The following is a 57,671-nucleotide window of genomic DNA, read 5'->3' on the forward strand; positions in this document are numbered from 1 at the left end:
ATAGGGCATTCATGGCGTTTAACCTTCATTTGTTTTTGGCGAAAGATCTGATCACCAAACGTCATGAATGTTCCCTTTATTTTTTATCTTACTGAATTTTAGTCATTATTTGTGGGGATACCTCAGGGTCAGAACCACATTTACCAACGCAGTCAAGAAGCTTTTAAGCTGACAGTTTATGCGCTGTTAATCTCTACACATTTTTCACCTGGGCAGTTAATTCGAGCCGCTTGTTTTAAAGCTGTTTTTAGGGAGCTTATTTTTCAATAGTCGTTTCTTTTGAAAGTTCAGTTGAGCTAATTCATACCTGACCTACGTAGAAGGTGATATAAAAGCTGGTTGGTAGTGGTACTCAATCAGTAAATTGGAAGATAGGTTTTTCCCATTCTATTCGGTATTTCACAATTAAAAAAACGAGCTGCACGGCCTAACACGCTCAAGCTCAGTTTGGTTTTGGCGCCATTTTTTTGTGCTGCCAACACCTTTGCAAACTCCCTCTCACTTACTCTCGTTAACGACACAAGCTATGTGGCATCGGGTGGACTAGAGGAGCGCACTACGATAAATAGAACGCTCGGTATTGCTGCCTATGAATATCGTATTAACGACAGCACGTTATTTTTTGCAAGAGTGGAGTTTTCTATCTAAACAGGCTTCCTATCTAAACAAGCCTTCTATCTACTATCTACTATCTAAACAAGCATCCTCTCAACGGAGCATTTTAGCCATAGTTATGAGTTGCCAATCTGCTTTAAGATACTACCAAACGCTCTGCCACCGTTTTTTTGAATTTGCTTATCGAAATACAGACTGCCCAGTAAGAAAATAGTAATGTGCCCCTTCGAACGCCAAGTGACATGGGTTTTGCCGTCTTGTTCTTTAAGCGTAATCTCGCCTAACTGATGATCGTAAGGAAGAGGTTTAGACTTTATAACTTTGTAGCCTAATTTGTAGGGCGGCTCAAAAGCCACTATTTCCTCATGCAAATTAGCGCCACCGGCAATAATTTCACGCACAGCGCCTAACCCGTTTTTGTCGTCTTTACCATGAACTAATAAGTTCGCTTCATCCACGCCTTTAAACTGCGCATAGTTTTCGTGATCGCTTAGCATCGCAAACACATCCTGGATAGGTTTATCGATAACTCTCTCTACATGAATTGAAAACATTAGATACCTATTAGAAAAAACGTGAGCCTATTGGTTGCTTGAATATAGAGCAATGTGTGAATAGCTCAAATAACCACTTTTTATCTGCAACTATAGGCAATTCGGCCATTATGTGAATGGGTTTGTTTTTGGGGAAAAGCTGTATCTACAAAAAATGGACCTGCAAGAAATGACCTTCAATAGATACACCCTTAAAAACTAAACCTACAAAGCTAGCCTTGGTAAATATTGTCCCAATACTCGTCTAATTCATTAATAGCATTTTTTAACGGCTTTGCCGTGAAACGCACGTTATTTTTATCTGCGAGCTTGGTTTCTACGAACTTTGTTTCTTCGAGCCCTGTTTCTACTGGCTTTGTATCTACCAACTTCATTTTAACCAATTTATCGATAGCATCAGACACATCAAAGTCTAAGGTGCAATTGTGAGTGTGCTCAAACCAAGCTTCAATCTCTTTATCGAGTTCATCTGCGCTCATCCCTGCTCCTTCATGTTTTAATAAGAAGGTATAAGCTAACAACGCTTCTTTACAATCTTCCTCTTCTGCGGCATCTACCAGAGTGTGAAACACGCCAGCGTTGTTATCTAAATTCTTAAAATAAAGGTTGTCCGAAAGGGCTTTCATAAACCGTATTTTTCGATTTTTAAACTTCGACCATTCTTTGAAGACAAAGCTACCGAACACTCCCATACCAATACCAAAGGTAATCAGGCTTTGCTTTGTAAGCTCTACCGACTCATCTTTAAGCCCTAACCAAAACGCTAAAAATGACGACAGTAGTAATATAGACGCCCCTAATTTCGTCACCAGCACAACAATGCCACCTACCGTTGCCGACGCCCCAATGATAAGTTTATCGAGCGGACGCATTTTCACTTCACTGTTTGGAAATAGCATTTCCAAATCTGCTTTGGGTACGTTTTGAAACAGCTTAATAATGGTGGCTCCAGGGGTGAAAGTGACAGGGAGCTGTTTTTTAGTACCTTTCCGTTGCTCGAAGTAGTCTTTATCTTTAAAGGTAATATAAACCGCCACTCGTTCGTAGTTGGTAAACGATATCGATTTTTTACGTAATCCAAAGAACGTACGTAGCGTTTCTGTTTTAACCGATTCACCTCGACGATAAAACACGACTTCTTGAAAATCGTCAAAACTTACCGCCAAACGAACTTTAAACAGCGACTCTTCATGCAGCGCATCTTCTAAATCAGTATCGGTGACTTTTTCAAAGTTTGCAGAATCTAATAATGTGGAAAACTCACTGGCGAAGTCTTTTTGAACGGCCTTGCGTTCGCTATCTGTAATGTCTTTAAGCGTGCGGGTATCTTTGTTAGGGTCGAAAAGCGCGTAGCTGTTTTTCAAGCGCTCTAGCTGCTCGTGATACTGAAAGTGAATGCGGTTCACCAACAAATTGCAAAACACCTCAAAGGAGTTAGCAGTGCTATCAGCGTCAGCGGTTTCTTTGTTAATGAGGACATCGTTACACATGGAAACAACATCGGCTTTGCGAAAAGGTATAAATCGTTCTGAGGACATAACCGTTCTAACGTAGGTAATTCACTAACACTTGGCGCACCGTTTTTTATCTAGTCAGTGGCGCTTTACAAGTGGCTAACGAAACAAATTCATGTGCTCAGTAAACCATAAATGACTGATAACACAATGCACCTAAAGGCTACTTACAACATAAATTGGTGTTTGATAATAAGGTACTCTACTTAATGAAAAGATTATTCAAGAGCAGCGCCAAAGCAGATATTCAAACAATATTTCAACTCTTCTCAGAAGCCCGTTTTTCAGCGCTTAAAATTTGCGCCATTGCTACACGCATAAAAAATGCGCATAATATAATTGAAGAGCAGATCGGAGTCAGTCATGCGCCAAAAAGTATCTTGTAATACATCAATTAACAGTGAGTTACTCAGTGAGGCTAAATCACTAAATATTAAGTTATCCGAAGTATTTGAAACGGCTTTGATACAAGCTGTAAATGAAAAAAAGAAGGTTGAATGGTTTAAACACAACAAAGATGCACTAAATACCCATAATCAAAAAGTGTTAGAGACGGGGACGTTTTCAGAATCGATAAGTCAGCTTTCATGATAACTCAGTTTTCTGTTTGTCAGTATTCATCATCAATAGTTGTTATTTTGACTAACACTGTTTTCAATGAAGTTGAAAGTATCTTGGTGGCGCCATTAAAACCGTTTGAAGGCCTTTCTTATGTAAAAGATTTACAAATACCTTGTGAAGTGAGCGGCGTTAATTATTATGTCGACTTGCTAGACATAGCGACGGTCTCAAAGCGCAATTTAAAACTTATCCCAGAACAGTCATTGAAACCGATTAGAACAAAAATTAAGTATGGTATCGATCTGCTTATCGATGGTTTTTAATTACAGCATTCATCAATTTCTAGCTGGCCACAGAATATAGCAACATCTTGTTTAGGTTATCCAGCAGCTTTCTCAATTTCATCAACTGCGCATATTTCGTATTCTATTGCACTACCACTACGACCCGCTTAATTGCAGCTGCGCAATGGGGTATACTTAGCGAATGAATTATCCCGTTCCCGCCAATCAGGTTGAAGTCCTGTTTGAAGTAAAGAAAAGCAAGTTTATTGCGATGGCAGCATTTGCCAACTCTCGCGAGAGCGCAATGGCCGTGCTTGATGAAGTAAAGAAGCGCTACCCCGATGCACGACATCACTGCTGGGCCTATATATTTGGTCCTCCAAGCTCTCCAGTAAGCGCTGCTATGGCCGATGATGGAGAGCCAAGTGGCACTGCCGGCAAACCTATTTTAAACGTGCTTCAGCATAAAAATATTGGCGATGTAATGATTGTAGTGACTCGTTACTTTGGCGGCATAAAACTAGGCGCTGGCGGCCTAGTTCGCGCTTATTCTGCATCGGCGCAGCAAGCCATTGAACAGCTTACTGTACGAGAAGAAGTTACCCTTCACATGCTTACCGTTGATGTAGACTTTAAACACGAACAATTTGTTAGGTATTTGGTTCAGCAAGCGTCGGGCAACATTGCCGACTGTCGCTATGCACAGCAGGTAAGTATTGATATTCAAATACCCATTTCCCACGTAGAAGAAATAAAGCAGCAGCTGGCGCCAATTGTTAATCAAGACATCGAAGACCAGCAAGGTGACAGCCCGGACGTTGAAAGCAAGCCAGGCCATGTGGATGATACGCCAGTATGAGTGCCAATATGAGTAGCAGGCTTCAATATCTCTCACACTACCCTGAGAGACTGCAACAACAAATTCAACAGATGATTGACGACAACGCGCTGGGAGATTGGCTGCGCACTCGTTACCCTGCCACTCACTCAGTGGCAAACGACAACGACTTACGCGAATATGTGATCGGGCTTAAAAACCAGTATATGAAAAAAACTCAACCGTTGAGTAAGGTCATATACGATCAAAAAATTCATATAGTGAACCACGCCCTTGGATTGCACTCCTATGTATCGCGGGTACAAGGCGGTAAATTAAAGAGTAAAAATGAACTGCGAGTAAGCAGCCTGTTTAAAAACACGCCCGAGCCATTTTTGAACATGATAGTAGTGCATGAATTAGCCCACCTTAAAGAAAAAGAACATAACAAAGCCTTTTACAAGCTCTGCCAACACATGCTACCCGATTACCATCAAATTGAATTTGACGTGCGAGTCTATTTAACTGAACTAGAATTAACAGGGTATGTTTATAATGTTCCCAAGGAGGCCTGATGGATTTTCAATTTCGCACTGACATGTTAGGAGAGCCTTCCGCCAAATGTGATATTGAATGCGAAGCTTTTGGTGATTGGTTAAGTAACGATTTAGGCACCGATCGCGAAAGCATTAATACGGTGCTAGATGCCATTGAAAACCTGCTGTGTCGCAACATTCCTGATTACCAATTTATTGGCAAGGAATATACGTTAACCATTGAAGACGACGAAGTAATTCTTACCCTCAATCACAACGAAACCAGTCACAAAGAATTTGCCGAAGATTACGACCAAGAGATGCAAGCAGGTTGCGGCTTGGCAGATTTCAAACATTTACTGCAAGAATGGAAGGCGTTTATTCGTTAGTAAGCGCCCTGCGAAAGCCACCGGTGAATAACGTTGTAAATTGTTTTATTCCCCAGTAACCCGAGGTGACTGATGTTATTTCCCACCCACTGATTTTCTGGCTTAAAATTAAGGTTAAACGCTTCATTCTCATGAATGCCTAGTGCGCTATTAAGGGGTACTAAACCATCACCAACAAGATGCTTATTAATAGCATTTGGCGATGCCGAGGACGTTGTTGCAATGGCAAAACACGCTACCCCATCAGGCAGTGGAATGGGTTTACGTTGATCGCTAACAAAATCAAAACGCCGTTCAGAATGGGTGTCGCTTTCAACAATATATCCGTGCCGAAGGTCGGCAATACCTGCACTGCGAATTTGAGTAATGCGGGTTAGCGGAGCCGTGAAGTGATGCATACCTAAAAATAGGTCTACCCAGTTACCTGCTTTCTCAAGGGGCGCACCATGATGCGGAGTGCCAAGAAACACTATTTTTTGTAAATACTCGGCCCACTGTATACTTTCCTCGGCTACCTCTGTTTTTGCGGCCGCTTCTGGTATGGCAGCTTTAGCATAATAAAGCGCGCTTCTTGTGACCAATCCGCCCATGCTATGGGCAACCACTGAAATATCTAGTGAGTGCTGGCTTTGTAGAGAGTGAAACTGGCTCGCTAACTTGCCTAAAAGTGCATTCAACTCCATCCCATTTTGATAGATATGTCGGCCCGTATTGTAGTGCAAATAAACTGTGGTGCATGAGAGGTCATTAGCAAGATGATAACCATGATCATGCTCACCTTGCCGCCACTGCACATCATTCATACATAAGCCATGCACCATAATAAGAACCTTACCTTCGGAATCTACGATTTGCTGGTTCAATGCGTCTAACTCTATATCGTTGCCGTGTTGACGAAATGTCATGGCGATGGACAGCGGACTCTGTTGTGTATGTAGATAATCGCCTATTACGCCATTTATGGCTGAGAGTAATGTAGGCTTTATTGATGAAGGTGATGGTGAATACGTTGATGATGGCGGTGTTGCTTGGCTTATATTGCCAACTGGACTACTACTAACACTATCCTTGAACCTGTCGCCATGTCTATCGCTCAGACTATCAGTAAGTACAGATAGCGGCATACTAATGCGCTTGCTTACCTCGCTAGTAATGCCACGAATACTTTCGTAAACCATGCCTGTAATACCACTGCTAAGCTGCTGCTTTGATTTTTGTGTGGATTGTTGTATTGATGGCGTCAGCCAATTCAGCGGATTAATACGGTTGTGCATTGTCTCAATTGCCAAGGTAAGTTGAATAACCGCCTCGGCAATTAGCCGATTAGCCTCTTGCGCCTGAGAGAGCTTTTTTGTTTGAGTTTGTTTGCCAGCATTTTGGGCATCAGTAGCTTTGGTATCAGTAGCTTGGTCATCTGTTTTTGGGTTAGACAAAGCATGCCCTTTCTATTATCAAGTTGATCTAAGCATAGCAGTAATAGCGCAAGGGCAATCTAATTATTAAACTGCACTGTTTTTTGATAAAAAAGTGCACTAAATAAGGACAAAAAAATTACTCGTCACCCAGCATGAATTCGCTATCTTATTTTCATAACAAGCGTATTATCCGCCGGATATTAACACTTGAGTCTTTGAGCCAAAAATGGCCATAGGTTTTCACCACACTAAAGAAAAAACCTTACTACGTGTATCGTTTTATGTAGCGGGTTTGTTTGTATTTATCGCACTTGGCTTTGCCTTTATAACCCATTCAGCCGCCATCCTGTTTGACGGCGCATACTCACTCATTGCCTTTTTCATGTCGTTGCTCACGCTGAAAGTAGCAAATTTAGTGCAGTTGCCCGATGACGACCGTTTTCATTTTGGCTACACGGCCATAGAGCCTACGTTAAACTTATTCAAATCCATTGTTATCATTGCCACGTGCTTATACGCCGTGGTGGGAGCTATTGGTAGCCTTGCAGACGGTGGCATAAAGGCTGAGTATGGCTATGCCATAATTTACGGTGTTATTGCTACTACTGCGTGTTTTGCTGTGTCTGGCTACATGAAGTATCAAAGTAAGCCATTGCGCTCAGACTTAGTGGCGGTAGAAGCTCACACCTGGTTTGTCGATGGTGTATTGAGTGCGTCAATCTTACTCGGCTTTGCTATTGCATACGGTATTGAACAAACGCATTTTGCTGAGTATGCCTCCTTTGTCGACCCTGTCTTGCTTATACTATTAGGCCTCGCCATATTGCCTGTGCCTTTTAAAATTATGCTCGACAGCCTAAAAGAGGTAATCAACAAAGCGCCACCAGAGTCGGTGACAGCAGTTATTGAAAAACGTTTAAAGCAAACCTTGATTGCAGTGCCCTATCAACATGTTGAAGTACGGATAAGTAAAAGCGGACGAGATATTTATTTACTGGTTCACATTATTGTTGACAAATCGTTTTCCGTAGCAACCATTAGTGAACTAGACGATATTCGCATAGCCAGTGAGACCGCCATGCGACAGTGGGATCCAGCCATTATTATGGATATATTGTTTATTGCTAATCCCGCGTTAGCTGATTAGCTGTTGGGTACTATGCGCTAAATCGTACTTACAACATTCTTGAAATCGGTCTCGACAAAAAGTGCTTCGCACACAAGATATTGATCAGCGTGATTAAGGAGAAAGTGACTGCGACGGCAATTAAAAAGTGCTGTCCATTCACTATATTAACCTGAAGGTTGTCTTCCAAAAACCGTCTAGATATTACTACGCCAAGCAAAACCACGGGCAAGGTCACGAAAAAAGGGACAACTTGTGCGAGACCGTTTTGAATACTCAACGCTTTCTTGTTCGCTCCTATTGCCAGTAATGCTCCCAAACGTTTCTCTTCTAGCTGTAAATTGGTTCGGGAAATATGAAAGATGTTAAACAACAATAGTAAAGCCAATATACCGGATACCAAAAGTGCACTCCGTCGCGTGGTATTCTCAAGGTATTCCATATTGAAAAGCTGTCGGCTTACCAGAGATTCACGCTCAATACTGTAAGAACCTGCATTTTCATCCGCCCATGAAGTTAAAAATTGCTCAAAATCGTCTGCATGTGGCTGTTGGATTAATGCAAAAAAACCTCTCTCTAACAATGTAGGAATAGTGCTAAACGGCTTATAAAGCATGGGCCGCTCACGATTCGAAAAACCATAATGTGGAACATTTTCAACAATACCTGCTATTTCCACGACTTTGGTATTCATAAAACCGCCAACCACCAGTTTCAGTCCCAGCAAATCGTCTAGGTTAGTTAGCTCAAGCTGCTTGGCAAAGCGCAGGGCAAGGTGCTGGTTTACCACCGCTTCATCTCGGCTCATTTCGCTCTTGCCAGCAAGTAACTTTATATTTGCCAGCGCGAACAAATTTCCAGAGACATGCAGCGAGGTGGCCTCCACAGCGTTCTTTGTTTGTCCCTCAATGGAAACCGTATCCCTCATTGCTACAGGGTTTACGAATGAATCAAAGGAAATAGCGGTTTTATTTGCAAATCTGTTATCGAAGTTACCCGCTTTGAAGTTTTCGCTTAACGCTACGTAGTTTTCACTTAACACTTGAAACTCAATCACATCCAATGAATACGTATTTGCATCAGCCACTTTTTTTATCTCGTGCACGGTAAGCGTCATTAAGAAAACGCTTGTTACCAGCATGACTTTTTGCAAAAACGCACTGTACTTTAAAACACGCAACTGCGAAGAGGTGAGCGAGTCGCTTTTGCTGGAGGATAACGTCATTCTTCGCATTGCAGAAAGATAGGGCAGACTAAAAACAGCGCACAGCAATAAGCAAACCAATAAAGAAACTGGGATAAATAGCGCTAAATCTACTGCGAGTGCCTCTGTTTGGAAGTATGTGGTAAGCGTTTCAGAGTTTGACATTTGAGTAAGCGCAAAGCTATACAGGCCAAAACTCACTACTTGGCTAACAATGAGATTCGGTAGTAATTCTAGAGAGCATTCTTTGAATAGGTCAGCCTTTTTAGCACCAATGGCTCGTTTAATAGTAAGCTCTTTCTTTCGCTGAATGAGCTGCCCTATTTGGGAATAGAGCAAGCTACTGACAATAGCCAGTAACAAGATACTCGACAAAAATAGCAGAGCTTGCCATTGTGCCAATATTTTGTTTTTCGTGATGGGATTAAGCTCTACACCCTCTGTAATAAGCAGCTTGTGTTGCTCTTCTACAAATTCTACTGTATTTCCAACATCTAAATCGACTAACCCATATGCTCCCATCAAGTCTGGTATAGAAATACCGGGCTCTATTTTTGCAAATACATAGTACTGGGGCGCACCACGCAAATAATTGCGCGTATAAACAATATTATTCTGTAATTTTTGAGGGTCTGCCTTTTCTCTTTCAGTTAACCGAAAAGGAGCAAAGTGCTCTAATTGACTGTCGTGAGCATAAACGCCTATTTCTAATGTACTCCACCTCGACATAGAGTCAGGCACTATTCCAGCAACTATGTATGGTGTTTTGGTATCGTAGATTGTGATTTGAGGTTTTTCATCTACATTGAAGTCACTTAGGTATTTTTGCCAAAAACCCGCTGTAACAAACACAGACTGTGTATTGGTTTCGAGTGATTTCAAATCAGAAGGAAGTGTTAATAATTCAATAAGCGTTTCATTTAAAAAACCAATATTCACTTCGTCGCTTAAGGTTTTACCCACTTTAATTTGGGAACGTTCTACACCCAATTTTGCAACTTTAGATACGCCTTCTACTTTTTCTAATTTCTCAGCGTGGTACCCCTTAACCGGCTTCACTATATTGCTCATATTGGTACGTACTAGCGTAACAAGCTTAGCCTTTGACCCTACAAAATCAGGCCTGTCTGAGCCAACCACAACGCCAACTTGTAACAACACACTTATCAAGGCTGTTAATAAGCTAACTGATAAAGCAATGACTAAGAATTGAAACTTTGCATGACGCCAGCGCCTAGCAGCGCCCTTGAGGTCGTGAACACTATTGGTATGCAAAGTCAGATTCATGGTGCTTACACGTGCAGTCGCGACAATGTTCCATCATCCATCTGGTATTGGATTGGAAACATATTGGCAATGTCTAAATCATGAGTTACCACCAAAATAGTAGCGCCTGATTGGTTTAAACGCTGCAGCAGGCTCATAACTTTAGCGGAATTTTCTTTATCTAAATTGCCGGTAGGTTCATCGGCCAAGATTATGTCAGGCTTATTGATTATTGCTCGTGCAATGGCCACTCGCTGTTGCTGCCCCCCAGACAATTGGCTAGGGAATGCATTGGCTTTCTCTAGCATGCCTACTTCGGTTAACGCATCAGTCACCAGCGCTGTATATGCTTTACTGCTGAGACTTTTGTTGTATCGCAGAGGTGCGCAAACGTTTTGCGCCACGGTCAGGTCATTGATAAGGTTGAAATTCTGAAAAATCCAACCTATGTTTTTGTTCCTCAGAATAGACAGCTGCTTTTCTTTAAGCTGTGTTGTAGGAAAGTCGCACAAATCGTATTGGCCACCCGATAACGACTCTAGTAGCCCAATAATACACAGCAGCGTGGTTTTTCCACTACCCGAGGTGCCTCGAATTGAGGCCATATCGCCTTCGGTGATTTGCAGGTTGGCGTTGCGTACAGCATGGTAAGAGACTTTTCCGCTTACAAAGTTTTTGCTGACGTTTTGTAAATTAATTAGCGTTCTAGGAACTGATTTCTGCATAACTGATTGACGCTCGAGATCCATATTCGTCTGGTGAGGTAAGAAGTACCGTTTCGCCTACTTCAAGCCCGTCACTCACGTACATTTCGGTTTCTGAAATGGCGTTAATGAGCACATGTCTTAGCTCAAATGTTTGTGTGCTCTTATTGAGAACGTAAAGGGTATAGCGGCTGCGCGTATCCGTCACATGGGATATTTTAGGTAAACCCACTAAAGCTAATTCATCATTGGAAATGACCTCTCCCGATATATTCATATTAGGGATTGCACCGTTTGGCAATGTCGCATCAAAGGCTGCGTCAAACTCAATCTGATTTTCAACAACATAAGGGGACACGCGTGACACTCTAGCGGTTACCCTTTCCCCTTTGATATTAATCACCGTACTCATGCCCACCTGTACTTTCGCGGCTTCGGATGCGGTAACGGAAAGACGTGCATACATATCCAGTGGATCAGCAATTTGAGCAACAAAGTCTGCCTCTTGAAGCGTTGAGCCAACGTCCAACCCATCGTTCATCAGTGTCACAACGCCACTTTCTTGAGCAAGAATATCCAACGCTGCCACTTGTTGCTCTAAATACTCTTTCTTACTAAGCAAAATTTTTAACTCTGCTTGAGCAACTTCAGATAACGCTTGATGTGTATTGGCTAATGACTGCAGCTTTCTCTTTTCTGCTTTCAAAGTAACGCGCGCGCGCTCGACACTCGCCTTTAGTTTGACGTAATTGAGACGAGAAACGATACCGGACTGATAAAGCTGCTCCGTGGCGTTCAATTCAATTTCAAGTGAATTTAAGTCAGAAGTCGCAAACGTAACATTATTTTTTTGCTCAAGCAGAGCTTGCTGAGACGTAATCACGTCAGATTTACCTTTCACTTTCTTCGATAAAATAGACAGTTCAAGTTCTTCTATCTCTCGATTAAGGGAAGGGTTCACCAGCCTCACCAATACATCACCACGTCTGACAACTGACCCAGGGCTCACATTAACTTCTGCAATTTTGCCGGAAACATCAGTAGATACCATAGAAGAAAGCAAAGGCTGTAATTGGCCGAAAACTCGAACGGCGTTGCTAGCGGTTACGGGGTAAGCTTCGATAAGTAGTTTGTTTTTAGAATCTTTATCGCTAGTAACTAAGTAATGCCAAAGAAAAAAACAGGAGCTAATAGCAAACAAAACGACTAGCGAACCTCTCAGCCATATCGCCGTACTTTCTTTTTCTAGACTAGGAATTTCCATACCCACTCCTTGGCGTATAATTTTAGAGGGTTAGAAGGTTAAAAGTAACTGAATATCAGAACGCTCAGAAACGGTATTCACTAAAAAGGCATGGTCTTCTTTGATAGTGGGATGATAGGCAACCACAGCCCCATATGCATCTTCTGGCATGTTGAAATAAAACATGACATATTGGTGGTCTGCTTCAAGTTTAAGCACTGAAGACGGGACGGTCACCGATTTAGGAAGGTTAATAGCATCGCCAATAAAGTTTTTGACTTTGTCTACGTCAGAAGGCGCTATGCCAAGCACTCCAATGACTTTATCTCGTGCTAGCAGAGTGTTAGTTTTTGTATCAAGTAAATAGAACTTTGGCATTTTGGGGTTACTGACCCCGTCACCAACAATGTAGTCTTGATAAATGCGTGTCATCTCAGCATAGCCGACGACTGTGTTTGCAACTGCGACATTCGAGGCGAAAATAGCGAGCGCACAAATGGCATAAATATTTTTCATATAGATTCCTTCCCATAACGTTGCAACAACTCTATGCCATCATAACGTGTACCACTGTTTATTTTTTTACCGTACCTCATTGGTACCATGAATAAAAGAATAATGAATAATGAATAATGAATAATGAATAATGATGCAACAGTTCAATTTATTCAGCAATACCGGTGATTAGTTTTGAAAACATTCTTCACATCAGATATGTGAGCTACCCATTTTGCTGCCGCTTTCTTTTATCAAAAGCATTAAAAACTTTTTCAACAACGTTAATTGCGCCATAGTTATCACCAGATATTGTTAAAACCGTCCTTTTGCACAGATCACACATCAATTTAGGAATGCAAAAATAACTATTCTTTGGCAATGGCGCTATTGAAAACAGTACTTAACATTGGAAAGTGTAATGGAAATAGTAAAAGATAATCAGGTTAGAGATCTCTCAATTGACGAAACTTATGAAGTAAATGGAGGTAATCCATGTTTATGGATGGCACTTGGGTATGTAGGAGGAAAAATTTTAGATTCAGCTATGGGTATGTCTTGGGATAGTGGCCGCACAAGTTCAGGCGGACAAATGAACGGTAGCCTTAGAAGTAATATGTATCAATAGTATATTGTCGAGTGGACAGTTTAGAAGCAGCTAATCCACTCTATTTCTATATGGATGATGTAATACGTATTAATGAATTATTTATCAAGGCTAATTTCATACTGACGTTTGTAATTAACTTCTGAGGCGATGCACATGAATAAATACTTCTACCTCGCCTTGATAAGCACGATTGCAGGGATGGTTTCAAAAATAGCAAGAGATATGAGTGTTGATAGCACTCCTGTCAATTTTCTTTTAGGCAGCGCCCCTTCATTTTTCTCTATTTTGGGCGTGCTATTTTTCTCGAAGGTAATGGTTGCCAAAGAAAAATATAGTTATAAATATCCTGCTTTTATTCTGCTTGGAACACTACTTTACGAGATCGAGCAAATTTGGAGCAACAGAGTTTTTGACGTATACGATATTCTAGCTCTGATTTTAGGGTATTTTCTATTTTTAATAATTACTGGGGCATCGGGAGTAGAGCGAAAAAAACAAGCATCTACAGAATAGTTTGGCTGATGTAGCGACAAAAGCGATCATGCTGATCAAAGCCGCGTTTAAACTGCATAAAAAAGCCCTACCAACCAAAGTTGATAGGGCCTTTATACAACGTATTTTCTGAGAGAGCAGGCTTTAGCTACTCACTCTTTAAGAGACGTCTCATACAGCGCTTAGTTAACAAAACCTTCGTTGGCTCTTATCGTCAATGGATGGTAGCCAGGCTTTGCCTCTTCAAATGCTTTTTTCGCCAATGCTTTACCTTCGGGTGTTTGCGAAAGCGTGCGATAAAGCGGCTTAACCAGTTTGTTGCGACCAATGCTTACAAGGTAGGTGTATAAACGCTCGTATGCTGGCTTGTACTCATTGGCTACTGCAATCATCAGCCAACTGTGAGCAATTTCGTTATTTTGTGTTTCTGTTAGCGAAAACACACTGTCTAATTCGTCGAGCTGCGTGTCGGTTAACGACTCAGGCATATTGTTAAGGAAGTACAACCATTCATGCACTGTCCATTGCGCGGTTTCAATATCCGCTGCTTTTACGTCACCAGAAAGCCAAGCGCTTCGTGTATCATCGATTTTGGTAAAAGCATCAGACTCAGGCTTTGGTGCATCTTCTGGAATACCAGGTTCAAAAATCCACTGCTGAATACGCTCAGCATCTAACTTTTCTGGATATTGCTTAAGCAGCGTCTCGTCCAAGTAGTCGATAAAGGTATCTGTAGTAATGCTTTTGAATGCAAAGTCTTCGAAGTACTGCATTAAAAATGCATCAAAATTCTCACGCCCAACTTTTTGCTCTAACTCTCGAAGGAAAAGCGCGCCTTTTTCGTAAGGGATATTTGAAAATACATCGTCAGGGTTACGACCACGTAAATCGATAGCAAGAATTTCATCGTTTTGTTCTAGTGCAGCGATATCGTTTTGCAAGTCTTGATAACCTAGCACAGCCTCTTTTTTAAACCGCTCATGACCATAAATCATTTCCATGATGCGATAAGTTAAATAGGTGGTAAAGCCTTCGTTTAACCACAAATCACGCCACGTAGCGTTAGTGACGGTATTCCCAGACCAGCTATGAGCCAACTCATGTGCAATAAGAGACACTAGACTCTTGTCTCCGGCAATAACTGTTGGCGTGATAAACGAGAGACGAGGGTTTTCCATGCCACCAAAGGGAAACGATGGCGGTAAAATTAATAGGTCGTATCTATCCCACTGATAAGGGCCGTAAGTCTCTTCTGTTACTTCAAGCATCGCCTCGGTGTCTTCAAACTCTTTTGCGGCACTTTCAAGAAGCGCAGGTTCGGCATACACCCCTGTTCTTTCTCCCATAGCCTTAAACTGCAGATCGCCAATGGCTAGAGCAATAAGGTAAGAAGGAATAGGCTGCGGCATGGTAAAGGTGTATTCTCCATCGCGCTGCGTTTGAGGATCGTTTGCTGCGCTCATTACTGCCAATAAGCTTGGCGGTGTTTTAATGGTGGCCTCATACGTCACTCGCACTTGCGGAGAATCTTGCAATGGTATAAAGCTTCGGGCGTGAACGGCCTGAGCTTGAGTAAATAAGAACGGATGCTTTTTACCTGCAGTTTGTGCTGGTGTAAGCCACTGAACGCCTGACGCATTCGGCGATGTGGCATAGTTCACCGTAACCTGCTTGGCGTTCTCGGGTAACGAGATGGAAAGAGGCGTTCCTAGATCGACATCGGTTTCGCCTAAATCAAAAGGCACCGACTCTCCATCAACGCTAACACCTGAGATTTCAAGAGCTCTGGTATCAAGAACAAGTTTATTGTTGCCCGGAGCACTGCGCGACACGCTTAAGGTTGCAGTACCTATTAATTGCTTTGTATTGAAATTCGCAGTGAGGTCTAACGACAAATGCGTAACGCGTACTTCATCGGGATTAGAAAAGGAGTGGTAATCTACACCCGAGGTCATGGCAGCATCATTCACGTCTACTTTATTAGACATTTCAGACTTATCTAGGCTTTCGTTTGTTACAGCAGTCTTTGATTCTACGCTGCTTTTATTACTATTGCTGTTGTCGGTACACGCAAAAAGCGCGGGGACACAGATCAAAATGGCAAGTAATCCACTTTTCTTTATAAATTGGTTCCCATTTGGTTTCATGTTGCTTCCTGTCTTTTATAATAATTCGTTCAACATCGTTATAGTAACAATTTGGCGCGAAAGGAGCGAAGGATAAACATAGGGAATAAACCGGCTTGGTGAAAACGAAACAAGCAGCACCTGAATACCTTGCTTTAAAGTATTAAGTTTTCAGGCGCTAACTAATGAATTAAATGGTATTGCTACGCTTTACGCCAATGCAATATCTACTGCAATGTTTCCTCGGGTTGCATTTGAATAAGGGCAAACTTGATGTGCAGCGTCAACTAAGGCTTGGGCTTTTTCACGCTCCAGCTCGCCAAGATCTACAGTTAGTTTGACGGCAATAGCAAAGCCTTGTTCGATTGGACCAATAGACACATCGCCCATTACGTTTATATCGTCAGCTAGTTTAATTTTTTGCGAAGCCGCAACGTGTTTTAACGCTCCGATAAAACAGGCAGAGTACCCTGCTCCAAACATTTGCTCTGGGTTTGTGCCCTCACCACCTGCACCACCTAGCTCTTTCGGAGTCGAAAGTGCAAGCTCTAGTTTGCCATCGTCTGATTTCGCAGTACCTTCTCTGCCACCTGTTGCTGTAGCCGTACCTGTATAAACAACCTGTTGTAATGTATGCATAATATTCTCCTAATTCAAAGATAAAGGTGCAAAGTAAAATTTATTGCTCAAGCAAAAACACGCAATTACTTTGCATGCAAAATAAAATAACACTATGACGACTTGATAATCAAGTACTTTGCATACAAAATATAAAAATTAAATGAGGAGTTTTGGTCGTGTCTGAATTATTGAAGTTAGAAAATCAACTTTGTCATCGCTTTTACACGCTGTCTAATGCGTTTACGCGTGCTTATCGACCACTGCTGCGAGAACTCGATATTACCTACCCGCAATATGTAACACTAATGGCGCTATGGGAAACCAATAACATCACAATTGCCGAGTTACTAGAGCGCACGGCTATCGACGGCGGTGCTATGACGCTTATTCTGAAGAAGCTTGAGGATAAGCAGTTTCTTAGTATTAAAAAAGATGAAAGCGACAAACGGGTTAAACGTGTGGTGCTCACCTCTAAAGGAATAGAGCAAAAACAAGTTGCTGAAAACGTACCCAAGCAAATGCTTTGCAAGTTACAAGGTATGAGTCAAGAGGAGAGTATTCAGCTACGTCATTTATTAGATAAACTGAGTGGGTGTTTCGATAACAGCAGCGACTAGAGAGAAGCAAAACTCCTGTCCTCGCCGCTCGCTGTTATTCAATAACTAGAATTCAATGGAAAATAAAAGCTTAGCGTGCGGATGCATAATTAACGGCAGTCGCATCAGATTCTTGTGCATATTGCGTTAGGTGATGAGCTAACATATTTTCTACACGCTCTAACATTTGATCGCGCTTATAGTCCCAACCACGCTTATCGGCTTGTTTTGCTTGCGCAATGTAGTAATCCATACGGCTTTTGCGTAAAAGGTGCGTTTTTTTACTTAGATCAAACTCGACTCTTGTGTATGTCTTCTCAATTTTCGTTATGTTTCCATGATAGGGCTTTGCCGTATCTTCGGCGGTAGCGCGACTAACAAATGTGTCTCCGTTACCTAAAACTCCCACCAATACAATTAGTAACGACACTACAATTCCAGAAAAAAACCAACGTAAGAAAGACATATATTACTCCTTGGGTGCACTTTATCATTACCGTCCCGACAAACCCCTCGTCAGTAATGATGGTCAAAACAATCAAATCTACGTTTTCCGTTGCAGCTTTCGCACCAAAAATAAACCTTCATAAAATCAGCAACATAAATAAAAACACAGTATTACGAATTCATTTATTGGAATTTTCTACACTCTACTCGGTAAATACGCGGTAAATACCCGCTTAAATGCATTAGCGCATTAAAGTGGCAGCTTTCACCAACAACAAATCAACCACGCTTAATAATAAAAAGCGGTAACGTAAATATCGTTTTGTTAGGCTCCTTTTCTGCTATCATTCTATTTCAGCGAACAAGTGTTCTCTGAAGTCTTTTTCAACCATTCTTTGCAGTGTTCAAAAAGATTAAACGGTTTCTTTAATCACCAGAGAGGAACAAAGGGTTCGATAGGAGGATTAATGTCAGCAGTAAAACATCAAATAGAACGCATACCTGCTAGAGCATATTCAATAATAGAAGAGTGGCTTAATAGTGTAAGTCATGGTGTGGGTTTAGTGGCCGCTATTGTTGGCCTCATATTTCTCCTCAATCGAGCAGACGATACCTTATCTCTCGTCACGGTTTCTATTTACGGCAGCACATTAATACTTATGTTCTTAAGCTCTACGCTTTATCACGCAATATCTCATCACAAGGCCAAAGAGTGGCTAAAGCTGTTCGACCACAGTGCAATATACTTATTGATAGCAGGTACTTACACACCGCTCTTATTGGTTTCTATTGGCGGCGTACTGGGCATTGTCATGACTACCCTAATATGGGCTCTAGCGTTTGCTGGTGTTGCGTTTAAGCTGGTTGCGCAACATCGTTTTCCTAAGGTGTCGGTAATGACATACTTGCTTATGGGCTGGATAGCAATTGGCCTTATTTACCCACTTTACGTAGCCTTACCGGGTGCAGGGCTTTGGCTACTCGTAGCAGGAGGGCTTTGTTTCAGCGTGGGTGTCTGTTTTTATGTGGCGAAAAAGGTAAAATACACCCATGCAATATGGCATGTATTCGTAATTGGCGGGTGCGGTTGCCATTACTTTTCAATTTATTACTTTGTGGTGTAACACGCGCTGTGACTAAAAATGAGTTTGCAAACGGCATTGAGGACAACGTCCCTCAGGCAATAGCTTGGTTTTCGCTAAAAGCAGGAAAAATATGCTTGGGTAAAAAACCTATAGCGAATGCATACGACAAACTGAAAATGCTAGGTGTAACTCACATTGCTACCGTTCAAACCGGTGAGGAAAATGCCCCGGAAGTGCGCGATGCTGCGTTAAATAGCGGGCTAGAGTGGCTTTGGGTACCGTATTCTCACCCTTCTTCACCGTCGCTTACCGATGATGTTTACCTTCACCAGTATCTCAACGAGCTGTCAAAAATGCTTTCTGAAGGTGCGAACATATATCTGCATTGCGACGGCTCTCAACATCGCTGCAGCCTTTTGTTTTACGCATTGTGCCACTACTTAGGAATTCCCTCAAACAGCGCTTATAACGCATTACATAGCTTTGGGAGAAATGCCGCAAATGGACTGTCTCGAGCTGAACTTACATGGGCAGCAAAGCTTGGCCATGCTGCCCCTAAGCTATAATTTTCACACTGATAAAGCGCACTGCAATATTGCTACTCACAAGGGCGTGCTGCTTGCTGTTTAATCAAAAAAGCAACACGTCCTGATGCAAATACGGAGTTTTAAATAGCTTTCTTACAAGTATAAGCGCAAGGCTTATGGCTTTACGCGAATGCTATTTAAGCGTTGGAACAGGCAGTAATGGAGAAACAATCTCGCCAATACGACGAAATAGCTGCATACGTGTAGTGCCTGATCGCCATACTAACCCAATTTCTCTGAAGCCTTTTTCTTCCGCAGGAAAACTTTTAAGTCCAGTGTGTTCCAAAATTGACTGGTTAATAGCTAACTCTGGTAAAAAGGTATAGCCCATTTTACTGTTAGCCAGCTGAACCAATGTATAAAGACTGCTTGCTGCAACACTGCTAATTTGGTCGCGATGCTGAAGATTACATGCACTAACCGCATGGTCGGTCATACAATGCTCTTGCTGAAGAAGAAAAATACTCTTCTTAGGAAGCGACGAAATGTCCACCGGATTTGGTAAAGCAGGCATCATATCTTCGTGCGCTATAAGGTGGAAAGGATCGTGACCAAGCACCATTTGCTTACATCCGGGTGTATCCATTGGAAGTGCAAGAATAAGTAAATCTAACCTTCCATCGGTAAGCTGCTGTAAAAGCTTTTCCGTGGTGTCTTCCTGCATTTCTAAATTAATGTCGGGAAGAAACGCCTTAAACGCTCCCATCATGCCTTCAAACAAAAACGGTGCAATGGTAGGAATAACACCTAACTTAAGCGTACCGCGCTGCCAGTTACCTGCATTTTGCGCGTATTCTACTAGTTCTCCAGCTTCCTGTAGCAGCACTTTGCTGCGCTCTACAATATCTATACCTAGTGATGTAAACACAAAGGTTTTGTGCTCTCTTTCTAGTAACTGGCTACCAAAGTGCTCTTCGAGATTTTGAATCGCCGTACTTAGAGTTGATTGGCTAACGTTGCAACGCTGGGCTGCTCGGTGAAAATGTTGTTCCTGATGCAGTGTGACAAGGTAGTGTAAATGTTTAAGATTTGGCCACTTCATGATCATCTCATAATAGATTGATAATATACTTTCTAATCTAGCATAAAGATTAACTTATCACACACCCAAACCTTTCAACTGCAACAAAAAGTTCTTAAACCTTTTGTGGCACAGCAGGCATTCTGAGACTAGGATTATGGTGTGTTGCCACTTTTTAAAACATTGGAATTTGCACGGCAGCAACAGTGCTAACGAGGCTACTATGAAAGGACATTATAAGAATATTCTTTGCGTACTCAGTGACTCTCATCGCCAGGATGAGACTGTGGCGCAAGCAATTCATATTGCGAAAACCCATCAGGCTGAAATTACTATCATGCTTGCGCTAGAAGCCCTTCCCCCTAACGCCAACATGGTAATGGAATCTTTTTCGTATATAGAATCGCAACAGAACATGGAAACTCAAGCACAGCAATGGTTAAGCGAGCAGTCGAAAAGCTGGAGTCAGCAGTACCCAGTGAACACTGCGGTCGCTATAGGCGACCCATTGATCAATGTTGTTAGTCGTGTGGTGAACCATGATGTCGATCTTGTTATAAAACGCGCTGAAGAAAGCTTTTTAGACAGACTTTTTGGCAGCCTAGATATGCGCTTGCTGCGCAAATGCCCATGTCCTGTTTGGATAGTGGACCGCAAACCAAAAAGCCAATACAAAAACGTGGTGGCCGCCCTAGACTTGAATTACCACTACCCTGAACATGAAGCCGAGGTAAGGCGAGAACTCAACCGCGATGTATTGCGCCATGCAAGTCAAATTGCTCTCCTAGAATTCGCTCAGCTACACGTACTTCATGTATTCGACGCTATTCCAGAGAATATGACGAGAGATGGTTTTGTTACTGTAGATAACGAAAATATGGAAGACAATGTCGCCTCTTTTTTTGCCGAGCGTGATGCAGAGCTAACTCGACTGCTTGACGAACTAGAGAGTGACCTTGATGACCATGTTCTTGAATATTTAAAACCGCAAAAACATATTGTTCACGGCCACCCTAGACGTGATATCGCAGCCACTTCAACATCTGTTAACGCCGACGTGGTCGTTATGGGTACAGTGGCGCGCGTAGGCATTCCGGGCTTTATAATCGGTAATACAGCCGAAGAAACTATGCATCAGCTTCAGTGTGCTGTGGTAGGCATAAAGCCGGCGGGATTTAAAACCCCCGTGTAAAAGGTTTTTCTAGGACCAAAAACAGAAAAGCCACGTTGTTGTAGACTACTAAAGCAACCAACATCAACGCGGCTCTTGGTCTCATTAAGGCGCTTTTTCTAAGCTACGCCGAATGACGCCTTTAAGATATAGAAGAATATAATTGAGAGCACGGCACCTGCGGGTAAGGTAACAATCCAAGAAACAACAATGTTTCTTACAATACCTAGGTTTAACGCAGACACACCTCTTGCTAAGCCAACACCCAGTACGGCACCGACAAGAGTTTGCGTAGTAGATATAGGCAGACCCGTGCCTGAGGCAATAACAACCGTACAGGCCGCGGCTAATTCTGCCGCAAAACCTCGACTAGGAGTAAGATGCGTAATGCCTTGACCGATGGTTTTTATGACTCGATGACCAAATAATGCCAAACCGGCAACAATGCCTAAACCGCCCAGTGGCAAGATCCACACGGCTAGTTTTGCATTAGCATTTATTTCGCCGCCACTGCTTACTACACTGACAACCGCAGCTAACGGACCAATAGCGTTTGCAACGTCATTAGAGCCGTGTGCAAATGCCATACAGCAAGCCGTTACTACCATAAGTAACGCAAATACTTTTTCAACATTAGCAGCCTGTAAATCTGCATCTTCAGAACCGCTGAATTTCATGCGGCCAATAAACCATTTACCAACAATACCTAGCGCAACAGCAATAGCCACAGCCAGTAAGTAACCGTTTACAGCACTCATCTCAAGACCAACGTGCTTGAGGCCTTTTTTGATGGTAACAAGAGACATAACAAAACCGGCCAACGCCATGTAGAACGGAACGTAACGCTTTGCACTCTCAAAGGGTGAAGATGTTTGAAAAATAAGCTTATGAGCACTCATAAAGATGAGATAAGCAATAACACCAGAAATCGCGGGGGTTACCACCCAGCTACCAACAATACCGCCGACTTTACCCCACGCTACGGCATCCATACTGACACCCGTCGCGGTAAAACCGATAATTGCACCGATAATAGAATGCGTTGTCGATACCGGCCAACCTAACCATGAAGCTACCGCTAACCAAATGCCGGCAGCTAAAAGCGAGGCAATCATGCCTAACACCAACAATTCAGGTATGTCAGTGAAGTAACTTGAGTCGATTATGCCTTTACGAATCGTAGAGGTAACTTCCCCTCCAGCTAGGTATGCCCCAGCAAACTCAAAAATCATCGCAATGAAAATTGCTTGTTTTATCGTTAATGCTTTTGACCCTACAGATGCTCCCATAGCATTGGCAACATCATTCGCTCCAATTCCCCACGCCATGACGAAACCTACGCCACCGGCAAGAAGAATTAAAATCAGGCCATAACTTTCAAAAAAATCCACGAATTATCGCTCCCGAGCTTTTGCGATTTGGGCTTCACGCTACATCACCGTGTAGCACTTTCTCTAGACCTACTTGGCTAGAGTGTGATGTTAAAGACAGGTTCTATAATGGCACAATGTTCGTTTTTTGCACGACCTGTCCTCGGCTCCGGCGCATGATAACGTAATCATCTTCGAAGCCATAGCGAAAATCATCGAATTTCTGCAAAAGTTTAAATCTGCGACGATAATTCAAACAAATATTTCATTTTTGTGACAGAAAGATTTCAACCGGCACGCCAAGCCACGTCTCTCGGGCGCTTTGGCAATTTATCTAGTTGCTCGCTTTAGGTCAAATCTTCAATTTTTTGATGGATACTTTCAAGAGAAGTATGACGAACGTCGGTACCTCTGGTGAGATATACAACATACTCGCACACGTTTTTACATCTGTCCCCTATTCGCTCTAGAGAGCGCAACGCCCACAACACGTCCAACCAATCCTGCATATCTTCAGTAATTTTTTCCATTTCGTGAGTGGTGTAAGTAATCAGTCGTTTATACTCACTGTCAATTTGGTTATCTTGACGATAAACCTCAAGGGCCGCTTCTTCATCTTGTCGGGCGAATGCATCAAAAGTACCTCGCATCATATCGATAACACGCTCACCAATAAGTACCATGCTGCTTTTTATTGTGTCAGATGATGGCAATTTATTGCGGGTAACTAATTTGGCTATACGTTCAATCTCATCACCCATGCGTTCTATGTCAGTAATCGCCTTGGAGATCGTCATAATTAGGCGAAGATCACTTGCTGTGGGGTGGCGCTTCGCGATAATTCTTAAACACTCTTCGTCAATTTGAATTTCCATTGAGTTTATTTTCAGGTCATTCAACACGACTTTTTCGGCAAGTGCGGCATGGTTGTGTTTAATGGCATAAAGCGTATCCACCATCTGCTGCTCAACCTCTCCCCCCATCGTAAGCACAGAGTTACGTAAATTCTCTAACTCAACGTTAAAGGTAGCGGAGATGTGCGTATTAAGAGCAACTTGGCGCATTGTGATATAACCCCATCAAAAATTTCGAACAAACCCAATAAATATACTCTATCAAGCAGCCTAACCATACCGACCAGTTATGTAATCTTCGGTCTGCTTTTTCTCTGGCATGGTAAAAAGCGTGTCGCTGTCTGCATATTCTACCAACTTCCCCTGATGAAAAAATGCAGTGTAGTCGCTCACGCGTGCCGCCTGCTGCATGTTGTGCGTAACAATGACAATAGTGCACTGCTTTTTGAGCGACTCCATCAACTCTTCAATAAACAAGGTGGTAAGAGGGTCGAGCGCAGAGGTTGGCTCATCGAGCAACAATACCTTAGGTTTAAGCGACAGCGCCCGAGCAATCACCAAGCGCTGCTGCTGCCCTCCAGATAGCGTCATTGCAGGGTCGAAAAGTCTATCTTTTACTTCATCCCACAATGCCGCCTGCCTCAATGCTTTTTCTACCGCATCGTCAAGATGCCGCCGTACTTTTACGCCTTGCAGTTTAAGCCCGTAACACACATTTTCGTAAATGCTCATAGGAAAGGGGTTGGGCCGTTGAAACACCATGCCTACCTTGGCGCGAAGTCGAGATACATTAACCTTTTTACTGTTAATATTTTTACCATCTATGATTACCTCACCGTTATAAGAACAGCCGTCGTACAAGTCATTAAGTCGATTAAAACAATTGATTAGCGTCGACTTCCCACAGCCGCTTTGTCCTATCAGCGCGGTTACCTTGTTTTCCGGAATACGCATGGTGATGTCTTTCAGCACATGTTTCTCGCCAAACCATAGGTTTAAGTCTTTTACCTCTACTGCGGTTTGCTCGCTAGTTAGCTCACTGACAGGCTTTATATTATTTTTAAACAGCGTAAGCATGTTGACATTTACCCTTCTAAATAGCGTTTGCGCAAGCGCGTTCTTAATAACACGGCCAGAATATTAAGAACGAATACGACTACCAGCAATAATAAACATGCAGCAAACATCATAGAGGCACTTTTCGCATCGGTCTGGCTATGAAATGCACTGTCATAAATTAACACGCCTAAATGCATAAACTGGCGGTCTAGGTGTAAAAAAGGAAACTCTCCATCAATAGGCAGTGCGGGCGCAAACTTCACCGCACCAACCAACATTAAAGGAGCAACTTCACCAGCAGCTCGGGCAATGGCAAGTATTACACCGGTCATAATCCCCGGCGACGCTATGGGCAAAACAGTGCGCACGATTGTTTCAATTTTGGTGGCGCCTAAAGCATAACTGCCCGCTTTTAGCCCCTCAGGCACTCGCCGTAGGCCCTCTTCGGTAGCGACAATAACCACCGGCAGTGTGAGTATGGCCATGGTGAGTGCGGCCCAAAATATTCCCGGGCTTCCCATAGTAGGAGATGGGAGGGTATCGCTAAATAAGAGGCTATCTATACTGCCACCCAAGGTATATACAAAAAAGCCGAGACCAAATACCCCATAAACAATGGATGGCACCCCCGCCATATTGCTTACGCTTACCCTGATGACTGTGGTCAATGCTGTGTTGGGAGCGTACTCACTTAAATAGATTGCCGCTAGCACACCAAAGGGCGTTACGATAATGGTCATAATAAATACCATCAGCACTGTTCCAAATAACGCAGGAAACACGCCTCCTGAGGTATTCGCCTGCTTAGGTGATTCGGTTAAAAAAATGATGACTTCACTAATGGCAACCTGCCATTTTTCAAGCAGCGATAAACGGCCAACAAAGTCGACACTTTGAATATTAGAAACCGGAATGATAAATGATTGCCCATCAGCAAATTTAACCGCCAGGCGATATTGCTCTCGTTGACGTTCAAGGTTTAGCACTTGCTGTTGATACTGATTGAATTCAGCAACCCGTTTTTCTCGTGCAGGCGCATCTGCAGCTACGTCTCGATTGTCAAAGCGAGACAGCGCCTCATGAATAGGGGCAAGAAATTGTGTATTCAGCGTGGTAATTTTCTCAGAAAGAAGTGCTACTTTCTGCATAACTCGTGTCAGCTCTGACAGCTGATTGTTTGTCCCCTCTGGGGTGATAACATGATCGGGTATAGCAAGTACCTGCCTGCCGTCATTCAACTTTATTTGCGCACTGTCCAGAGCAACAGACAAGCTTTCTACGCTTTCTCGCTCAACAAGTAGTTGTGTGCCGTAAGGGTTACCAGCGTCTGCGTATTTAAGCCTTACTTCCTGCTGTGCATCGTCATCAAACACATTCGCTAGCAGAGTTTTAGACTGCTGGGCGTTATCAGACTTTATCGATACTGCAAAAATGGGCTCTGGCCAGAAATAGGCGCCGCCGCGAGCAGTTATCAGAACAAGCACACTCACTAAAGCAATGAGCAATATACCTGTAAAAAAGGCAGTTAAACTAATAACGAGTGATTGACGCTGAACTGCGTTCAAACCCGAGAAAGACGGCTTAACCATACTTTTTCCTCGTTCCTAGCCTTTGACGCATCACCTCGGCTACGGTGTTTACCACAAACGTAAATGCGAACAGAATACAGGCGGTAAAAAAGAGAATTTGATAGTGCGCTGAAGACACGTCAGCCTCAGGCAGCTCTATGGCCAGGTTCGCCGTAAGTGCCCGCAAGCCCTCAATAAGCCCCCAGCTGGAAATGGGAGTATTACCCGTCACCATAAGTACAATCATAGTTTCACCAAAAGCACGGCCAAACCCTAACATAATGGCAGCAATAATGCCCGGTAACGCCACATGTAGCACAACATGTATTAAGGTTTGTAGTCTTGTAGCACCTAAGGCAAACGACGCATTTTTTAAATCGTCTGGCACGCCGTTTATGGCGTCTTCAGCCAGTGAATAAATGGTTGGCGAAATAGCAATACCCAATGCAATTGCTACCACAATAGTCGTCTTGCCAATAGGGCTGTTGGATTCAGACGCTAACAACGCAAACCCATCCACACCCATAAGAGAGAAAATAAACTCGGGGGCAAACTCAACGCTGATAAATCCTAAAAATAATGTACCCACCAATGCACTTACTAACTCGCTGCCATGACGCAGGCGCTTCGGAAGGTATTCAGCCACTCTTCGCTGGAACAGTGCAACTATAATCAGCGCAATAGGCACAAAAATAATGAAAAAAGCGACTGAGAATAAAAACTGCTCTGCCTTAGGCGATAACCAAATAGCGGCGATAAAGCCAATGAGCACGCTTGGGATCGCTTCCAACATCTCAATGGCAGGTTTAATCAAGTGTCGAAGTCTGGCTTTAGCAAAATAAGCAGTATAAATGGCTGCGCCAATGGCAACGGGAATTGCAATAGCCAATGCCAATAATGACGCTTTCATACTGCCAATAATTAAGGGCGTTAAGCTAAATTTTGCCTCTTGATAGTCGGACGCGCTGGTAGTTTGCCATACGGTCGCCTGGGAGTCGTACCCCTCATACTGTTGCGGTTCAAACAACGACGACCATGTTGTAATTCCGCTTAAATACTTTCCTTGCCACGCGACAATACGATTGTCGCCTCGCCCTATTAGTGTATCGCCATGCCATGCAATATCCGACACCGTTTCATCACTTTTATAAGAGCGAATAACTTCTCCGGTTATGCGATTAAGCAGCAGAATTTTTTCCTTACTGGTCAGCACCGCAACAATGTTCATACTGGCATGTTCGGCCACATCATAAGTGTATTCATTGTTTTCTAGTGCAACACTGTAGGTATCCTGAAACACCAAGCCAGCTTGGGTTTTGCTAAGTACCCAGCGACTGAGCGTGTTGGTTTCGCTGTTTTGTAAATAAAACGTGCGCTGTTTTGCTAGCGGGAATATGAAAGTTTGGTTGTTTTGATAGGGAATACCGGTAATCATTGCACTTGGCGCAGTTTCATTATCGGTCAGCCTATGCAGAAAGAACTTATCTCCCTTGTGTAAGATCATGCTTTCACTACCGGGCAGCAGCGTTACGTTATCTACATCAATAAACTGCTTATCAATTACTTTGGTGGGTGTTTTTCGATTTACCCAGCGCACAAAAACGCTTCCCTCATTTTCAATTTTCGCTGCAATCCATTGCGTAGACATGCTCATGCCCCATCCATCGTTTTTACGCCAGAGCTTTTTGGGTAGCGCAAATGTTAATGCACTTGATGGCCCGCTCTGCATCACGCCTTTTCCAAGAAGTCTATTGGCAGAATAGGTTCGCACCGGAATAATTCGCACTTGTCCGGCGGCTGAAATATCTACAATGTAATCTTCGCCCATTACGGTCTGCGACGACAAGGTGTGCGAACATGGCTTTGTATAGTCTTGGGTATTGCGCAGCGCACTTCTAGAAAGCACTTTAAGGCCAATTTGGCAATTGTGTTTTTGAACCAGTAGGGGCTGGCCATTGAATATATCGCCTGTACTAATAATGACTTCGTCATTTGCCACTGACACCGTTGACACTTTTTCTAGCGTAGGGGTATAGGTAAGCGGCAAGGCTTGACTGAGAAGGTGAGAAACAAGAATAACCAGTGTCAGCAATACAAGACCACCAAAGCCGGTCACGAGAATGCGAGACCTTGTGTCGGTCCGCTGGCGTCTCTTATTTATGCTGTCGCTGTTAAAAGTCATTATTCTTTTTAGTGTTTTATGTGTACAAACCCATCTATAACAACGAATTTGGAGTAAATTGCACTGGTGAGCAGTGTAAGTTTTGTTATGCTAATAGCAAGTGAAAATTTCGCGCGTAGCCTATGCTACCAAATCTATTACCAAATCTGCTTTTCGGTATGGTATTACCCTGTGAGAACACGTTCAAAGTATTTCTCAGCCAGTCATTAAGGAGCTTTACATGCAATCAATAGTCATCAATATCATGGGCAAAGACAAACCCGGATTAGTCGATGCATTAGCTAAGTGTATTTATACCCACAAGGGTAACTGGTTAGGCTCTAGCTTTGCACATATGGCGGGCATGTTCACTGGTTTTGTCGAAGTGCACGTAAACTCTGAAGAAAAACAGCCGCTGATCGACGCTATTGAGGCCCTTCCAGATATCACTGTTCAACATGTAGCGGCAGCAAGTTCTCAGGGAGACAATCACGTAAAATGTACGGTAGATGTTATAGGCAATGATAAACCCGGCATAGTTCAAGAACTGACGTCGGTATTGAATCAGTTCAACCTCAATATACTTACCTTTGCCTCACACTGCGAAAGTGCGCCTAACTGGGGCAGCTTAATGTTTAAAGCAAAAGCAGAAATTGCGGTGCCCGAAGGATTCGACGATGGCGCTTTACAAGATGCGTTAGAAGCACTAGCAAATGACTTGGTTGTAGACATCACCACAACCCGCTAATGTCGCCAAAGGGCAAGTAGACTCCTTACATAAGGATAAGAGGCAGTTTGTCATCAAAATGTCACTCACTAATGACAGCCTTTGACCATTTTTGTACATGTGATTGAGAGATTATGGATAGCAACGTTTTATATTATCCCGCAGAGCTAAGTTGGTTAGCATTTAACGAGCGAGTGTTACAAGAAGCTGCCGATAAAAACACCCCCGCGGTAGAGCGCATACGCTTTTTAGGTATTTACTCAAACAACTTAGATGAGTTTTACCGCGTACGGGCAGCGGGCGTTAAGCGACAAATTACCATAGCGCAAAATGACGGTAATGAAGAAGAAGCAGAGCGTCAGATAAAGCTGATGGCCCAAATTCAACAGAAAGTGGTACAGCTTTCTGAGAAGTTCGATGAAATTCACAAAGACGTAGTGACAGAACTGGCTCGCTATAATATCTATATTTTGCGCAAAAACGACTTAAACGACTATCAGCAACAGTGGGTACGTAACTTCTTTATCAACAAAGTTTTGCGACATATCGCGCCCATTATTATTGATAAGAAAACTGACCTGTTGAAGCGGCTCAACGGCACATCTGTATATCTTTACGTAGCGCTTAGACGTAAAGAGCGAAGCACGCGATATGCGGTTATCCAAGTTCCCACTACCGAAATGTCACGCTTCATGCTCATACCGCCTGAAAAGAGCAAGAAGAAAAAGCATATTATTATGCTAGACGACATGATTCAGCTTTGTCTTGAGGATATTTTCCGCGGCTTTATTAAATACGATGAACTTGAGTCTTTCTCATTCAAAATGACGCGAGATGCAGAATATTCCATTAACGATGAGATAGACGAAAGCTACGTAGAAAAAATGTCAGAAAGCATGAAGCAGCGCCTCATTGCAGAACCGGTTCGCGTTATTTACGACACCGATATGCCTGATGACATGATGCAGGACTTGCGCAAGCGCTTAAAAATTACAAAGCTTGATACCATGCATGCTGCCGGGCACTATCGTAATTTTAAAGACTTTATCGGCTTCCCCAATGTAGGTCGCGAATACTTAGAACATACTCCGCTGCCGGCTATTGATAGCAAGGCGTTTTCTAAACACAACACTGTGTTTGATGCGATATCCGCAAACGATATTTTGCTGCACTACCCCTATCATCGGTTTTTGCATTTTACTGAGTTTTTACGTCAGGCAGCTTTCGACCCTAATGTTCGCACAATACGTATTAACATTTACCGCGTGGCCAGTAACTCGCGCATCATCAACTCACTCATTGATGCTGTGGATAACGGTAAAAAAGTGACAGTAGTGGTAGAAATACGTGCCCGATTTGACGAAGAGGCGAATATAGAGTGGTCGAAACGAATGACCGAAGCGGGGATCCGGGTTGTACTGGGCGTACCAACACTAAAAATACACTCTAAGCTTTGCATCGTAAGCCGAGAGGAACGCGGTAGCTTAATTCACTATGCCCACTTTGGTACCGGTAACTTCAACGAAAAAACCGCAAAGATATATACCGACTATAGCTTGTTTACCCGCAACCAAGAACTTGCGGATGAAGGCGTGGCTGTATTTGATCTTATTCAATACCCATACCGCCGTTATAAGTTTCAGCACCTGCAGATCTCGCCGCTTAACTCGAGGACTAAAATTCAGTCACTTATAAGACAAGAGATCCAGCATTTAAACCAAGGGCAGAACGCGCAAATAACCTTCAAAATTAATAACCTCGTTGATAAAGAGCTTATTGATGATTTATATCGCGCTAGCCAGTCGGGTGTGAAAATTCGCGGTATTGTTCGCGGTATGTGTTCGCTAAACCCCGGCATTAAAGGGGTTAGCGATAACATCGAAATTATCTCTATTGTCGACAGATTTTTAGAGCACCCCAGAGTTATGATTTTTGAAGGTGGCGGGGACAGAAAAGTATTTATTTCTTCTGCTGACTGGATGACACGAAATATGGATAACCGAATTGAAGTAGGTTGCCCGGTGTATGACCGCGAACTTCAGCAGCGCATTGTTGACATAATGGAGCTTCAGTTTAACGACACCTTGAAAGCACGGGTCATTGACACAGAGCAAACCAACCAGTACGTTCCAAGAGGGAATCGCAAAAAAGTGCGCTCTCAAGTGGAAATATATAACTACCTTAAACAACTTGAAGCTGACCTTTAGGATAACGTAAACATTAATGACCGAGCATGAATCCATCTTTGACGGTGTAACGTCCCGTGAAGTTAGCAAAGTAGCCGCTTTAGATATTGGCTCAAACAGTTTTCACCTGGTGGTGGCGAGAATTGTGGCCGATTCTGTTCAAATTCTTCATCGAGTGAAGCAAAAAGTAAGGCTGGCCGACGGGCTCGACGATGATGATATTTTATCTGACGAGGCCATTGCCCGTGGCCTCTCCATGCTTAAAGTGATTGCTGAAAGCTTAAAAGGCTTCGAACCTGACTCGGTGCGTATTGTTGCTACCCATACGCTGCGCAAAGCGCGTAATGCCAGGCACTTTATTAAAGCGGCAAAAGAGGTGCTTCCCTATCCTATCGAGGTTATCTCCGGCGTAGAAGAAGCTCGCTTAATTTACTCAGGTGTTGCGCACACTAATCATGCCGATGGACAGCAACTGGTTGTAGATATCGGTGGCGGCTCTACCGAGTTTGTTATTGGAAAAGGCTTCACCCCGTTGCTTTGCCGCAGTTTACAAATGGGATGCGTAAGCTACACACAAAGGTTCTTTTCAACAGGAGAACTTAAACGGAGCGCGTTTAACAAAGCGATCACCGCCGCCGCTCAAGAACTGGAGATGATTGACGCTAAATATCGTAAATTAGGGTGGGTGCAGTGTATTGGTACATCAGGCACTATCCGCTCGCTGTTTACGTTATGCCAGCGCGACAGAACCAATGAGCACGATGTGCCGGTTACGCTAAAACGACTGCAAAGCTTGATGGAACAATTCATTGAGGCAAAGCACGTTGAAAAGCTCGATTTCCCTAACTTAAGTGACGATCGTCGTATAGTCATCGCTGGCGGTATCGCTATTTTAATTGCGGTTTTCAAAGCATTAAAAATAGATGCTTTAGTGTATTCCCCTGCGGCACTGCGCGAAGGTGTGCTTTATCAAATGGAAGATGAACTGCACCACGCCGATATTCGCGGTAGAACCGCGAGCAGCTTAGCTACCCGTTACGATGTAGATACCTCGCAGGCGACTATGGTGCTCAACACATCGTTAATGCTATTGAGCGAAGTGGAAAAAGCGTGGAAATTAAAAGGCCAAGACTTTAAAAATATGCTTGGTTGGGCCGCGCTTCTTCACGAGGTAGGCATACAAATTAACTCTCGTGGCGTACAGCGCCACAGTGCTTATATTCTCGCTAACGTTGATATGCCCGGTTTTACTCAAGAGCAACAGCTTTTGTTGGCCACCCTGGTGCGCTTTCATCGCAAGAAAATACGCATTAGCGACCTGCCAAGTTTCAACCTTTTTGATAATAACGCGGTTAAACGCTTAATAGCGTTACTGAGATTAGGTGTACTTCTTAACCTTAAAAGGCAAGAGCAATTTTTGCCGGAAATAGACTTTCAGGTCTCACATTCTGAGCTTACGCTTAACTTCCCGAAAGGATGGTTAGAGGAAAAACCCATTTTATCTGCTGATTTAGCCAGTGAGAGCCAGCATTGGAAGGCGCTAGATTTAGAGCTAAATATTGGCGTAGAAAACTAAAGCGGTGGCTAGCATCTGCTAGCCACGTCACTATTATTTGCGTTCCTTGCGCTTATTCAACGCCGCCGTTTACGGTCTTTTCAGATTCGGCCGGTTGGGTATGATTTTGGTCATACTTTTTAAACCACGCTAATATATTTTCTACCTTGCCAATCATTCGCGACGGTTTTGCGGCAATGCCATGAGACGATTCAGGTACCTTTACTAGTACCGTATCGACTTTCTGAATTTTAAGCGCTTGGTAAAACTGCTCAGTTTCAGACATGGGCGTACGTTTATCGTTCACCCCGGTAATAAGCATTGTAGGGGTTGTAACATTGCCAACTAGCGACAGTGGTGAGCGTTTCCAATAATGCTCTACATTGTCCCAAGGCTTGCCAGGAAACTGAAAAGGTATTTGATATAGCCCCGAGTCAGCAGTAAGTACTTTCGATAGCCAATTAATAACAGGCTTTGCCACTACTGCAGCTTTAAATCTGTCGGTGAGTCCAATTGCATAAGCCGATGCGATTCCACCTGCTGAACCACCTGTTATATATAGGCGCTCTGGGTCGGCAATTCCTTTTTCAATAAGCGCATCAACACCCGACATGTGATCGGCAAAGTCGTACTTCGAGCTGTATTTCCCTTGTAACAGCAAGGCAAAACGTTCGCCATACCCCGTACTTCCGCGATGATTATCATAAAAAACAACATAGCCTTCTGCCGCCATTCTTTGTAGCTCTGCTGTAAATACCGGGCCATACGCTAAGTTTGGTCCACCGTGAATTTCTAGAATAAGCGGATAAGTTTTACTGCTATCGTAATCTGGCGGAAGAATATACCAGCCCTGTATTTCCTCGCCGTCAATTGAGGAGTTGTAAACAATTTCTTTTACTTCACCTAACTGTTTATGTTCTAACACATCTTCATTAAGGTAAGTGAGCTGTCGCTCCTTTTTGTAAGATACATACAAGTCGGCGGGTCTGTCTGTAGCTCCTTTTGTGTATGCAACTACATCGTCGGAGGCGTGATAGGTAGCAAATACATAGGGACGCCCTAGGGTAGTTCCACCAAGTCCTTTTGCTTTCGTTTTTATTTTACCGCTTAAGGTTACACTGTTCACTTGCGCCAGCCCGCGAACAGACTGCTGAAAGTATAAGGTTTTGTTATCTTTCCATTGAATATTGCTGACCGAGTTATCTACATCTTCGGTAAGGTTTTTATGGTCGCTTCCGTCTACGTTCATTACGTACAAATAGCTATTTTTGTACATCACTTTTTCATCGCTTCGACGTTCGTAAGCCACATACTTTCCGTTTGGTGACACAACGGGTGATACTTCACGGCCTTTAAAATTGGTGACTTGCTCTATATTGCCACTCATATCTACTGTGTAGATATCTGCCTCAACTGGTTCGTATTCCCAGTTGTCATTTCTATTTGCCGAAAAGTAAATTTTCTCTGCATCGGGTGAAAAGCTTAAACTCCCCCTGTGATGATAATTACCAGAAGTTAATTGCCTTGCTGTGCCACCATCGGTGGGTACAACAAATATGTGCGTGTAAGCTGGCTCTAGTATGCCTTTTCCATCTGCCTGATATCGAGCTTTCGTAATATACTCAAAGCCTGGCGACCATTTAGCCCCCTTTGGCTTTTTAGGCATCTTAACGCTTAATGGCTTTTCATTTGCATCAACACTCATAGTAAAAGCAATATATTTACCATCTGGTGACCACGTAATGGAACTAGGCGAAGAAGTAACATTGGTAACTAGTGCGGTCTGGCCGGTGTCCATCCAACGAATATAAAGCTGAGGCTTTCCATTTTCGTTCGATAAATATGCCAAACGTTTGCCGTCTGGTGACCAGCGGGGAGAATAAAAGTTATGACTCGCTGAAAGCAAAGGGCGATGACTACGCCCGTCGACAGTTGCTACCCATATATTTGAACGAGTGCTGTCTGACATAATATCGTTAGAACGTCGTACATAAGCCACCTCCTCACCATTGGGCGACACCTGCACTTCACTTACATACTCCAAGTTAAAAATATCTTCCGACGCAAAGTGATGGGCATTTTTTGCTGCAGATATATTTGTTGTAGCACTGGCATTATCACTGTGGCTTGTTGCTTTTACTGCAAAGCTACTACTTACGAATAGAGAACCGAGTAACGCCACTACAACACGGCTTTTTCTCGTTGGTTTTATGCTTTTTTTGCGATGTATCAGGAAGTCGTAATATGTCATCTTCGCCCTTTTCTTGTTGTTCGAATTTATAGGTCTGTAAACGTTTTATACTAGCGTAATCCAACTTGCTGACGAGAACGCATTTGCCAATATGCGGCGATTGACGCTATTTAATAGATAAAACGTACGTACCTCAAAGAGAAGATGCTATTTGTTATATATGTTTGAGAGCTTTTAAATGTTGTCACAAATATGGAGCAACGTTTAACGCAGACATAAAAAAGGAGAGCGCTGCTCTCCTTCTCTTGTATACGTTTTTAATGCTAACGCAAGTGTAAAGCGCTCACGCTGCCTTAAACTAAGACTTTGACGCCTGATATATACCTTCAATAGCAGTATCTAGTGTTGCTTCAAACTCTTCTTCAGACTGCTTAGCAGACACGCCCTCAGTCAATGCACGAGAAAAGCTTGCTATCATGCCTTGGTTCTCAGCTAACTTGGCGTTTGCCTCGTCGCGGCTGTAGCCACCTGAAAGCGCAACCACTCTTAATACGCGAGGATGGTCGATTAGCTCTTTGTAAAAGTTTGCCTCGTTAGGTAACGTTAGCTTTAACATCACCTCTTGACCTTCACTTAACAGGTTAAGCTGCGTAAGAATTTCAAGTTTAAGCAGCGCCTCGGCTTCCGCCTTTTCTGGGCTATGAATGTCAACTTCAGGCTCTATGATAGGCACAAGCCCTGCAGCTAAGATTTGCTTACCTACTTCAAACTGCTGCTCTACAACTGCTTTAATACCTTGTTGATTAGCCAGCTTCACAACACTGCGCATTTTTGTACCAAATACGTCTTGTGCCACCGCTTTAGCAAGCAGAGCATCGAGTTCTGGCATAGGCTTCATTACCTGCACGCCATCACTTTCTTCCGCCAGTCCTTTGTCCACCTTCAAAAAAGGAATAACACGCTTTTTCTGCCACAAGTAGTGCGCCGTAGGCATGCCTTCAATTTCTCTATCAAGAGTGTTTTCAAACAGAATAGCGCCCAGAACACGCACTCCGTTAAACGGCTCGCTAGTAATAATGCGTGTGCGCATATCATGGACAAGGTTGAACATTTCTTCGTCTGAACTGTATTCAGACTCTTCAATGCCATAAAGGCGTAACGCTTTTGGTGTACTGCCGCCACTTTGATCTAGGGCTGCAATAAAGCCGACCTGTGTGTTGAGTTTATCCAGCATAGATTGCTGAGCTTGTGATGCCATTGCAACACTCCTTTTGTTTTATTCTGCCTTTACGACAGTTGTAGGGTTTATAGTTATTTCGCCAGCAAACGTCACTGTAAAGCTGGCTATATTGTTTCCGGAAAAGTTGGCTCCTTAAAAAGGCTATTTCCGAAAAGGAGCTTACACACACCATACTGTTATTGCTGTTTTCAGTATATGTAAGCACCGGTAGCATACTATGCGCTATTTCTTTCGTTACTTCTTTAAATAAGCTAATGAGGGCCTTTGGCTTAAACAGCTTACTTGAGGTAACAACAACGCTTATTTATTTTTTTCTTCTAGTATAGCTACAGCAGGCAGTGTTTTTCCTTCAAGAAACTCAAGAAATGCACCACCGCCAGTTGATATGTAAGAGACCTTATCGGCAATCCCATACTTATCTACTGCTGCAAGTGTATCACCGCCCCCTGCAATAGAGAATGCGTCACTTGCTGCAATTGCTTCAGACAGGGCTTTCGTACCTGCGCTGAATTGTTCAAACTCAAATACACCCACTGGGCCATTCCACACAATTGTTCCTGCATTTTTAATAATGCTTTCTAAGGCTTTTGATGAGTCTGGACCAATATCGAAAATCATATCTTCATCGCTTACTTCAGACACATGCTTTAATGTGGCCTCGGTATTTTCATCAAATGCTGCGCCAACTACTACATCTGTTGGTACGGGAATGTTTCCGCCGTTAGCCTGAGCGTCGTTCATCAACTGCGTGGCTTGTTCAGTTAGGTCCATCTCAACAAGAGACTTGCCTACATTGTGACCCTGTGCAGCAATAAAGGTATTTGCGATACCGCCACCTACAATTAACTGGTCTACTTTTTCAGCCAGAGTTTTTAGTACGGTTAGCTTGGTAGATACCTTTGAGCCACCCACAATCGCGACCATTGGGCGTTTAGGGTTGTCTAGCGCCTTGCCAAGCGCATCGAGTTCAGCGGCCAATAGTGGGCCTGCACATGCTTGCGTGGCGAATTTGGCTACGCCATGGGTAGACGCTTGTGCTCGGTGAGCCGTACCAAACGCATCCATTACGAAAATATCGCACAGCGCTGCATATTGCTTAGCAAGGGTTTCATCATCTTTCTTTTCGCCTTTATTAAAGCGAACATTTTCCAAAATAACTAATTCACCTTCAGCAAGTTCTACGCCGTCTAGGTAGTCTTTAACTAACTTTACTGGAACGTCCAACGCTTCGTTAAGGTAATCAACCACAGGTTGCAATGAAAATTCTTCCGCAGGCTCGCCTTCTGTGGGACGGCCTAAATGCGACATCACCATAACGGCGGCACCAGCGTCTAACGCTGCTTTAATTGTGGGGATGGATGCTTTTATACGAGCATCTGAGGTTACTTTACCGTTCTTAACAGGTACGTTTAAATCTTGTCTAATGAGAACACGCTGACCGTTTAAGGCCATATCGTTCATACTTGGAATTGCCATCATCTTTCCTATGTTAATTTAAAAATGTTGTCATTAATTAACGTGTGAAAGCTGCGCGGGTTGGTGCCACCAACCCTGGCAGCATTAAACGGTTTATTTTGCTTCAAACATCACTTTAGCTGTGTCGAGCATTCGGTTTGCAAAACCCCATTCGTTATCGCACCACACCAATGTTTTTACTAATTGCTTATGGCTTACGCGAGTTTGTGTTCCATCTACAATACACGAGTGTGGGTCGTGATTGAAATCTACTGATACAAGAGGCTCTTCCGTGTAGTCTAAAATACCCTGCAAACGACCGTCTTTGGCATTGCGTAAAGCCTGGTTTACTTGCTCAATAGACACCTCGCTTTTCAAGCTAACGCTTAAGTCCATAGCAGTGACATTAATGGTTGGCACTCGTACCGCTATTGCCTCGAACTTGCCGGCAAACTTGGGCAAAATGCGCTCAATTCCCGCCGCTAAGCGCGTATCTACTGGAATAATAGATTGGCTAGCCGCCCGGGTTCTGCGCAAATCTTCATGGTAGGCATCGATAACCTGCTGGTCGTGCATAGACGCATGAATAGTGGTAATAGTGCCACTTTCCACCCCAAAAGCGGCATCGAGGGCCTGAATAACCGGAACGATACAATTTGTAGTGCACGAGCCATTAGAGACTAATTTATGGTCACTGGTTAAGGTATCTTCGTTGGTGCCAAAAATCACCGTGTTGTCTAAATCAGGAGAACCGGGAGATGAAAACAGCACTTTTTTCGCACCCGCATCGAGATGAGACTGCCCTGAGGCTCGGTCGTCAAACTTGCCGGTACATTCAAGAACAATATCTACACCCAGCGCTTCCCAAGGCAGAGCACTAATGTCGGCTTCAGCAAGTAACTGAATGTCATCACCGGCTACCGTCAGCGTTTTATTTTCTAAGGCCACATCGAAACGAAACCGCCCGTGGGCGGTATCGTATTTGAGTAAATGTGCAATGCCCTCGGGCTTGGCAATGTCGTTAATGGCCACAACGTTAAACTCGCTATTACGCCCACTCTCGTAGAGTGCGCGTAATACGTTACGACCAATTCGACCAAACCCATTTATGGCAATATTTACCATTGGCTTTTATTTACCTCTTAAAGAGACAGCGCTGTCTCTACAACAGCATCGGTAGTGATACCAAAGTGTTTAAACAAGTCGCCCGCAGGTGCCGATTCGCCGAAGGTATCCATACCGATAATTGCGCCATTAAGGCCAACATATTTGTACCAGCTGTCTTTCGACAATGCTTCAACTGCAACGCGCTTAGTCACTGAAGAAGGCAGTACACTCTCGCGATAGTCTTTAGACTGGCGATCGAATACGTCTGTTGATGGCATTGATACTACGCGCACCGCTTTACCTTGTTCTCTTAACTTGTCTGCCGCTTCCACAGCAAGTTGAACTTCAGAGCCAGTGGCAATAAGAATAATCTCTGGAGCAGCATCACTATCGCTAAGTACGTAACCGCCTTTCGCGATGCTAGCAACTTGCTCTTGGGTACGCTCTTGCTGAGCTAACCCTTGACGCGTAAAGATAAGCGTTGTTGGCCCGTCAGTGCGCTCGATAGCTGCTTTCCAAGACACGGCAGATTCAACTTGGTCACAAGGACGCCAGTTATCTAGGTTTGGTGTAGAACGAAGCGCAACCACTTGCTCAACCGGCTGGTGAGTTGGACCATCTTCTCCTAAACCAATTGAATCGTGCGTGTACACAAATATAGCAGGCTGTTTCATCAGTGCTGCCATACGCACTGCGTTACGAGCGTACTCCATAAACATCAAGAATGTTGCGCCGTAAGCCTTGAAGCCGCCGTGTAGCGTGATGCCGTTCATCATGGCTGACATACCAAATTCACGTACGCCATAGTAGATGTAGTTACCCGATGCATCGTTCGCTTCTACGCCTTTACTGCCTTCCCAAATAGTTAGGTTAGAACCTGCAAGGTCAGCAGAGCCGCCTAGCAATTCAGGCAATAATGGACCGAATGCATTTAGCGCATTTTGAGATGCTTTACGAGACGCAATGTTCTGAGGGTTAGCTTGAAGATCTGCAATAATTGCATCAGCTTTCTCGCTGAAATCGGCCGGCAGTTCGCCGTTTACACGACGTTTAAATTCTGCGGCAAGCTCAGGGTAAGCGGCTTCATAAGCGGCAAATGCTTGGTTCCACTGTGATTCTGCTTCATTGCCCTTCGCTTTATTATCCCACTGAGCGTAGATGTCGTCAGGAATTTCAAACGCGCCGTGTTTCCAGCCTAACTTTTCACGGGTTGCAACAATTTCGTCGTCACCTAGTGGTGCACCGTGACAAGACTCTGTGCCTTCTTTATTTGGCGACCCAAACCCAATAGTTGTTTTACAACAAATAAGCGTAGGCTGAGCGCTGTTTGCTTGCGCTTTTTCAATAGCCGCTTTTACTTGCTCTGCGTCGTGGCCATCTACGCCTTCAATAACTTCCCAGCCGTAGCTTTTAAAACGTGCTGGCGTGTCATCAGTAAACCAACCTTCTACTTCACCGTCGATAGAAATGCCGTTGTCATCCCAAAATGCGATGAGCTTACCTAGTCCCAATGTACCGGCAAGCGAGCATGTCTCGTGCGAAATACCTTCCATTAAGCAGCCATCGCCAAGAAATGCGTAAGTGTAATGATCGACTATGTTGTGACCTTCGCGGTTAAACTGTGCAGCAAGAACTTTTTCTGCTAGCGCCATGCCCACAGCATTACTCACGCCTTGGCCTAATGGGCCAGTGGTGGTTTCAACACCTGGTGCATAGCCATACTCAGGGTGACCAGGCGTCTTTGAATGAAGCTGGCGGAAGTTCTTCAATTCTTCAATTGGTAGTTCATAACCAGAGAGGTGAAGCAGTGAGTATAAAAGCATTGAGCCGTGACCGTTCGATAACACGAAACGATCGCGGTTTGCCCATGAAGGGTTCTCTGGGTTGTGCGATAGAAAATCTTGCCACAATACCTGGGCAATATCGGCCATTCCCATAGGTGCACCTGGGTGACCTGATTTGGCTTGTTGAACAGCGTCCATACTTAATGCACGGATGGCATTGGCAAGTTCACGACGAGAGGGCATGTTGTCTCCTGATTATAATTCGTATCAAAGTGAGCGTGGAGGTAAGCCGCGCGTTCGGCCTAAGCTCTACTTTTATGTACGTTTGAATGTGGCGTTATTCTTACCCATGCCACCTCACAGTTCAATGGCTTTTCATTGCCAATAGCGAAACTAAATACAAAAAATGGTCTATTACGCAAAACGCACGTAAATGCACTACGCTAAAACACAATTTTGTACCTGATAACTCACTATTCTCAGTTTAGTAAAGACAATGAAGCTGATCGTAACGTGTCAAGAATTCGTAACAATGTATAGCAAAAAGACTTTTAGACGTCTAGAAGTAAAGACTGGTATTTGTAGTTTGTTTTAGTACAATACTCAAAATTTAGAATTTTAAATGCAAACGGAGCACATATGGCCACGAATCTATTCACCTCTGAATCGGTCTCTGAAGGACATCCGGATAAAATCGCTGACCAAATTTCTGATGCGGTTCTCGACGCTATTTTAGAGCAAGATTCACGGGCTCGCGTGGCCTGCGAAACCTATGTTAAAACAGGTATGGTTCTTGTTGGCGGTGAAGTGACCACTTCAGCGTGGGTCGATATTGAAGAGATTACTCGCAATACCGTAAAAGAAATTGGTTACACCCATTCAGACATGGGTTTTGATGCCGATTCATGTGCAGTGCTTAACGCCATTGGAAAGCAATCTCCTGATATTAATCAGGGCGTAGACCGCGAGAGCTTGGAAGAGCAAGGTGCAGGCGACCAAGGTTTGATGTTTGGTTATGCAAGCGACGAAACAGACGTGCTTATGCCTGCGCCTATTACCTATTCACATCGCTTGGTTCAAAAGCAGGCTGAGGTGCGTAAATCGGGTAAGTTAGACTGGCTTCGTCCTGACGCGAAAAGTCAGATTACTTTTAAGTATGAAAACGACAAGCCTGTGGGTATCGACGCAGTTGTGCTTTCTACTCAGCACTGCGACTCAGTGTCTACCGACACCGTACGCGAGGCGGTAATGGAAGAAATTATTAAACCAGTGCTTCCAAGCGAGTGGGTTGATGGTAACACCCAATTCCATATTAACCCGACAGGTCGATTTGTTATTGGTGGCCCAATGGGCGACTGTGGGCTTACAGGCCGTAAAATTATTGTTGATACCTACGGCGGTATGGCACGTCACGGTGGTGGTGCATTTTCGGGTAAAGATCCATCGAAAGTTGACCGCAGCGCCGCTTACGCAGGCCGTTATGTAGCAAAGAACATCGTAGCTGCTGGGCTAGCAAAGCGCTGTGAAATTCAAATTTCTTACGCTATTGGCGTAGCGCAGCCTACATCAATTAGCATCGATACTTTTGGTACAGGTGTGGTTGATGAGAAAACATTGGTTGCGCTAGTGCGCGAGCATTTTGACCTTCGCCCATACGGCTTAATTAAGATGTTAGACCTAGAGCGTCCAATTTACCGTGCAACTGCGGCATATGGACACTTTGGCCGCGAAGCCTTCCCTTGGGAAGCGACGGACAAAGCTGAAGCGCTTAAAGCATCGGTTTAAATAGCACGTTAGTAATGTTCAAAATGCAGAAGCCTCCACGTCGGAGGCTTTTTGCATTAGTGAAAATTTTAATTATCGTATTTGTTTAATTTCCATTCACTTTTCTTCAGCTTATTTTTGTCTATGCTTAAAATAACAGTGGGTATGGAAAACTAAACATATCTTCAAGCGTTGATAAAAATTTGCACGATGCCTTCTGTAATCACATTCTGTGTAATGATGCGTTTTGCAAATAAACATGCTATATCTAAATTAAAATAAAAAACGTTGCTTACTGCGTGGTAACAAGTTGTTTGTAAAAAGCAATGACTTTCATAGGCTAAGTGGAACACATGACAACAATACGCATCTTGCTTTTGTTACTGATATGCGGAGTTTACTTCACCGCTAGTAGCGCCTATGCAAGCAGCGTAGAGTCTAACTATGGCCCAATACACTTTCAAAGCGCCAAGGTAGCAAATTGGCAACTTAAAAGTCGCTTCAGACCCCATTCGATTACCGAAACTCATTACTACGACAGTAGCTTTACCTATCCTGCAGGTTCGCAAACCCTTGTCAGCGCAAAGCGCACATTTAATACGCGATTGCCACAACAGGTATATGCCACCTACAACACAAACAACACGGCATTTCGACACTATGCCGAGTGGTTATATTTACCCACAGACATTGGCACCTTTACGCGATTAGGCTGGCTTCTTGGCGACAATAAGGGGCTTAATATGGCGGTGGAGCTAGAGCACAGGCAGGTGGGTGAAGAAGAAAATATGGGGTTGTCTCTTGGTGTTCACTACTTCTTCTAATGCACTTTTATCTCGCACTTTATTTTTGTCCTCTGTTTCTTAAATACTTATTTTCATGTAAAGAAGCCTCGTAAGTTTTAATAAAGGTTTGCTGTATAAGGAAAGCATCGGTGCTTGCACGGTGACGTTTCGTATCACACTGCTCCGACAAATCATCTTTTACTTCATGCCATAGACACATTTGGGTTTCATTTAAAATGTATTCCATAGCTCTGCAGGTAAATGTCATATCTATTTGTGCCGCAGAGAACAACTTGATTAGCCACGGATTGTCTACTACCCAACCATCACTATACACAACCGTGTTGCCCAAAAAGTGGTTGAGTTCTTGGCACACTTTTGCGGGCTCTAAACCTCGTGTATGCAACATCTCTCTGGTAATGCCATGTAATGCTTCTGCTTTTTCATCCCAATGCATCCATGCGTCGTAGGGACGGATCAACTTGCACCACTTTGCACCATCATAGCGCACAATTCCTATTTCAATTGGGTAACTCGCCGCACCAAAACCACTGGCTTCGATATCGACAATAGACGGGAGCCATCTTTTCTGCACTTGTTCTCCGCGTGAATAATCACTTACATCACATCGTAAATTGATACTGAACTCGCTTTCTGACTCGGCGATATTTTCCAGTAAGGTGTAAATGCCAACACTCAATGTCGAATTTACTCCATCTTAATACCAGCTTTAATAGCAGAATCATGCCACTTTTCCTGTAAACGGTTTTCAATGTCTAAAAGTAGAGCCTCGCTGGTAAATAACACTTAGCTGTTATATCTTCGTTTTAGTGCAACTATACTGATAGAGAAACAACTGAATGCCTTTAACCTATCAAGCTGAGGGCACGCTGATATTCACGTTAAACGTTAGACGGGTGGAAGTAAGTTTAATGGAGGTGGATAAAAAGTCTTAAGTAAGTTCAGGCTATACTAGACAAATATGCTGACTATTCAACATATCGTAGGCTCGTTACACTTATAAACACATGCTCACGAGTCTTCCTAGACTAGGTAATCACGAAACTCGATTAGCATGCTCAATGCACTTTCTCCCTGAATTGAATATGGGTCAAAAATATCATTACCAGAATACTTAATAATAGTTTCTTTTTTCAGCTTCTGTTCCGAAATAAAGCCCATGTCCCACGCCCCGAATTGACGGCTAAAAATCTCGGAATAGGAGATAAGCATTATTGCGTCGTGGCGCGTATCTTTTTGTATTTCAGAAAATATTTTATTCACAGCGCTTCTGGTGCCCTCGATACATTGCAAAAAATATTCAGAGTTAAAACATAACATCCCTGTAATGCCACTTTTCTTATTTTTGTGTCTTGCTGTGGCTAAAATATTGTCTATATCACCAGGCAAAAACATATCACTAACTTTACTGGCATAGATTAATCTGACAAGAAACATTGCTTTTATCCTCTTTTTGCTTAAAGAAAACTTTCTATGACTGAATGTATCCGCTATGAAGCTAGGGGCTGATTAAACGCGATAGTTCTATGATTTGCCTCTATTATCCCTTTACTATTCAACCTTTTCATTACTCTACTAAGCGTTTCCACTGCTATGCCCAGATAATTTGCAATATCATGACGAGTCATATGCAATTCGATAGCATTAGCACTCGAATCTACGCCAGCATACTGCTCACGCAAAAAGTAAATAAGCCGGTCTTCTGCTTCCATAGTGTTGAGCAATGAGTAATGTGTTTGGCGTTTAACTATTCTTTCACTCATCAGACTTAGCATTTGATTCGCCAGTGCGGGGGAAGTTAGTAACGCTTTGTCAAAATCCTCTCGTTCTATTTTCAGAACTTTGGTGTAGGACATTATTTTCACGCTTTCTTGGTAGTTAGTATTACTAAGACCGGATAGACCGATCACATCACTGGGATGGTAGAACTCTATTATTTGTCCCGCTCTAGGCTGTCTGCTTAAAAGCCCTTTCGCGCTGCCGCTGCAAAGCACATAAAAGCCGCTGTATGTTTCATCTTGGTCAAAAAGCACATCACCCTTCTCAAGAGATAGCACACGCTTTTTTAACAACTTCAATACACCATTATTAAAATGACACTCTTTAAAAAATGGACAATATTTGCACACATCTACAATGTTATCGCGGTCCATATTCATTACCTCTATAACCTAGTATCTGGCTTATGATGAAAACCTTATACAAAAGTAGTGTAAATCTTTGCATAAAGTTATTGTGTGTATTATCACTAAGAGTAAGTAGAAACCACATTTACCCCAACGCGGGTAGTAAAATTGAAGATAAGTAACCTAGGACTAAACTTTGACCCAAGAACAAAATGTTGTTCATATCATTGATGACGATGATTTACTGGTAGAAACAATCTGTCTTGCGTTTGATACTGTAAACATCCAATACTCATGCTATAAAAATGCTGAGCAGTTTATCGATGCATTTCCCGCAGATGCATTCGCATCGATGTCTGGTTGCTTATTGTGCGATATTCGCATGCCTGGCATTGGCGGCCTTGAGTGCCAACGCCAATTGAATGCTTTGAACTCTGCATTACCCATTATTTTCATGACGGGTTTTGCAGATGTCGAAATGGCTGTTGAGACTATCCGAAGCGGCGCATTTAATTTTGTAGAAAAACCGTTCAGGCATCAAAAGTTGATTGATACGGTACAATCAGCACTGAAACAAAATGCTAGTTTGCTAAGCGAGCGCAAATACATGAGGGAAATAGAAAGAGCAATAAACACCTTGTCGAATCGCGAAAATACCGTACTTGAGTTACTAATAGACGGGTACCCAAATAAGTCAATTGCTAAAAGACTCGATATCAGCTTACGAACTGTTGAAGTGCATCGCTCTAGAATTTTTGAAAAAATGGCAGCAAAGAACGTAGCAGAACTTGTTAAAAAAATAATGATAGTGAAGCAAAATCTGCTGTTTCAATGAAAAAACTTACAATCTAGAGCCGCTGCCTGACTTTTTAAGGTAATCGCTCACCACCTGCGGTATGTCGTTGATATCACATACCACATCAACAGCGTCTAGCTTAATTGCCTCTCCTGGCATACCGAATACCACACAAGATTGTTCGTTTTGGGCAATAGTAAATGCTCCACTGTTTCTCATTGCAAGCAGACCTGCGGCTCCATCCTTTCCCATTCCAGTCATAATTATACCTACAGCATTTTTGCCAGCGGCTTTGCTTACAGAATCAAAAAGTACATCAACAGAAGGTTTGTGACCACTGACCCGATTTGAGTTAATTAATGTGGTTCTATAATCAGCACCGCTTTTCTCTATACCCATATGGATGTCTCCAGGCGCTATATATACAGAACCAGGTAAAAGCCGCTCGCCTCCTTGAGCCTCGGCAACCTTAACATGACACAGGGTATTCAGTCTGTTGGCAAATGTAGTGGTAAAACCCGGAGGCATATGCTGAGTAATAACAACCGCCGGTGCATTAGCGGGCAGACTTAAAAGAAATGTTTTTATTGTTTCTGTACCGCCTGTAGAGGCGCCTATGGCGATTATTTTCTCTGTTCCGCTAATTATCGACTGCTGTTTGATTTTTTTATTAGCTCCATGGCGCTTTGCCACTTTTGTAGACGCTGCCAACCTGACTTTCTCAACAATTAATTCTCTATATGCTTCCATGCCCTCCTTAACACCTATTTTTGGCTTGGCAATATAGTCAATAGCACCTAATTCTAAGCTCTTCAACGTAGCATCAGCCCCTTTTTCAGTTAATGTTGAAATCATCAGCACTGGTGTAGGCCTAGCTTTCATTAGTTTTGATAAAAAGGTAATACCATCCACTTTTGGCATTTCAATATCAAGGGTAATCACATCGGGAGCAAATTTGTTAACCATATCTCTTGCGACATAGGCATCTGGCGCCGTGCCAACGACATGGATATCGCTTTCACTAGATAAAAGGGTCTTTAGTAGACTGCGAATAAGCGCTGAATCATCGACAATAAGTACTTTTATCATGAGCTACTTTTAAACAAATCAATGTCGTTGGCCATATTAGACTGTCGCAAACGCAATCTATACTCACTCTCCCGGTCTAAAATAGTCGTATTATTTAGTGAGCGTATTTTTTTGACATTTACCACTCCATTATCTGCGGAAAAATAGACCTTACGAGGGTAAAAGTTTAAAACGTCACTGGCCAGCACAGGGATTTGCTCTTGTTTTAAGTAATCAAACGTAAATTCGACATTGCGCTCGCCTACGTTGTTTTGAATAAAACCTTTCATCACGTTACCGCCTCCAAAAACTTTGGCAGTTAAATTTCGTTTTTCGGCACCTAATTTGAGCATTTGATTGATGAGTAACTCCATCGCAAAGCATCCATATCGAGCTGAATCGGGTATTAACGACAGCCTCGTTGTTTCATCATTGGGTAATAAAAAGTGATTCATCCCCCTGACTTTTTTTATTGCATCGTATAAGCAAACCGCAACACAGGAACCCAATACTGTAACTATCATCGTGTCATCGTTGGTAGCATAAAACTCTCCAGGAAGAATTTTTACTGCATAATTAGCAAAGTGAGTATCGTAGTAACGATCTGCGTAGAGCGTATTACCAAGTTCGTCAATCATTTTTTGGCATTCCCGCTGTCACATACTTTTTTATAGGCGGTTTTTCCTATAGGTCTTAGCATGTGGCTTGCGCCCATAAAATTCTCGGAGTGACCTGCAAAATATAATCCGTCTGATTTAAGAAAAGTGACCAATCGTTTTAACACTCTCGACTGCGTTTTTTTATCAAAATAAATCATCACGTTACGGCAAAAAATCACGTCAAAAGGTCCCTTTACCCTGCCCCAGTTATTATCGGTTAAATTAAGCTTTTCAAACCTCACCAATTTTTGTAATTCAGGCACAACCCTTACTTTGCCTTCGTTAAAGCCTCGACCCTTATGAAAAAATTGCTTTAATTTTATTGGCTCTAATGCAGACACTGCATTTTTAGCGTAGATACCTTCTTTTGCTATGTGCAAAACCGAACTGTCAATGTCTGTAGCAATGATTTCTACAGGTGGCGCGAGGCTTTTGAATGCCTCTGCAGCAGACATAGCTATGGAGTAAACTTCTTCACCTGTGCTACTAGCTGCGCACCAAATACGAGATGTTCCATTCGTTTGCATCAGCTGTTGCTTTAACATTTCAAAGTGATGAGCTTCTCTAAAAAAGGACGTCAAATTGGTCGTCATCCCATTTATAAAATGCTCCAATTCGTTACTATTACGCTCTAGGTGGTATATGTAGTCAGAGAAATTGTTCAACCCTAAAGCGCGGAGCCTGCGTGCAAGTCGACTGTATACCATTGAATCCTTGCTATTCGCTAACTTGATACCGGCCACCTTATACAAGGTTAATTTTATTCGTTCAAAATCACTCGTATCAAAGGCAAACTCTCTGTGAGTTAACGACATAACGCATTTACCTCGTTAAAAAGATTCCCACTCGTCTTCTTCAGGTGATGCCGGCTTTATATTTCTATTTGAATCGGGCTTTGATTGAACTCGACTGTTGTTCTTCACAACAGGTGAAGAAGAGTGCCCTGAGTTGATAGAGTCAGCAGTATTAGCTAACTTAAATACCGAAATTTGACGGTTGAGGCTTTGTGACTGAGCTTGCAAGCTCTCAGCAGCAGCAGATGCCTCCTCCACCAACGCAGCATTTTGCTGAGTGACTTCATCCATTTGAGATACCGCTTTGCTGACTTCCTCAATACCAGAAGCTTGCTCTGATGATGCTGCGGCAATTTCTGCCATTATGTCGTTAACCCTTTTAATCGACACAACTATCTCTTCCATTGTTTTGCCCGACTGACTTACCAGCGAATTACCATTTTCGATTTTGTTCACTGAGTCGGATATCAGAGACTTTATATCTTTCGCTGCATCGGCAGAGCGCTGTGCTAATGACCTTACTTCCGAGGCAACAACGGCAAACCCTCGTCCCTGCTCTCCTGCTCGTGCTGCTTCTACGGCCGCGTTAAGTGCAAGTATATTTGTTTGGAACGCAATACCATCAATCACACCGATAATGTCTGAAATTTGCTGCGCCGATTCGTTAATCGACCCCATGGTGTCGACAACTTTATTAATTAAGTTACCACCATCAATAGCAATGGAAGAGGCCTGAGAAGCCAACCCATTTGCTTGGTTAGCATTTTCAGAGTTAAGTTTTACTGTCCCAGTAAGCTCTTCCATACTCGACGCTGTCTGCTCTAAGCTCGAAGCCTGCTCTTCAGTACGACTCGATAAATCACTGTTGCCTTGTGCGATCTCGGTGGCGGCTGTATTTATTAAGTCTGACGCCGTACGTATCTCTGAAATCATCTCTACTAAGTTGTCTATAAACGATGTCATTGCATCACTAATTTCAATAAACTCTCCTTCAAACTCTGCATCAACTTTTGTAGTAAGATCGCCACCTGAAAGACCTTTTAACACACGCTTAATTTCATTAATCGCCACTTTTCTCCCCGTAATATCAGTAGCGTATTTAACGACTTTAAACGGCTTTCCATTGACATCTAAAATTGGGTTGTAGGTAGCTTGAATCCATACCTCTTTGCCTCCCTTACCAATGCGCTTAAATTCATTATTTGAATAGATACCCGCATTGAGCTGACTCCAAAATTCACTATATTCATGACTCCTTCTGTATTCAGAATCGACAAACATACTGTGATGTTTACCCTGCACTTCTTGCAATGTGTAACCCATAGTTGTTAGGAAGTTGTCGTTAGCATTTAATATGATGCCATCCATGGTGAACTCGATGACAGCCTGTGATTTTCCTATTGCTTCTATTTGACCCGCATAATCTGCATTTTTTATTTTTTGTTCGGTTATGTCTGTTGCGTACTTAACTACACCGGTGACCTTCCCAGCATCGTTTAAAATAGGGTTGTACGACGCTTGAATCCAAATTTCTTTTCCAGCTTTGGTGATACGTTTGAACTCTCCGGTTTGAAATTGTCCTTCGCCCAGACTCTTCCATAACTCCATATACTCTGGTGAATTGTGAGTAGTTGGATCGACAAAAATTCGATGATGCTTTCCTACAATTTCATCAGGGCTGTAGCCCACAGCATCTAAAAAATTTTTATTTGCTTTTGTGATGTAGCCATCTGGGGTGAACTCAATAACCGCTTGAGAGCGATCAAGCGCATTTAACATACCCGTTTTAAGAATAAGTTCGCTTATATCTAACCATTCTACTGCGGTTCCCAAACTCTTTCCTGAGTCATCAACAAGCGGCATTAGTGTGAGACTAAAATCTAATGAACCCACACTGATTGATGAACTCATAGTCTCTCTCAGGTTCGCTAGCATGTTTCGCTGATGAGCGGGGTTTTTGTGAAAGATATCTATATTTTGACCAATGAGATTATCAGCTGAAAATTGGGGGAGTACCTTCTTTAATTCGGCCTCGCAACTTTTAAGCAGAGTGAGTACCGATTTGTTCGCATAAATAATGACTCGGTTCGCATCTGCAATCATAAAGCTAGTTGAACTTTGCTCTAACGCCTGAATTTGTCTCTCTGCGTTAGCCAGTCGTGTAGAAGATTTAAATAGGTTTAAGACATTCATAATTTACTCCTGACCATCTTGGTTGCTAGAGTCAAACAAAGCCAGTGACTCACTGCTAATCAAACTTTCAATATTCACGATAATAACCATCGCTTCGTTGACCTCTGCCAAACCATGTAAAAACTTAGTATCAAAGGCCACACCAAACTCAGGTGGAGGCTTAATATCATCTTCAGACAACGTGATGACGTCAGAAACTGCATCAACGACAATTCCTACAATGCGATCAAAAACGTTAAGCATGATTACAATGGTGAATTCATCATACTTTGCTTCACCGACATCAAACTTAATACGAAGATCGACGATGGGGACAATATCGCCTCTTAGATTCAGTACCCCCTTTATGAAAGAAGGGGCATTGGCTATTTTTGTAACGGGCTCATATCCTCTTATTTCCTTTACGGACATGATGTCTAGCGCATACTGCTCATCACCCAATACAAAGCTGAGAAATTCTCGCTTTTGAAGAACGAGATGCTCAGATCGCTCGTTTTTGGTCAACGTTTCGTTCATTCGTTTGCCTCTCCGCTGCTTCCGTATTAATGTCTTCAGATAAAGATTCCACATCTAAAATAATCGCAACATGACCGTCGCCCATAATTGTTGCTCCAGCGGCGCCGGGAACTCGTCGATAATGTTGTTCTAAACTTTTTATAACGACCTGTTGTTGCCCTAAAAGCTTATCTATCATAAGACCAAAGCGCTTTTTACTGCTTTCAATAAGTATGATGATGGCGTCAGTAGGCTGCTCTACTGCATGGTCAATATCCATTCTTTTCGCTAAATTGAGTATGGGCCAGTACCTGTCTCGAACCCAAAGTAACTTCTCATTCCCCATAGAGCGAAGTTGTTGTGGAAGCGGCTGAATAGATTCAACAATAGTCACTAAAGGCACCACAAACACTTGATCGCCACTTGCAACACACATTCCATCAACGATAGCCAGCGTAAGTGGAACGCTGATAGAAAACGAAGAGCCCTCACCTTGCACAGATGAAATATTTATTCGCCCGCCAATACTTTCTATATTGCGTTTTACAACATCCATTCCCACACCTCGACCTGATATGTCAGTCACGCTATCTGCAGTGGAAAATCCTGGAGCAAAAATAAGATTCCATACGTCTTCATCAGTGCCATTAGGGTTGAACGATAATGCGTTTTGCCGTGCTTTTTCTAAAATGCGTTCTTTGTCGAGGCCTGCACCATCGTCGCGAATACTAATGACGATATTACCGCCCCGTTGCGCTGCCGACAGAGTAATGACACCTGATTTAGCTTTGCCACGTTCTAAACGGACTTGAGGTCTTTCAATTCCGTGATCGATGCTGTTTCTAACCAGGTGAGTTAGGGGGTCAACGAGCTTTTCTATCAAACCTTTGTCAATTTCTGTGGCGCCTCCCTCAATCTGTAGCTCAACGTCTTTTTCTAGCTTTTCGGCAAGATCACGCACGAGTCGAGGAAACCGATTGAAAACGAAAGAGATGGGCAGCATGCGCATCGACATCACCGCTTCCTGTAGTTCTCGAGTATTCCTCTCGAGCTCAACGAGTCCTAGCTGCAGCTTTTCTTTTGCATCGGGCGCTTCACTTGTACCTTGGACGGTTAGCATTGATTGCGTAATAACCAGCTCACCGATTAAATTGACTAAAAGGTCAACCTTACTGGTGTCCACGCGAATAGATTTCGATTCAATAGAAGTTACTTTTTTTGAAGATGAGGAAGGCGGAAGTGGGTTCTTTCCCGCCTCTCCTATCTTACGGGGAGAATTGGCGCTGCTTTCAATTAATGGTTCTTTTTGGCAGTCTACGTTTGCAAAAGCCCCCTGACCCGCTGTAGATTCTTCGTCATCAAAGAAGCCAAACGCTTCTTGAGATTCTTTTGCTTCGTCGCTGTCATCTAGGTATGGTGCGTCTGAACAGTCAGAATCGTCAAATAGGCCAAATCCCGTTGAGTCATTTTCTTGATTGGTATCGTCACCATCGTCTAACTCGAAAAAACCAAACCCATCGTTGTCGTCTTCTGCCACATCCATGCGCTTTTTTTCACAACTTTCGCCATTTATCGTTTTCTCTAATGCACAAATACCCTCATCAATTTCGCTATGATTTAATGAGGTTCCAGTACGATAGTCTTGCAAAATACTCTTGAGTAGGTCGGTTGTTTTAAGTAGCTGATTAATAATTTCTTTAGTAAGTTCTTGTTCGCCATGGCGAGCTTTATCTAAAAGGTTTTCCATTACATGTGTCAAACCACCAAGACCACTAAATCCAAAGATCCCACTACCTCCTTTAATAGAATGAGCAGCGCGAAAAATACTGTTTAATGACTCAGGGTCTGGCGCGAATGGATCTATTTCTAAAAGTAACGCCTCCATTGTTTGTAGGTGTTCTTCACTCTCGTCGAAAAAGACCTGATGAAATTGTTCTACATCGATTGACATGGTTTACCCCAAGACCTTAGCGACGAGTTGCAAAAGTTTTGTCGGGTCGAAAGGTTTTACCATCCAGCCAGTAGCCCCCGCGGCTTTTCCTTTGGATTTAATATCACTGCCAGCTTCTGTTGTTAAAACGACGATTGGAACTTTGGCAAAAGCCGTCAAACCTCTAAGCGACTTAACTAAAGTGATACCGTCCATATTTGGCATATTTACATCAGTGAGTACAAAGTCGAAACGATTGCTTTGGCATATTTCAAATGCATTTTGTCCATCAACGGCTGAGGTAACGTTGTATCCCTCACTTTTAAGGGTAACTTCTACCATTTGTCTTATTGATGGTGAATCATCCACGATTAAGATTCTTTTACTCACATACTTCTCCCTAACAATCATGCAAATTCCAACATCACTTTTATCTAGTGATATCTCGACTTAGACAGAAGTATAGTGCCCTCATATTAAGAGAGCGGACGTAAATTTCTGAAAATTGACATATGTCAAGATTATGAAGAAATTCATACGAGATAAATTCCGCTCCACTATATTTCAATATTATGCACAACCCACAGATTGGAAAATCATTGTGAAACATAATGTCCTCATTGCTGACGACGAAAGTGAGATCAGGAATCTTCTTGACGATTTATTTAATCAAGACTTCAACCTTTTCTTTGCTGAAACGGGAGACGAAGTCATTTCGCACCTACAGTCTTCGTTGGATATTATTATTCTGGACATGCATCTACCTGGAAAATCAGGTATCGATATTTGTCAGCATGTGGCTAGCTTACCTCTAGAACAGCGTCCCTCTATTGTGGTTGTTAGCGGAGACACCTCTGATGCGTTAGTAAAAAATGCGTATGAACTCGGCATTAGCGATTACATTGGTAAACCATTTAATTTAGTGACGTTTCATGAGCGGATTATTCGCTTTGCTCACGACATCAATGCCATCAGGGAGCTACGTAAAAAAGATAAAGAAATAGAAAGTCTTGCACAAACTGCTATGAAACAAGCAGCTTCTTATGGCAGAGCGCTTGAACTTGTCGCAAAGTTGAATGACTGTGAAACGCCTGAAGATATTATGCATTGTGTAGCTAAAAGCATGCAAAATCAGGACTTAAAAATTGCAATTCAGCTGCGTTCAGAACAAACGGTATACAGTTATGATGTAGACACCAATACATGTTCACCCATTGAGCTTCAAATTTTTGATGTATTGAAAAATCACGGACGAATTTATCACTTTGGACGTCGCAGTATTTTCAATGATACGCACGTTTCTATTTTATACAAAAATATGCCTTACGAAGGGACAAGATCATTTGATGCAATACTAGATGTGGCAGCAAAACTAATCTTAGCAGTCAATTCTCGTTTTTTATCACTCGTTCAACAACAGTCATTAATTTCTACACGCTCGCGGCTGAAGTCTGTCCTTGGTCTCGTAACTGAAGGTATTCAATCAGTTGAGCGCGAGCGACGAGACCTGATAGAACAAGTAGAGCTAAAAATTGGACTGAGTTTCCACGAACTAGACATGACAGAAGAGCAAGAACAGTTTTTTGTGCAACTCATAGAAACAGAAATTAGAAGTCGCGGAGAAAGTACTAATCTCAAACACCTAAAAAAACTCATTGTGGATTGCGTTGATGACATGGTGCTACTGCAACCATCAAAAAATAGCAATGAAACGAGTAAAAGCGAAAGTATAGTAGATAGCGTAACCAGTGATGATATTGAGCTGTTTTAATAACAAACACGAAAATTTGTCGCGGCCCGTCGTGATGAATATAAAAGGGAAATAAATGACCAATATTCTGATAATTGAAGATGTACAAGACATTGGCGAAAACCTTTCAGAATTTGCGCGTATTGCTGGATTTAATAGCCACTATACTGAAACGTATTCCACGTTATCTTCTAAAGAACTCAGAAAAGCGTCGCATATTATCTTAGATTTAAATATGCCTGAACTCGACGGATTAGACATCTTAGATGAGCTTAAGATAATGAGTATTGAAGCGCCTATTATTCTGTGCTCTGGCATGTCAGACGATATAATAACAAGCGCCATAGATGTCATGAACGAGCTTGGATTATGTTTTGGCGGCTGCTTACCAAAACCATTCACGTTTGAACAATTTACGACATGTATCTCTAAAGCCTCGCTGGCACCGTCAGCTGTAAGCAGTTCACCTCAAGATATAAATAAGACAAGATTGACAAAAGGAGATTTAAAAATCGCTTTGCAACAAGGATGGTTCTACCCCGTTTTTCAACCTCAGATAGATATTTCCGATAACAGTCTTATGGGAATAGAATGCTTAGCGCGACTAGACCACCCACTACTAGGTCAGTACACTCCTGACGCTTTTATAACGCGATTAGTAGAAACTGACCTTATTGATGAGTTTACTACAGTGTTTATAAGAAACACGCTAACGGATCTTAACAGTATCGGCTACCCTAGAGATAAACGCATTTCATTTAATATAGATCCCAAGTCATTGCACCGGTCATTACTTACTGACTTGACCCGTTATTTGTCTTCTCAGCATATTCAGCCAGAACAAATTTGCCTCGAAATCACAGAATTATCTGCCCTTGGATTAACAAAAGAATTAAGAACTTTGTTGACTAAAATTCGAATGAGCGGCGTTCATATCTCAATGGATGATTTTGGCACAGGTTTTTCTACCATACATGAACTTGATCAGCTGCCTTTCGATGAAGTAAAAATTGACTGTGAATTTGTTTCAAAAATGACAGAAAGGGCTGGTTCTTTGGCTATTGTGAAAAATATTGTCTCACTAGGACATGATTTAAACATGGTGGTCGTGGCAGAAGGTGTAGAAACTCAGGAACAGGTAAACATTTTAAAGCAGCTTAATTGTAAATTTATGCAGGGTTACTTTTTTTCTAAACCTGTAATATTAGATGAACTTGCTTCAAAGCTACATCACATGTAGCAATTCATCGAATACCGTTAGATGAAGAAACGCCTGGAGAAAACTGTGTCTATGTATAAGAACGACAACTCAGCAAACGGCGAAGAACCAAAACCAGAAACAAATTGTGTTTTATTTCCTACCACGCTAATCATTGCTATAGATAGGTTCGGGGTGGTAAAAAAACTGAATGAATCAGCGTTGCGTGCTGTGGATTGGAATACTTCAGAACTCAATAAACACACCATTCAGTCTCTCATAGTGGAAGCGGAACGAGCCCATTTTACATCATTACTCGACGAATGCGTCGAAACCAAGCGACGCTGCACAACAGCTGTTAGCTTTTTAAAAGGCAATGTCGGCTCTGTGAGATATCACTGCCAATTAGAAAGCCTTCATTGCGACGAACACGATGAGGTTATCGTTTACGCATTACCCGAGGAGCCACACAGAATTAACGCGCTTGAAGATTTTAAAGAAAACGACGTTGGTGATCGCTACGCATCGCTATCAACCAAGTTAGAATTATTATCGAAAGTCGCTAGTATATCTATTACTGGAATTACCATCTGTGATAGCAAAAGAAAACTTCTATGGGCAAATCACGCATTTGAAAAAATAACAGGATATTGCCTTGATGAAATCAAAAATCGCTCTCTAGGTGCATTTTTGCAAGGCAAGAACACCGACAAAAAAGTGACTAAACACATCAACGACTCACTCAATAAAGGCGTCGATGTCGATGTTGAAATACTGAATTATTCAAAAAAAGGCGTGGAATATTGGTGCCACTTACTTATATCCCCGGTGTTTGAACAAGATAAAATCACCCATTTCATCGGAATTCAGCATGACATTACTCAACAGAAAAAACAGCATGAAGTATTGTCGAGACGCTCACGTATGCATGCTGTAGCTCAATTAGCTGGCAAAGTTTGTCACGATATCAATAATATTATGGCCATTATATCGGGAAACGTACAATTACTGTCGATGCAAAAAAAGGATGAAAAAAACACTAAATATATTAAAAATATCGAAGTTGCCACAGATAGGGCCTCTTGCGTAACGCAAGATTTATTACGCAAAGTAAAAAGCGAGCAACAAGATAAAAGACCGATAAACATCAATCAAACTATCAATGATGCCATTGCCTTAATCAACCATCGCTTTACCGCATCAGTATCGTATGAAACATACCTGCAATATAATAATGCAATAGCGATTAATAAAGCCTTATTCCTAGAGGTTATTCTTAGCTTACTTTATCGTGCAAACGATGCCATTAAAAAAACGGGTAACATTACTATTGAAACATATCCTATCGATGCATTT

Annotated in this window: 53 protein-coding genes (1 of these 53 running past the window's edge); 22 read left to right on the top strand and 31 right to left on the bottom strand. The window is 42.7% G+C overall.

Annotated elements, in window-relative coordinates; genetic code table 11:
* The first annotated feature begins 453 nt into the window (after window positions 1–453).
* The gene (locus GTW09_RS09210) at window positions 454–648 is read left to right on the top strand and encodes a hypothetical protein (RefSeq protein WP_163111653.1); all 195 of its coding nucleotides are present in this window, start codon (window positions 454–456) and stop codon (window positions 646–648) included.
* An 83-nt stretch (window positions 649–731) separates the two neighbouring features.
* On the opposite strand, the gene GTW09_RS09215 is transcribed toward GTW09_RS09210, so the two are convergent.
* Entirely contained in the window at window positions 732–1,169 is a 438-nt protein-coding gene (locus GTW09_RS09215; RefSeq protein ID WP_163111654.1) for an SRPBCC family protein, read from the bottom strand.
* 212 nt (window positions 1,170–1,381) lie between these two features.
* Window positions 1,382–2,707, bottom strand: a complete 1,326-nt coding sequence (locus tag GTW09_RS09220) for a TMEM143 family protein (protein WP_163111655.1) — start codon at window positions 2,705–2,707, stop codon at window positions 1,382–1,384.
* A 339-nt stretch (window positions 2,708–3,046) separates the two neighbouring features.
* Here GTW09_RS09220 and GTW09_RS09225 point away from each other — a divergent pair, with 339 nt between their 5' ends.
* The 5 genes from GTW09_RS09225 to GTW09_RS09245 all read left to right on the top strand — a co-directional run bounded on the left by GTW09_RS09225 (window position 3,047) and on the right by GTW09_RS09245 (window position 5,270).
* Entirely contained in the window at window positions 3,047–3,274 is a 228-nt protein-coding gene (locus tag GTW09_RS09225) for a type II toxin-antitoxin system CcdA family antitoxin (RefSeq protein WP_163105117.1), read from the top strand.
* The gene (locus tag GTW09_RS09230; RefSeq protein WP_163111656.1) at window positions 3,271–3,567 is read left to right on the top strand and encodes a CcdB family protein; all 297 of its coding nucleotides are present in this window, start codon (window positions 3,271–3,273) and stop codon (window positions 3,565–3,567) included. Before GTW09_RS09225 ends, GTW09_RS09230 begins: the two co-directional genes overlap by 4 nt.
* 163 nt (window positions 3,568–3,730) lie before the next feature.
* Window positions 3,731–4,387 carry a YigZ family protein gene (locus tag GTW09_RS09235; protein WP_163111657.1) on the top strand — a complete coding sequence of 219 codons (657 nt, stop codon included), beginning with the start codon at window positions 3,731–3,733 and terminating at the stop codon, window positions 4,385–4,387.
* Window positions 4,388–4,395: 8 nt separating this feature from the next.
* Window positions 4,396–4,920: a YgjP-like metallopeptidase domain-containing protein gene (locus GTW09_RS09240; RefSeq protein ID WP_163111836.1), complete on the top strand. Its 525-nt coding sequence runs from the start codon at window positions 4,396–4,398 to the stop codon at window positions 4,918–4,920.
* Window positions 4,920–5,270: a YacL family protein gene (locus GTW09_RS09245; RefSeq protein ID WP_163111658.1), complete on the top strand. Its 351-nt coding sequence runs from the start codon at window positions 4,920–4,922 to the stop codon at window positions 5,268–5,270. Before GTW09_RS09240 ends, GTW09_RS09245 begins: the two co-directional genes overlap by 1 nt.
* On the opposite strand, the gene GTW09_RS09250 is transcribed toward GTW09_RS09245, so the two are convergent.
* The gene (locus GTW09_RS09250; RefSeq protein ID WP_163111659.1) at window positions 5,267–6,703 is read right to left on the bottom strand and encodes an esterase/lipase family protein; all 1,437 of its coding nucleotides are present in this window, start codon (window positions 6,701–6,703) and stop codon (window positions 5,267–5,269) included. The two genes, GTW09_RS09245 and GTW09_RS09250, sit on opposite strands and share 4 nt — an antisense overlap.
* 208 nt (window positions 6,704–6,911) lie before the next feature.
* On the opposite strand from GTW09_RS09250, the gene GTW09_RS09255 reads away from it, so the two are divergent.
* Window positions 6,912–7,832 (top strand): cation diffusion facilitator family transporter, encoded by a 921-nt coding sequence (locus tag GTW09_RS09255; RefSeq protein ID WP_163111660.1) that lies wholly within the window; start codon window positions 6,912–6,914, stop codon window positions 7,830–7,832.
* Window positions 7,833–7,860: 28 nt separating this feature from the next.
* On the opposite strand, the gene GTW09_RS09260 is transcribed toward GTW09_RS09255, so the two are convergent.
* From GTW09_RS09260 to GTW09_RS09275, 4 genes are read right to left on the bottom strand one after another with little or no spacing between them, the layout of a single operon-like run.
* On the bottom strand, window positions 7,861–10,302 hold the full coding sequence (locus tag GTW09_RS09260; protein WP_163111661.1) for an ABC transporter permease: 2,442 nt from the start codon (window positions 10,300–10,302) through the stop codon (window positions 7,861–7,863).
* Between the two features lie 5 nt (window positions 10,303–10,307).
* The gene (locus GTW09_RS09265; RefSeq protein WP_163111662.1) at window positions 10,308–11,006 is read right to left on the bottom strand and encodes an ABC transporter ATP-binding protein; all 699 of its coding nucleotides are present in this window, start codon (window positions 11,004–11,006) and stop codon (window positions 10,308–10,310) included.
* Window positions 10,987–12,249, bottom strand: a complete 1,263-nt coding sequence (locus tag GTW09_RS09270) for an efflux RND transporter periplasmic adaptor subunit (RefSeq protein ID WP_163111663.1) — start codon at window positions 12,247–12,249, stop codon at window positions 10,987–10,989. Before GTW09_RS09270 ends, GTW09_RS09265 begins: the two co-directional genes overlap by 20 nt.
* A 30-nt stretch (window positions 12,250–12,279) precedes the next feature.
* Window positions 12,280–12,744: a hypothetical protein gene (locus tag GTW09_RS09275; protein ID WP_163111664.1), complete on the bottom strand. Its 465-nt coding sequence runs from the start codon at window positions 12,742–12,744 to the stop codon at window positions 12,280–12,282.
* Between the two features lie 400 nt (window positions 12,745–13,144).
* Between GTW09_RS09275 and GTW09_RS09280 the strand changes: the two genes are divergently transcribed.
* Complete coding sequence (locus GTW09_RS09280) at window positions 13,145–13,351, top strand: hypothetical protein (protein WP_163111665.1); 207 nt, start codon at window positions 13,145–13,147, stop codon at window positions 13,349–13,351.
* A gap of 135 nt (window positions 13,352–13,486) precedes the next feature.
* On the top strand, window positions 13,487–13,846 hold the full coding sequence (locus tag GTW09_RS09285; RefSeq protein ID WP_163111666.1) for a hypothetical protein: 360 nt from the start codon (window positions 13,487–13,489) through the stop codon (window positions 13,844–13,846).
* Between the two features lie 161 nt (window positions 13,847–14,007).
* Here the strand turns inward: GTW09_RS09285 and GTW09_RS09290 are convergent, their stop codons facing one another.
* Window positions 14,008–15,972: a M1 family metallopeptidase gene (locus GTW09_RS09290; protein WP_203565700.1), complete on the bottom strand. Its 1,965-nt coding sequence runs from the start codon at window positions 15,970–15,972 to the stop codon at window positions 14,008–14,010.
* 189 nt (window positions 15,973–16,161) lie between these two features.
* The gene (locus tag GTW09_RS09295) at window positions 16,162–16,590 is read right to left on the bottom strand and encodes an organic hydroperoxide resistance protein (RefSeq protein ID WP_163111667.1); all 429 of its coding nucleotides are present in this window, start codon (window positions 16,588–16,590) and stop codon (window positions 16,162–16,164) included.
* A 158-nt stretch (window positions 16,591–16,748) separates the two neighbouring features.
* Here GTW09_RS09295 and GTW09_RS09300 point away from each other — a divergent pair, with 158 nt between their 5' ends.
* Window positions 16,749–17,189, top strand: coding sequence for a MarR family winged helix-turn-helix transcriptional regulator (locus GTW09_RS09300; RefSeq protein ID WP_071978775.1), 441 nt, complete (start codon window positions 16,749–16,751; stop codon window positions 17,187–17,189).
* Window positions 17,190–17,259: 70 nt separating this feature from the next.
* On the opposite strand, the gene GTW09_RS09305 is transcribed toward GTW09_RS09300, so the two are convergent.
* Window positions 17,260–17,634 carry a hypothetical protein gene (locus GTW09_RS09305; protein ID WP_163111668.1) on the bottom strand — a complete coding sequence of 125 codons (375 nt, stop codon included), beginning with the start codon at window positions 17,632–17,634 and terminating at the stop codon, window positions 17,260–17,262.
* A 448-nt stretch (window positions 17,635–18,082) separates the two neighbouring features.
* Between GTW09_RS09305 and trhA the strand changes: the two genes are divergently transcribed.
* Window positions 18,083–18,739 (top strand): PAQR family membrane homeostasis protein TrhA, encoded by a 657-nt coding sequence (trhA, locus tag GTW09_RS09310; RefSeq protein WP_071978773.1) that lies wholly within the window; start codon window positions 18,083–18,085, stop codon window positions 18,737–18,739.
* Window positions 18,740–18,747: 8 nt separating this feature from the next.
* On the top strand, window positions 18,748–19,266 hold the full coding sequence (locus GTW09_RS09315) for a hypothetical protein (RefSeq protein WP_163111669.1): 519 nt from the start codon (window positions 18,748–18,750) through the stop codon (window positions 19,264–19,266).
* Window positions 19,267–19,420: 154 nt separating this feature from the next.
* Here the strand turns inward: GTW09_RS09315 and GTW09_RS09320 are convergent, their stop codons facing one another.
* Window positions 19,421–20,329: a hydrogen peroxide-inducible genes activator gene (locus GTW09_RS09320; protein WP_163111670.1), complete on the bottom strand. Its 909-nt coding sequence runs from the start codon at window positions 20,327–20,329 to the stop codon at window positions 19,421–19,423.
* Between the two features lie 202 nt (window positions 20,330–20,531).
* Here GTW09_RS09320 and GTW09_RS09325 point away from each other — a divergent pair, with 202 nt between their 5' ends.
* Complete coding sequence (locus tag GTW09_RS09325) at window positions 20,532–21,500, top strand: universal stress protein (protein WP_163111671.1); 969 nt, start codon at window positions 20,532–20,534, stop codon at window positions 21,498–21,500.
* 98 nt (window positions 21,501–21,598) lie between these two features.
* Here the strand turns inward: GTW09_RS09325 and GTW09_RS09330 are convergent, their stop codons facing one another.
* The 5 genes from GTW09_RS09330 to GTW09_RS09350 form a co-directional block, all read right to left on the bottom strand.
* A complete protein-coding gene (locus GTW09_RS09330; RefSeq protein ID WP_163111672.1) occupies window positions 21,599–22,870 on the bottom strand; it encodes an inorganic phosphate transporter in 1,272 nt (423 codons plus the stop codon).
* A 326-nt stretch (window positions 22,871–23,196) separates the two neighbouring features.
* On the bottom strand, window positions 23,197–23,913 hold the full coding sequence (gene phoU, locus GTW09_RS09335) for a phosphate signaling complex protein PhoU (RefSeq protein WP_163111673.1): 717 nt from the start codon (window positions 23,911–23,913) through the stop codon (window positions 23,197–23,199).
* A gap of 60 nt (window positions 23,914–23,973) precedes the next feature.
* A complete protein-coding gene (pstB, locus tag GTW09_RS09340; RefSeq protein ID WP_163111674.1) occupies window positions 23,974–24,780 on the bottom strand; it encodes a phosphate ABC transporter ATP-binding protein PstB in 807 nt (268 codons plus the stop codon).
* Window positions 24,781–24,788: 8 nt separating this feature from the next.
* Entirely contained in the window at window positions 24,789–26,351 is a 1,563-nt protein-coding gene (pstA, locus tag GTW09_RS09345) for a phosphate ABC transporter permease PstA (protein WP_163111675.1), read from the bottom strand.
* Window positions 26,344–28,512 (bottom strand): ABC transporter permease subunit, encoded by a 2,169-nt coding sequence (locus GTW09_RS09350; RefSeq protein WP_163111676.1) that lies wholly within the window; start codon window positions 28,510–28,512, stop codon window positions 26,344–26,346. The genes pstA and GTW09_RS09350 overlap by 8 nt, the downstream gene beginning before the upstream one ends.
* 220 nt (window positions 28,513–28,732) lie before the next feature.
* On the opposite strand from GTW09_RS09350, the gene GTW09_RS09355 reads away from it, so the two are divergent.
* From GTW09_RS09355 to ppx, 3 genes are all read left to right on the top strand, one after another.
* Window positions 28,733–29,239 carry a glycine cleavage system transcriptional repressor gene (locus GTW09_RS09355; RefSeq protein ID WP_163111677.1) on the top strand — a complete coding sequence of 169 codons (507 nt, stop codon included), beginning with the start codon at window positions 28,733–28,735 and terminating at the stop codon, window positions 29,237–29,239.
* 113 nt (window positions 29,240–29,352) lie between these two features.
* The gene (gene ppk1, locus GTW09_RS09360) at window positions 29,353–31,425 is read left to right on the top strand and encodes a polyphosphate kinase 1 (RefSeq protein WP_163111678.1); all 2,073 of its coding nucleotides are present in this window, start codon (window positions 29,353–29,355) and stop codon (window positions 31,423–31,425) included.
* A gap of 16 nt (window positions 31,426–31,441) precedes the next feature.
* On the top strand, window positions 31,442–32,980 hold the full coding sequence (gene ppx / locus GTW09_RS09365; protein WP_163111679.1) for an exopolyphosphatase: 1,539 nt from the start codon (window positions 31,442–31,444) through the stop codon (window positions 32,978–32,980).
* Window positions 32,981–33,032: 52 nt separating this feature from the next.
* Here ppx and GTW09_RS09370 read toward each other — a convergent pair whose 3' ends face one another.
* From GTW09_RS09370 to tkt, 5 genes are all read right to left on the bottom strand, one after another.
* Window positions 33,033–35,210 carry an alpha/beta hydrolase family protein gene (locus GTW09_RS09370; protein WP_163111680.1) on the bottom strand — a complete coding sequence of 726 codons (2,178 nt, stop codon included), beginning with the start codon at window positions 35,208–35,210 and terminating at the stop codon, window positions 33,033–33,035.
* 298 nt (window positions 35,211–35,508) lie between these two features.
* Entirely contained in the window at window positions 35,509–36,408 is a 900-nt protein-coding gene (locus tag GTW09_RS09375) for a fructose bisphosphate aldolase (protein ID WP_071978760.1), read from the bottom strand.
* 282 nt (window positions 36,409–36,690) lie between these two features.
* Entirely contained in the window at window positions 36,691–37,866 is a 1,176-nt protein-coding gene (locus GTW09_RS09380; protein WP_100970976.1) for a phosphoglycerate kinase, read from the bottom strand.
* Window positions 37,867–37,959: 93 nt separating this feature from the next.
* Complete coding sequence (gene epd, locus GTW09_RS09385) at window positions 37,960–38,970, bottom strand: erythrose-4-phosphate dehydrogenase (RefSeq protein ID WP_163111681.1); 1,011 nt, start codon at window positions 38,968–38,970, stop codon at window positions 37,960–37,962.
* Window positions 38,971–38,987: 17 nt separating this feature from the next.
* Complete coding sequence (tkt, locus tag GTW09_RS09390) at window positions 38,988–40,979, bottom strand: transketolase (protein WP_163111682.1); 1,992 nt, start codon at window positions 40,977–40,979, stop codon at window positions 38,988–38,990.
* Window positions 40,980–41,375: 396 nt separating this feature from the next.
* Here tkt and metK point away from each other — a divergent pair, with 396 nt between their 5' ends.
* Window positions 41,376–42,521, top strand: a complete 1,146-nt coding sequence (metK, locus tag GTW09_RS09395) for a methionine adenosyltransferase (RefSeq protein WP_163111683.1) — start codon at window positions 41,376–41,378, stop codon at window positions 42,519–42,521.
* Between the two features lie 332 nt (window positions 42,522–42,853).
* Window positions 42,854–43,324: a hypothetical protein gene (locus GTW09_RS09400; RefSeq protein WP_100970968.1), complete on the top strand. Its 471-nt coding sequence runs from the start codon at window positions 42,854–42,856 to the stop codon at window positions 43,322–43,324.
* A 19-nt stretch (window positions 43,325–43,343) separates the two neighbouring features.
* On the opposite strand, the gene GTW09_RS09405 is transcribed toward GTW09_RS09400, so the two are convergent.
* The 3 genes from GTW09_RS09405 to GTW09_RS09415 all read right to left on the bottom strand — a co-directional run bounded on the left by GTW09_RS09405 (window position 43,344) and on the right by GTW09_RS09415 (window position 45,459).
* Window positions 43,344–43,880, bottom strand: coding sequence for a hypothetical protein (locus GTW09_RS09405; RefSeq protein WP_163111838.1), 537 nt, complete (start codon window positions 43,878–43,880; stop codon window positions 43,344–43,346).
* A 449-nt stretch (window positions 43,881–44,329) separates the two neighbouring features.
* The gene (locus tag GTW09_RS09410; RefSeq protein WP_163111684.1) at window positions 44,330–44,743 is read right to left on the bottom strand and encodes a BLUF domain-containing protein; all 414 of its coding nucleotides are present in this window, start codon (window positions 44,741–44,743) and stop codon (window positions 44,330–44,332) included.
* 53 nt (window positions 44,744–44,796) lie between these two features.
* Window positions 44,797–45,459 carry a Crp/Fnr family transcriptional regulator gene (locus tag GTW09_RS09415; RefSeq protein ID WP_163111685.1) on the bottom strand — a complete coding sequence of 221 codons (663 nt, stop codon included), beginning with the start codon at window positions 45,457–45,459 and terminating at the stop codon, window positions 44,797–44,799.
* 169 nt (window positions 45,460–45,628) lie between these two features.
* Here GTW09_RS09415 and GTW09_RS09420 point away from each other — a divergent pair, with 169 nt between their 5' ends.
* Complete coding sequence (locus tag GTW09_RS09420; RefSeq protein WP_163111686.1) at window positions 45,629–46,267, top strand: response regulator transcription factor; 639 nt, start codon at window positions 45,629–45,631, stop codon at window positions 46,265–46,267.
* A 6-nt stretch (window positions 46,268–46,273) separates the two neighbouring features.
* On the opposite strand, the gene GTW09_RS09425 is transcribed toward GTW09_RS09420, so the two are convergent.
* The 7 genes from GTW09_RS09425 to GTW09_RS09455 are packed head-to-tail and all read right to left on the bottom strand — an operon-like array spanning window position 46,274 to window position 53,757.
* On the bottom strand, window positions 46,274–47,317 hold the full coding sequence (locus tag GTW09_RS09425) for a protein-glutamate methylesterase/protein-glutamine glutaminase (protein ID WP_163111687.1): 1,044 nt from the start codon (window positions 47,315–47,317) through the stop codon (window positions 46,274–46,276).
* The gene (gene cheD / locus GTW09_RS09430; RefSeq protein ID WP_163111688.1) at window positions 47,314–47,934 is read right to left on the bottom strand and encodes a chemoreceptor glutamine deamidase CheD; all 621 of its coding nucleotides are present in this window, start codon (window positions 47,932–47,934) and stop codon (window positions 47,314–47,316) included. The genes GTW09_RS09425 and cheD overlap by 4 nt, the downstream gene beginning before the upstream one ends.
* Window positions 47,931–48,770 (bottom strand): CheR family methyltransferase, encoded by an 840-nt coding sequence (locus GTW09_RS09435; RefSeq protein WP_163111689.1) that lies wholly within the window; start codon window positions 48,768–48,770, stop codon window positions 47,931–47,933. The genes cheD and GTW09_RS09435 overlap by 4 nt, the downstream gene beginning before the upstream one ends.
* A gap of 15 nt (window positions 48,771–48,785) precedes the next feature.
* A complete protein-coding gene (locus tag GTW09_RS09440) occupies window positions 48,786–50,942 on the bottom strand; it encodes a methyl-accepting chemotaxis protein (protein WP_163111690.1) in 2,157 nt (718 codons plus the stop codon).
* A gap of 3 nt (window positions 50,943–50,945) precedes the next feature.
* A complete protein-coding gene (locus GTW09_RS09445) occupies window positions 50,946–51,458 on the bottom strand; it encodes a chemotaxis protein CheW (RefSeq protein WP_163111691.1) in 513 nt (170 codons plus the stop codon).
* A complete protein-coding gene (locus GTW09_RS09450) occupies window positions 51,424–53,388 on the bottom strand; it encodes a chemotaxis protein CheA (protein ID WP_163111692.1) in 1,965 nt (654 codons plus the stop codon). Before GTW09_RS09450 ends, GTW09_RS09445 begins: the two co-directional genes overlap by 35 nt.
* 3 nt (window positions 53,389–53,391) lie before the next feature.
* Complete coding sequence (locus tag GTW09_RS09455; protein WP_163111693.1) at window positions 53,392–53,757, bottom strand: response regulator; 366 nt, start codon at window positions 53,755–53,757, stop codon at window positions 53,392–53,394.
* Window positions 53,758–53,968: 211 nt separating this feature from the next.
* Here GTW09_RS09455 and GTW09_RS09460 point away from each other — a divergent pair, with 211 nt between their 5' ends.
* The 3 genes in view from GTW09_RS09460 to GTW09_RS09470 are tightly spaced (at most 55 nt apart) and all read left to right on the top strand, a layout consistent with a single transcriptional unit that may run on beyond the window.
* Complete coding sequence (locus GTW09_RS09460) at window positions 53,969–55,138, top strand: response regulator (RefSeq protein WP_163111694.1); 1,170 nt, start codon at window positions 53,969–53,971, stop codon at window positions 55,136–55,138.
* 55 nt (window positions 55,139–55,193) lie between these two features.
* Window positions 55,194–56,357 carry an EAL domain-containing response regulator gene (locus GTW09_RS09465; protein WP_163111695.1) on the top strand — a complete coding sequence of 388 codons (1,164 nt, stop codon included), beginning with the start codon at window positions 55,194–55,196 and terminating at the stop codon, window positions 56,355–56,357.
* 51 nt (window positions 56,358–56,408) lie between these two features.
* A protein-coding gene (locus GTW09_RS09470; protein ID WP_239059345.1) for a two-component system sensor histidine kinase NtrB crosses the window boundary here: on the top strand, window positions 56,409–57,671 show its 5' portion. 276 nt of this gene lie beyond the right edge of the window; the window shows 1,263 of its 1,539 coding nt (coding positions 1–1,263); its start codon is at window positions 56,409–56,411; its stop codon lies beyond the right edge, outside the window.

The organism is Alteromonas hispanica (assembly GCF_010500915.1).
Lineage (GTDB): Bacteria > Pseudomonadota > Gammaproteobacteria > Enterobacterales > Alteromonadaceae > Alteromonas > Alteromonas hispanica.

Excerpts from the sequence above, each read along its gene's own strand:
- epd (WP_163111681.1), bottom strand. The coding sequence starts at position 38,970 with ATGGTAAATATTGCCATAAATGGGTTTGGTCGAATTGGTCGTAACGTA.
- pstB (WP_163111674.1), bottom strand. The coding sequence starts at position 24,780 with ATGCTTACGCTGTTTAAAAATAATATAAAGCCTGTCAGTGAGCTAACT.
- GTW09_RS09350 (WP_163111676.1), bottom strand. The coding sequence starts at position 28,512 with ATGACTTTTAACAGCGACAGCATAAATAAGAGACGCCAGCGGACCGAC.
- GTW09_RS09285 (WP_163111666.1), top strand. The coding sequence starts at position 13,487 with ATGAATAAATACTTCTACCTCGCCTTGATAAGCACGATTGCAGGGATG.
- GTW09_RS09320 (WP_163111670.1), bottom strand. The coding sequence starts at position 20,329 with ATGAAGTGGCCAAATCTTAAACATTTACACTACCTTGTCACACTGCAT.
- GTW09_RS09435 (WP_163111689.1), bottom strand. The coding sequence starts at position 48,770 with ATGTCGTTAACTCACAGAGAGTTTGCCTTTGATACGAGTGATTTTGAA.
- GTW09_RS09245 (WP_163111658.1), top strand. The coding sequence starts at position 4,920 with ATGGATTTTCAATTTCGCACTGACATGTTAGGAGAGCCTTCCGCCAAA.
- GTW09_RS09290 (WP_203565700.1), bottom strand. The coding sequence starts at position 15,972 with ATGAAACCAAATGGGAACCAATTTATAAAGAAAAGTGGATTACTTGCC.
- GTW09_RS09325 (WP_163111671.1), top strand. The coding sequence starts at position 20,532 with ATGAAAGGACATTATAAGAATATTCTTTGCGTACTCAGTGACTCTCAT.
- GTW09_RS09215 (WP_163111654.1), bottom strand. The coding sequence starts at position 1,169 with ATGTTTTCAATTCATGTAGAGAGAGTTATCGATAAACCTATCCAGGAT.
- GTW09_RS09270 (WP_163111663.1), bottom strand. The coding sequence starts at position 12,249 with ATGGAAATTCCTAGTCTAGAAAAAGAAAGTACGGCGATATGGCTGAGA.
- cheD (WP_163111688.1), bottom strand. The coding sequence starts at position 47,934 with ATGATTGACGAACTTGGTAATACGCTCTACGCAGATCGTTACTACGAT.
- GTW09_RS09465 (WP_163111695.1), top strand. The coding sequence starts at position 55,194 with ATGACCAATATTCTGATAATTGAAGATGTACAAGACATTGGCGAAAAC.
- trhA (WP_071978773.1), top strand. The coding sequence starts at position 18,083 with ATGTCAGCAGTAAAACATCAAATAGAACGCATACCTGCTAGAGCATAT.
- ppk1 (WP_163111678.1), top strand. The coding sequence starts at position 29,353 with ATGGATAGCAACGTTTTATATTATCCCGCAGAGCTAAGTTGGTTAGCA.
- GTW09_RS09440 (WP_163111690.1), bottom strand. The coding sequence starts at position 50,942 with ATGAATGTCTTAAACCTATTTAAATCTTCTACACGACTGGCTAACGCA.
- GTW09_RS09295 (WP_163111667.1), bottom strand. The coding sequence starts at position 16,590 with ATGCATACATTACAACAGGTTGTTTATACAGGTACGGCTACAGCAACA.
- GTW09_RS09235 (WP_163111657.1), top strand. The coding sequence starts at position 3,731 with ATGAATTATCCCGTTCCCGCCAATCAGGTTGAAGTCCTGTTTGAAGTA.
- tkt (WP_163111682.1), bottom strand. The coding sequence starts at position 40,979 with ATGCCCTCTCGTCGTGAACTTGCCAATGCCATCCGTGCATTAAGTATG.
- GTW09_RS09425 (WP_163111687.1), bottom strand. The coding sequence starts at position 47,317 with ATGATAAAAGTACTTATTGTCGATGATTCAGCGCTTATTCGCAGTCTA.
- GTW09_RS09410 (WP_163111684.1), bottom strand. The coding sequence starts at position 44,743 with ATGTTTCTTGTCAGATTAATCTATGCCAGTAAAGTTAGTGATATGTTT.
- GTW09_RS09400 (WP_100970968.1), top strand. The coding sequence starts at position 42,854 with ATGACAACAATACGCATCTTGCTTTTGTTACTGATATGCGGAGTTTAC.
- GTW09_RS09370 (WP_163111680.1), bottom strand. The coding sequence starts at position 35,210 with ATGACATATTACGACTTCCTGATACATCGCAAAAAAAGCATAAAACCA.
- GTW09_RS09280 (WP_163111665.1), top strand. The coding sequence starts at position 13,145 with ATGGAAATAGTAAAAGATAATCAGGTTAGAGATCTCTCAATTGACGAA.
- GTW09_RS09445 (WP_163111691.1), bottom strand. The coding sequence starts at position 51,458 with ATGAACGAAACGTTGACCAAAAACGAGCGATCTGAGCATCTCGTTCTT.
- phoU (WP_163111673.1), bottom strand. The coding sequence starts at position 23,913 with ATGCGCCAAGTTGCTCTTAATACGCACATCTCCGCTACCTTTAACGTT.
- metK (WP_163111683.1), top strand. The coding sequence starts at position 41,376 with ATGGCCACGAATCTATTCACCTCTGAATCGGTCTCTGAAGGACATCCG.
- GTW09_RS09260 (WP_163111661.1), bottom strand. The coding sequence starts at position 10,302 with ATGAATCTGACTTTGCATACCAATAGTGTTCACGACCTCAAGGGCGCT.
- GTW09_RS09255 (WP_163111660.1), top strand. The coding sequence starts at position 6,912 with ATGGCCATAGGTTTTCACCACACTAAAGAAAAAACCTTACTACGTGTA.
- pstA (WP_163111675.1), bottom strand. The coding sequence starts at position 26,351 with ATGGTTAAGCCGTCTTTCTCGGGTTTGAACGCAGTTCAGCGTCAATCA.
- GTW09_RS09265 (WP_163111662.1), bottom strand. The coding sequence starts at position 11,006 with ATGCAGAAATCAGTTCCTAGAACGCTAATTAATTTACAAAACGTCAGC.
- ppx (WP_163111679.1), top strand. The coding sequence starts at position 31,442 with ATGACCGAGCATGAATCCATCTTTGACGGTGTAACGTCCCGTGAAGTT.
- GTW09_RS09305 (WP_163111668.1), bottom strand. The coding sequence starts at position 17,634 with ATGTCTTTCTTACGTTGGTTTTTTTCTGGAATTGTAGTGTCGTTACTA.
- GTW09_RS09375 (WP_071978760.1), bottom strand. The coding sequence starts at position 36,408 with ATGGCATCACAAGCTCAGCAATCTATGCTGGATAAACTCAACACACAG.
- GTW09_RS09450 (WP_163111692.1), bottom strand. The coding sequence starts at position 53,388 with ATGTCAATCGATGTAGAACAATTTCATCAGGTCTTTTTCGACGAGAGT.
- GTW09_RS09380 (WP_100970976.1), bottom strand. The coding sequence starts at position 37,866 with ATGGCAATTCCAAGTATGAACGATATGGCCTTAAACGGTCAGCGTGTT.
- GTW09_RS09225 (WP_163105117.1), top strand. The coding sequence starts at position 3,047 with ATGCGCCAAAAAGTATCTTGTAATACATCAATTAACAGTGAGTTACTC.
- GTW09_RS09415 (WP_163111685.1), bottom strand. The coding sequence starts at position 45,459 with ATGGACCGCGATAACATTGTAGATGTGTGCAAATATTGTCCATTTTTT.
- GTW09_RS09275 (WP_163111664.1), bottom strand. The coding sequence starts at position 12,744 with ATGAAAAATATTTATGCCATTTGTGCGCTCGCTATTTTCGCCTCGAAT.
- GTW09_RS09355 (WP_163111677.1), top strand. The coding sequence starts at position 28,733 with ATGCAATCAATAGTCATCAATATCATGGGCAAAGACAAACCCGGATTA.
- GTW09_RS09230 (WP_163111656.1), top strand. The coding sequence starts at position 3,271 with ATGATAACTCAGTTTTCTGTTTGTCAGTATTCATCATCAATAGTTGTT.
- GTW09_RS09240 (WP_163111836.1), top strand. The coding sequence starts at position 4,396 with ATGAGTAGCAGGCTTCAATATCTCTCACACTACCCTGAGAGACTGCAA.
- GTW09_RS09220 (WP_163111655.1), bottom strand. The coding sequence starts at position 2,707 with ATGTCCTCAGAACGATTTATACCTTTTCGCAAAGCCGATGTTGTTTCC.